Genomic DNA, 56,939 nt, shown 5'->3' with positions numbered 1-56,939 from the left:
CTGCCAGCGCCGCCGCTACACCGCCAAATGCAACATCATCTGCGCCGGTGATCGTGCCGAAACCTTGTCGTTCATCATCAAGGGCTCGGTCACCATCCTGATCGAGGACGACGAAGGTCATGAAATGATCATCGCCTACCTCAACAGTGGCGATTTCTTCGGTGAACTGGGGTTGTTCGAGCCCGCTGGCAGCGACCAGCAGCGCAGCGCCTGGGTGCGCGCCAAGACCGAATGCGAAGTGGCGGAAATCAGCTACGACAAGTTCCGCGAACTGGCCCGCCAAGACCCGGACATCCTCTATGCACTGGGCAGCCAGATGGCCCAGCGCCTGCGCAATACCACGCGCAAGGTCGGCGACCTGGCCTTCTTCGACGTCACCGGCCGCGTCGCCCGCTGCCTGCTCGACCTGTGCAAGCAGCCCGACGCCATGACCCACCCCGACGGCATGCAGATCAAGATCACCCGCCAGGAAATTGGCCGTATCGTCGGTTGTTCCCGGGAGATGGTCGGCCGCGTCCTCAAGGACTTGGAAGAACGCAGCCTGGTGCAGGTCAAGGGCAAGACCATGGTGGTCTACGGCACCCGTTAATCCCGCGGCAGTGCCGCCAGCACGTCGCGGTAAGCCTGGGACAGGCGCTCGAACCAGGGCGCTGCAGGCGCCACTTCGTGCAGGGCGATGTGGCTGTCGGCGCGGCAGCGCTGTTCCAGGCCGCAGCATTCATTGAACCGGTTGACCGCCGCGACCATCGACTCGCGCTCGTTGTCCAGCAGCAGCGCGCCATGCACCAGCACCACCGGGCGCTTGCCACCCAGGCCCTGGCGCCAGCGCTGAGCCGTGCCGACCAATTTGCGGCCATTGAGGTTGACGTTGTAGCGGCCATCGCAGAAGGCCCCGTCGATCTCCCCGACCGACGCCACCCCGCCCCATTCGCGCAGCACCTCGCACAAGGGCAGGCACAGCCGCTCATAGGCATTTTCGATACGGCCATGGTCACCTTCGCTGCGCGGGGCGACGTACACCAGTGCAACGTTCACCGTCGAATGCGACTGCGGCACCGGCTCGCCGCCGGTTTCGCGCAGCAGCACCGGCCAACCGGCAATGGCCAGCTCCGAACAGGCGGCTTCGAAATTATCCAGGCGGCTCATGCGCCGGGGCATCACCAGCGCATGGTCGGTGGGGCGCCAGAACAGCATGCCGCTGTCGTGTTCGCCGCGGCACACCGCGGCCAGCAGGTCCTGCTCGGCGTGCAGGCCCTGTTCGACGGTGAGGGCCAGGGGTTGATCGGTCATTGATCCACCTTTGATGTTGGGTTCATCGGCCCTTTCGCGGGGCAAGCCCGCTCCTACAAGGGGTGGTGTAGCTCTGTAGGAGCGGGCTTGCCCCGCGAAAGGGCCGGAACAGGCACACAAAAAAGCCGGCATCTACGCCGGCTTCATTACTCATCAGTCCAGAGGCTGAACAGTCTTCTTCACCTGCTCCGGGAAGAACAACCGCTGCAGCTCAAGCCCTGGCTGCTCGGCACGCATGAATGCCTCCCCCACCAGGAACGAGTACACCTCGTTGATCTCCATCAGCTCGACGTCGGCACGGTTGAGAATACCGCTCTCGGTAATCGCCAGGCGGTCGCGCGGGATACGCGGCAGCAGGTCGAGGGTGGTGTCCAGGCTGACATCGAAGGTGTGCAGGTTGCGGTTGTTGACCCCGACCAGCGGCGTGTCGAGGGTCTTCAAGGCGCGCTCCAGCTCATCGCCGTCATGCACCTCCACCAGCACGTCGAGGCCGACATCCTTGGCAACCGAAGCCAGCTCGGCCATCTTCACATCGTCCAGCGCCGAAACGATCAACAGCACGCAGTCGGCGCCCAGGGCCCGGGCCTCGACGATCTGGTACGGGTCGACCATGAAGTCCTTGCGGATCACCGGCAGCGAAACCGCCGCACGGGCCTGCTGCAGGTACTCGTCGGCGCCCTGGAAGTAGTCCACGTCGGTCAGCACCGACAGGCAGGTCGCCCCACCCTTTTCGTAACTGACGGCGATTTCCGCCGGCACGAAGTGCTCACGGATCACGCCCTTGCTCGGCGAGGCCTTCTTGATTTCGGCAATCACCGCCGGCTGCTTGCGCTTGGCCTGTGCGATCAGGGCATTGGCGAAGCCACGCGGGGCGTCGGCCGCCTTGGCCAGGCGCTCCAGCTCGGCAAGGCTGACCCGCGCGCTGCGCTCAGCCACTTCCTGGAACTTGCGGGCGATGATCCTTTCCAGCACCGTCGGCACACTCATGCTTCGTTCTCCACCTTGAATACGGCAGTAAAGGCACCCAGCTCCTGCAGCTTCTCCCAGGCAAGGCCGGTGTGCAGTACGTCGTGGGCCAGTTCCACACCCGCCTTGAGGCTCATCGCATGGTCGGCGGCATACAGCGCGGCGCCGGCATTGAGCACGATCATTTCAGCGGCCTTCTGGCCGTTCTCGGTCTTGCGACGGCCCAGGGCATCGCGAATCAGCTCCAGCGACGCCTGCGGGTTCTCGACCGCCAGGCCGTGCAGGCTCTGGCTCTTCATGCCGAGGTCTTCGGGCTCGACCCAGTATTCGCTGATCTGGTCATTCTTGAGCTCGGCCACGAAGGTTGGCGCCGCCAGGCTGAATTCGTCCAGGCCGTCCTTGGAGTGCACCACCAGCACGTGCTTGCTGCCCAGGCGCTGCAGCACCTCGGCCAGCGGGCGGCACAGCGCCTGGTTGAACACACCCACCACCTGGTGCTTCACGCCTGCCGGATTCGTAAGCGGGCCCAGCATGTTGAACAAGGTGCGCAGGCCCAGGTCGCGGCGCGGGCCAGCGGCATGCTTCATGGCACTGTGGTGGCTCTGGGCGAACATGAAGCCAATGCCCAGGCTGTCGATGCAGCGGGCGACCTGGGTTGGGGTCAGGCTCAGGTAGATGCCGGCAGCTTCCAGCAGGTCGGCACTGCCGCTCTTGCCGGAAACGGCGCGGTTGCCGTGCTTGGCCACGGTGCAGCCCGCCGCCGCGAGCACGAATGCCGAGGCCGTGGACACATTGAAGATGTTGGCGCCGTCGCCGCCGGTGCCGACGATATCGACCACGCAATCCAGGCTTTTCAGTTCGACCTTGTCGGCCAGCTCGCGCATCACCGACACCGCACCGACGATCTCGTCGATGCTCTCGCTTTTCATGCGCATGCCCATCAGGAAGGCGCCAATCTGCGCCTCGCTGCACTGGCCGGTCATGATCTGGCGCATGACATCGCGCATTTCATCGGTGGAAAGGTCCAGGTGGCCGACGATCCGGCTCAACGCGCTCTTGATATCCATGATCGTTCCTTAACGGCGGCCGCCGGTTTGCTTGAGGAAGTTGGCGAACAGCTCGTGGCCCTGCTCGGTCAGAATCGACTCGGGGTGGAACTGCACCCCCTCGATGTTCAGGGTCTTGTGGCGCAGGCCCATGATCTCGTCGACCGAGCCGTCGGCATGCGCCGTCCAGGCAGTGACTTCCAGGCAGTCCGGCAGGGTTTCGCGCTTCACCACCAGGGAATGGTAGCGGGTCACGGTCAGCGGGTTGTTGAGCCCGGCGAACACGCCCAGGTCGCGGTGCAGCACCGGGCTGGTCTTGCCGTGCATCACCTGGCGCGCACGCACCACGTCACCGCCGAAAGCCTGGCCGATGGACTGGTGGCCCAGGCACACGCCCAGAATCGGCAGCTTGCCGGCGAAATGCAGGATGGCTTCGATGGACACGCCCGCTTCGCTCGGGGTGCAGGGGCCTGGGGAAACGACGATGCGCTCGGGGTTGAGGGCTTCGATCTGGGCGATGGTCATTTCGTCGTTGCGAATGACCTTCACCTCGGCACCCAGCTCACCCAGGTACTGAACAACGTTGTAAGTGAATGAGTCGTAATTGTCGATCATCAGTAACATCGGGCTAAACCTCTTGAATCTACTGACTTCAAAAATCGAACCTTCCTACACCGGCCACAGGCACGGTTTGGCCACGCAGGGCAGTCGCTAATCGGACGGGAAGGCAAACAGGGGCGGGCCGGACGGGCCGGCAGGAGATAAAGTCAGGCGCGCCAACGCCAACGGGCGTGGGCCTTGATAACGCGCATCAAGAGTTTGCTGACGATCAACACAGGATAGGTCTCGCTCATACGTTCCGGCACAGTAGCCTACCGGGGCGGCGGGCGCAACATGCCCGTAAACACGGGGAAACGAATGGACTTGGAAGCGATGCCCGGCGATTTGCTATGGTCGATCGGGTAGTCCTCATAAAAACAAAGAAAAGGATGTTCATTGATGCGAAAAATACCCGTACTGCGCTTTGCCCTCGCCTCGCTGGCCCTGGCCTGCAGCCAGGCCTTCGCCGCCCCCTCGCCCTACTCCACGCTGGTCGTGTTCGGCGACAGCCTGAGCGATGCCGGGCAATTCCCTGACCTGACCGGCGGCACCCTGGGCATGCGCTTCACCAACCGCGACGCCAATGGCAACTATGCGCCGGTGTCGCCGATGATTCTCGGTGGCCGGCTTGGCATCAACCCGGGCGAACTGGGCCCGTCGACGTCACCGACCTACCAGGCGCTGGGCCTTGCCGATGGCAACAACTGGGCGGTTGGCGGCTACACCACGCAGCAAATCCTCGACTCGATTACCAATACCTCGGAAACCGTGATTCCGCCTGGCAACACCGGGGCCGGCCTGGTGCTGCGTGAAAAACCGGGTTACCTGGCCAACGGCCTGCAAGCCGACCCAAATGCCCTGTACTACCTGACCGGCGGCGGCAACGACTTCCTCCAGGGCCTGGTCAACAGCCCCGCCGACGCCGCAGCCGCCGGCGCCCGCCTGGCCGCCAGTGCCCAGGCGCTGCAACAGGGCGGCGCGCGCTACATCATGGTGTGGTTGCTGCCAGACCTGGGGCAAACCCCGAACTTCAGCGGCACCGCCCAGCAAACCGCGCTGTCGCAGTTGTCCAGCGTGTTCAACCAGTCGCTGCTCAGCCAGCTGCGCCAGGTCGATGCCGAGATCATCCCACTCAACATTCCGGTGCTGCTCAGCGAGGCGCTGGCCGACCCCACCCAGTTCGGCCTGGCCAGCGGGCAGAACCTGGTGGGCACCTGCTACAGCGCCAGCAACTGCGTTGGCAACCCGGTATACGGCATCAACGGCACCTCGCCCGACCCGACCAAGCTGCTGTTCAACGACGCGGTGCACCCCACCATCGCCGGGCAGCAACTGATTGCCGACTACGCCTACTCGATTCTTGCCGCGCCCTGGGAGCTGACCCTGCTGCCGGAAATGGCCCATGCCAGCCTGCGCGCCCATCAAGACGAGCTGCGCAACCAGTGGCAGGCGCCGTGGCAAGCAGCCGGCCAGTGGCAGGCGTTCGTCAGCAGCGGCGCCCAGGACCTGGACTTCGACGACCAGCGCAGCGCCGCCAGCGCCGATGGCCGTGGCTACAACCTGACCGTGGGCGCCAGCTACCGGCTCAATGATGCCTGGCGCCTGGGCCTGGCAGGTGGGGTGTACCGGCAGAAGCTCGAAGCCGGCGAGCAGAACTCGGACTACAAGCTCGACAGCTACCTGGCCAGCGCCTTCGCCCAGTACCGCCAGGGCCGCTGGTGGGCCGATGCCGCGCTCACCGCCGGGCACCTGGACTACCACGACCTCAAGCGCACCTTCGCCCTGGGCGTGAACGAGCGCAGCGAAAAGGGCGACACCGATGGCGAGGCCTGGGCAATGAGCGGCCGGCTGGGTTACAACCTGGCCGCCGACAGCAGCCCCTGGCAACTGGCGCCGTTCATCAGCGCCGACTACGCACGGGTGAAGGTCGATGGGTATGACGAGAAAAGTGGCCGCTCGACGGCACTGGGCTTCGATGACCAGGAACGCACGTCGCGGCGCTTGGGGGTAGGCGTGCTAGGCAGCGTGCAGGTACTGCCGAGTACCCGGCTGTTCGCCGAGGTGGCGCAGGAACATGAGTTCGAGGATGACCAGCAGGATGTGACCATGCACCTGACCACATTGCCGGGTAATGACTTCACGTTGACGGGGTATACACCGCACAGTGACCTGACCCGGGCCAGCCTGGGGGTGAGCCATGAAGTGGTGGCAGGGGTGCATGTGCGGGGGAGCTACAACTGGCGCAAGAGCGATGAGTTGACCCAGCAAGGGGTGAGCCTGGGGGTCAGCTTCGACTTTTAAATCCTGGAATACCTGTGCTGCTTGATCGCGAGCTTCGCTCGCTCCTACGGGCTGTATCGCAATCCGTGTAGGAGCGAGCGCAGCTCGCGATGCGCCGCGCAAGCGGCGCCATTTCAGCACGCTACTTGACGGTGGTCTGCTCAGCCAACGCCACCGCACGGAACATCGCCCGGCGCTTGTTGATGGTTTCTTCCCACTCCAGCGCCGGCACCGAGTCAGCCACGATACCGCCACCGGCCTGCACATGCAGCTCACCGTCCTTGATCACCGCCGTTCGAATGGCAATCGCAGTGTCCATGTTGCCGTTCCAGGCAAAGTAACCCACCGCACCGCCATACACACCGCGCTTGACCGGCTCCAGCTCGTCGATGATTTCCATGGCACGAATTTTCGGCGCACCCGACAAGGTGCCTGCCGGCAGAATCGCCCGCAACGCATCCATCGCCGTCAGGCCCTCGCGCAGCTGGCCGGTGACGTTCGAGACAATGTGCATCACGTTGGAATAACGCTCGATCACCATCTTCTCGGTCAGGCGCACGCTGCCGGTCGACGACACCCGGCCCACGTCGTTGCGCCCCAGGTCGATCAGCATCAGGTGCTCGGCGATTTCCTTGTCGTCCGACAGCAGGTCATCTTCCAGCGCCCGGTCGGCTTCCTCGGTGGCGCCACGCGGGCGAGTGCCGGCGATCGGGCGCACGGTGACCAGGTTGTCTTCCACCCGCACCAATACCTCGGGCGAGCTGCCGACCACATGGAAGTCGCCAAAGTTGAAGAAGTACATGTACGGCGTCGGGTTGAAGCAACGCAGCGCTCGGTACAGGTCGATGGGCGCTGCCTGGAAGTCGATCGACATGCGCTGGGACGGCACCACCTGCATGCAGTCACCGGCCAGGATGTATTCCTTGATACGGCCCACCGCGTTCTCATAGTCGTCACGGGTGTAGCTGGAACGGAATTCCGGCTCGGCAGCCATGGGCCCGCTCAGGTCCAGGCCACGGCGCGGGGTGATCGGCTGGCGCAGGGTTTCAAGCAGCCCCTGCAGGCGTGCCTGGCCCTGTTCGAAGGCCTGCTCGGCGGCCGGGTCGACCAGCACGATGGCGTGCATCTTGCCCGCCAAATTGTCGAACACCACCACCGCGTCAGACACCATCAGCAGGATGTCCGGCACGCCCAGCGGGTCCGGGTTCGGGCTGGCACCCAGGCGCTTTTCCACATAACGCACGCAGTCATAGCCGAAGTAGCCGACCAGGCCGCCATTGAAACGTGGCAGGCCGGGAATGTCGGCAACCTTGTAGCGGTCCTTGAACGCCTCGACGAACGCCAGCGGGTCTTCGACGTCGTGGCTTTCCACCTCAACGCCGTCTTCAAGGATGCTGACGTGGTAGCCGTGCACGCGCATCACGGTGCGCGACGGCAGGCCGATCATCGAGTAACGGCCCCACTTCTCGCCGCCCTGCACCGATTCGAGCAGGTAGGAGTTGGGCTGGTCTGCCAGTTTCAGGTAGATCGACAGCGGCGTGTCGAAGTCGGCCAGGGTTTCGCAGGCCAGGGGGATGCGGTTGTAGCCGGCAGCGGCCAGGCGCAGGAATTCTTCGCGGATCATGGGTAGCCTCGTGGCAAGCAGCAATAGGGTCGGGCAAGCGGACGGGCCGGCAGGCGCCGGCGGGCAGAAGTCAGGCGCGCCAGCGCCAACGGGCCAGGGCCTTGATGACTTTCATCCAGAATTTGCCAGTGACCGCCACGGTGGACTCTCTGTCTTGGGAGGCTTGAAGGTCCGCCAACGTTATCCCAGTGGCCGGGTCTGTGCAACCGGGCAGCAGTGCACGCAAATCGTCGATCACCAGGCTCGGGGCTTCGTCGGTGATCGGCCGGCCATGGTTGTAGCCATAGGTCAGCCCCACGCTCTGCACACCTGCTGCCTTGGCCGCCTGCACATCGCTGCGCGAATCGCCAACGAACAGCGACTGCTGCGGGCTAACCCCGGCCATCTGCATGACGAACAGCAGGGCCGCCGGGTCGGGCTTTTTCTGCGGCAAGGTATCGCCGCCGATGATCCAGCGGAAATAGCTGCCGAGCTTCATCTGGTCCAGCAGCGGGCCAACGAAGCGCTCGGGCTTGTTGGTGATCAGCGCCATCTCCACGCCCTGCTTGCGCAGCCAGCGCAGGGTGTCTTGCACACCGGGGTAGACCACGGTCAGCTCATGGCTTTGCGCATAGGCCTCCATGAACAGAGCCAGGGCTTGGTCGGCCAGGGCATCGTCGACGGCTGCGTGATCGATGCCCCCGGCCAGGGCCCGGCGCACCAGCACCTGGGCACCGTTGCCGACCCAGTGGCGCACCGCCTCAAGGCCTGCCGGCGGGCGCCCCAGTTCGAGCAGCATGCGGTCCACGGCGGCGGCCAGGTCCGGTACCGAGTCGATCAGGGTACCGTCCAGATCGAACATCACCAGCCTGGGCAGCGCTCCCGGGAACAGCTGCTCGAAGCCGCTCATGGGCGGGCCTGGGCCAGTTCGGCGCGCATCTTGTCGATCACGGCCTTGTAGTCCGGGGCGTTGAAGATCGCCGAGCCGGCGACGAAGGTGTCGGCGCCAGCGGCAGCGATTTCGCGGATGTTGTTGACGTTGACGCCACCGTCGATTTCCAGGCGGATGTCACGGCCACTGGCATCGATCAAGGCACGGGCCTCGCGCAGCTTGTCGAGGGTGCCGGGGATGAACTTCTGGCCGCCGAAACCTGGGTTGACGCTCATCAGCAGCACCATGTCGACCTTGTCCATCACGTACTTCAGTGCATCCAGGCTGGTGGCCGGGTTGAACACCAGGCCGGCCTTGCAACCACCGTCCTTGATCAGCTGCAGCGAACGGTCGATGTGCTGCGAGGCTTCCGGGTGGAAGGTGATGTAGGTAGCGCCGGCCTCAATGAAGTCGCCGATGATGCGGTCGACCGGGCTGACCATCAGGTGCACGTCGATGGGCGCGGTAACGCCGTACTTGCGCAGGGCGCTGCAGACCATCGGGCCGATGGTCAGGTTGGGCACGTAGTGGTTGTCCATCACATCGAAGTGAACGATGTCGGCACCTGCGGCCAGAACCTTGTCGACGTCCTCGCCCAGGCGGGCGAAATCGGCGGAAAGAATGGAGGGGGCAATAGCGTAGGGCTGCATGGCGCACCTGTTGGCAGAATCACGGTGGCGCGCATTGTAACCGTTTTAACCCGTGCCGGCCTCTTCACGGGTAAACCCGCCCCCACAGGCTGCGCTAACCCCGGTAGGAGCGAGCGTAGCTCGCGATGGGGCGCGCAGCGGCCCCTGGGTTTCAGCTTCGCAGATGATAATGCCGGGGCTGCTTTGCAGCCCATCGCGAGCTGCGCTCGCTCCTACCAGGTCCACCACCACCATCAGGCCGGCTGCTGAGTCCGCAACTTCTCGCTGCGCCCGCGCAACCACTCAAGTGTCAGCAACAACACCACCGAGAACGCGATCAGCAAGGTCGCCGCCGCCGCAATGGTCGGGCTCAGGTTCTCGCGAATGCCACTGAACATCTGCCGCGGCAGGGTCGCCTGCTCGGGGCCGGCGAGGAACAGCGTCACCACCACTTCGTCGAACGAGGTGGCAAAGGCGAACAACGCCCCGGAAATCACGCCAGGGGCAATCAGCGGCAAGGTTACCCGGCGGAAGGCCAGCAGCGGCGAAGCACCGAGGCTGGCGGCAGCACGCACCAGGTTGTGGTTGAAGCCCTGCAGGGTTGCCGACACCGTGATGATGACGAACGGTACGCCCAGCACCGCATGCACCAGGATCAACGACACAAAGCTGTTGCCCATGCCCAGCGGCGCGAAGAACAGGTAGCTGGCGACACCGATGATCACCACCGGCACCACCATCGGCGAGATCACCAGCGCCATCACCAACGACTTGCCGGGGAAATCGCCACGGGTCAGGCCAATCGAGGCCAGGGTGCCGAAGACCATCGCCAGCACCGTGGCCGCCGGGGCGACGATGATGCTGTTCTTCAAGGCCCGCATCCATTCGGCGGAAGCGAAGAAGTCGTGGTACCACTGCAGCGAAAAACCCTGCAGCGGGTACACCAGGAAGCTGCCGCTGTTGAACGACAGCGGCACGATCACCAGCACCGGCAACACCAGGAACAGCAGGATCAGCCCGCAGAGGATGCGCAGGGTGTAGAACCACACCCGCTCGACGGGCGACATGTAGGGGCTCAGCATCTCAAGGCTCCTCAGCTCAGGCGCAGGCGGCTGGCGCCGACCAGCCAGCTATAGATCAGGTACAGCAGCACGGTCGCCAGCAGCAACAGCCCACCCAGCGCGGTGGCCATGCCCCAGTTGATGCTGGTGTTGGTATAGAAGGCAACGAAGTAGCTGACCATCTGGTCGTTCGGGCTGCCGAGCAGCGCCGGGGTGATGTAGTAGCCAATCGCCAGAATGAACACCAGCAGGCAGCCGGCGCCTACGCCTGCGTAGGTCTGCGGGAAGTACACCCGCCAGAAGCTGGCGAACGGGTGGCAGCCCAGTGAGATCGCCGCGCGCATGTAGCTGGGCGAGATGCCCTTCATCACGCTGTACAGCGGCAGAATCATGAACGGCAGCAGGATGTGCACCATCGAGATGTACACGCCGGTGCGGTTGAACACCAACTCCAGCGGCTGGTCGATGATGCCCATGGCCATCAGCGCGCTGTTGATCAGGCCACCGGACTGCAGCAGTACGATCCACGCGGCCACGCGCACCAGAATCGAGGTCCAGAACGGCAGCAACACCAGAATCATCAGCAGGTTGCTCTGCCGGGTCGGCAGGTTGGCCAGCAGGTAGGCCAAGGGGTAGGCCAGCACCAGGCAGATGACGGTGATTACCACCCCCATCCACAGGGTGCGGGCGAAAATATCCAGGTAGATGGCCTGGTCGGGAGTGGCCTTGGCCAGCTCGCCGAGGTCATCGATACGGTGGTCCAGCGAGGCCAGCAGGTAGAACGAGGTAACCGAACTGGTGTTGCGGCGAATCGCCTGCCAGTAGGCCGGGTCGCCCCAACGTTCGTCCAGGGCCTGCAGGGCATCTTTGTAGGAGGCCGGCTCGGCCTTGAACGGCAATGCCCGCGCGGTCTTGGCCAACAGGCTGCGATAGCCGGCCAGCTCCATGTTCAGGCGCTTGGAAAGGTCGCCCAGGGTCTGGTTCTTGCGCGACTCGGCCAAGTCCTGGCTCAACGCCTTGTAGGCCTCCTCGCCGGGCAGGCTCTTGCCGTCCCACTGGCCGATCACCTCGACCGTGCGTGGCAGGCCGCCGACCACTTCCGGGTTACCGACGCTTTTGTACAACAGCGCCGCGATCGGCACCAGGAACACCAGCAGGAGAAACAGCGCCAGCGGCGCGATCAACGCCTGCGCCTTCCAGCGGTTGACCCGCTCGGCGTGCTTGAGGCGCTGTTTGAGACTTGGACCGGCGCCTTCGTTGAGGGGCACTGCAATGGCCATGGCGAACTCCGCAAGACAGGGGAAACGGGGAGCGCCAGCCACACGGCCAGCGCTCCTGCAGGCGCCTTACTTGGCCGCCCAGGCGTTGAAACGCTGCTCCAGCTGCTCGCTGTTGTCAGCCCAGAAGGCCACGTCGATCTGCACCTGGTTGGCAATGTTCTCAGGCGTGGTCGGCATGTCTTTCTTCACCGCATCGGCCAGCAGCGGCACGGCCTTGGAGTTGGCCGGGCCGTAGGCGATGTTTTCCGAATAGGTTTTCTGCTGCTCGGGCTGCACGCTGTAGGCGATGAACTTCTTGGCCTCATCGGCATTCTTGGCGCCCTTCGGAATCGCCCAGGCGTCAAAGTCGTAGATACCGCCGTTCCACACCACCTTGAGGTTGCTTTCCTTCTGCACCGCCGCAATGCGGCCGTTGTAGGCCGAACTCATGACCACGTCACCCGAGGCCAGGTATTGCGGCGGCTGTGCGCCGGCTTCCCACCACTGGATGTTCGGCTTGAGCTCGTCGAGCTTCTTGAAGGCACGGTCCTGGCCCTCCTTGGTGCCCAGTACCTGGTACACGTCCTTCGGCGCCACGCCATCAGCCATCAAGGCGAATTCGAGGGTGTACTTGGCGCCCTTGCGCAGGCCGCGCTTGCCCGGGAATTTCTTGGTGTCCCAGAAATCCGCCCAGCTGGTCGGCGCGGTCTTGAGCTTGTCGGCGTTGTAGGCCAGCACCGTCGACCAGACGAAGAAGCCCACGCCACAGGGCTGGATGGCGCCCTTCACGTAGTCCGATTCATTGCCGAACAGGGCCGGGTCAAGTTCTTCGAACATGCCCTCGTCACAGCCCCGGGCCAGTTCCGGCGACTCGACCTCCACCAGGTTCCACGACACACTGTTGGTGTCGACCATGGCTTTGACCTTGGCCATTTCCCCGTTGTATTCGCCCGCGACGATCTTGCCCTTGCCAGCCTTCTCCCACGGCTCGTAGAACGCCTTCACCTGGGCTGCCTTGTTGGCACCGCCGAAGGAAACCACGGTCAGGTCAGCCGCCATGGCATGGCCTGCGACGCACAGGCCAAGGGCCAGGGCGGTCAGTTTCAACTGCTTGCGCATTATTATTCTCTCCACAGTACAGGGTTGGTGAAGCAATCGATCAGTGGGCTTCGGTAATCGGATCGAGCGCGCGGGCGTGCTCCACCTCCCAGCCCAGCGGTACCACATCGCCCACGGCCAGGGCCGGGTCGAGTTCGGCGATCGGCTGCTTCACGAAGAAGTCAGCCTTGCCGCAGACTTCCAGGCGCACCCGCACGTGGTCGCCCAGGTAGATGAACTCGGCCACGCGGCCGGAGAAGCGGTTCACGCAGTTTTCGCTGTGGCCATTCAGGCGCACGCGCTCCGGGCGAATCGACAGGGTCACCGGTTCACCGGCCTGGCCAACGTTCACCGCCAGCGCCTCCACCCGCTCGCCCCGTGCCAGCTGTACCTGACAACGCTTGCCGTCGCTGGCCAGCAAGGTGCCGTTGATGCGGTTGTTCTCGCCGATGAAGTTGGCGACGAAGGTGTTGCGCGGCTCTTCATAGAGGGTGCGCGGGTCGGCGATCTGCTGGATTTCGCCCTGGTGGAACACCGCCACCCGGTCGGACATGGTCAGCGCTTCGCCCTGGTCGTGGGTCACGTAGACCACGGTGACGCCCAGGCGCTGGTGGATATGCTTGATCTCCATCTGCATGTGTTCGCGCAGTTGCTTGTCCAGGGCGCCGAGGGGTTCGTCCATCAGCACCAGCTGCGGTTCGAACACCAACGCCCGGGCCAGGGCCACGCGCTGCTGCTGGCCGCCGGACAGCTGGCCTGGGTAACGCTTGGCGAAGGCATCGAGCTGGACCATGCCCAGCACCCGCTTGACCCGTTCGCTGATGTCGGTCTTGCTGAGGTTGCGCACGCTCAGGGGGAAGGCCAGGTTCTCGGCCACGGTCATGTGCGGGAACAGCGCGTAGTTCTGGAACACCATGCCGATGTCGCGTTTGTGCGGCGGCACGTTGTTGATCGAACGGCCGGCCAGCTGGATCTCTCCGGCGGTGGGGGTTTCGAAGCCGGCGAGCATCATCAGGCTGGTGGTCTTGCCCGAGCCCGAGGGCCCGAGCAGGGTCAGGAACTCACCCTTGCGAATGTCCAGGTTGAGGTCTTTGACGATCAGCGATTCGCCGTCGTAGCTCTTCTGCACACCCCGGAAGCTGACCAGCGTCTCACCGGTGGCCGCGTTCGAATTCGCCTCGCTCATGCCTGCACCTTCTTGTTGGACTGACTGCGTAGGCAAAAGAGTAGAAGAGACGCAAGCACCGGAAAATCGGGGGGGCTGAGAGAATGCCATCATCCGGTTGGAAGATCGGCTGTAGGGATTGCCCTACAAAGATGGCGTTTTCAAGACAGGATGAGGCCCCTTGTAGGAGCGGGCTTGCCCCGCGAAGAGGCCGGCCCAGCCACCGAGATCAGCAGGCCAGGCCCTTTCGCGGGTCAAGCCCGCTCCTGCAAGGTTCAGTGCCAAACGCAAAACCGCAGTTGTCGCAATCAGACCAGCTTGTGCTCCATCGCATACTTCACCAGCTCTGCCAGCGAGTTGACCTTGAGCTTCTGCATCAACCTGGCCTTGTGGGTACTGATGGTCTTGCTCGACAGCGCCAGCTGCTGGGCGATGTCGTTGACGTTGGCACCCTGGGCCAGGCGTTCGAACACCGAGAACTCGCGCTCCGACAGCAGCGTGTGCAGCGGCCGGGTTTCGGTCAGGCCCACTTCGAAGACCATGCGGTCAGCCAGGGCCGGGTCGATGTAGCGCCCGCCCCCGGCTACCCGGCGAATTGCCGTGAGCAGCAGCGCCGGGTCACTGTCCTTGGTCGCATAGCCCGCGGCGCCCGCCTTCAACGCGCGGGCCGCCATCTGCGCTTCGTCGTGCATCGACAGCATGAGGATCGCCGGCGCATCGTGAAGCGCGCGAATCCGCGGGATCGCCTCCAGGCCATTGACCCCCGGCATCGAGATATCCAGCAACACCACCTCGCACGGCGTATGGCGCAAGGTTTCCAGCAACTGCTCGCCATTGCCCGCCTCGCCGGCCACCTGCATGTCCTTGGCCAGGCCAATCAACTGCTTGATGCCTTCCCGGACAATGGTGTGGTCTTCGGCCACCAGCACTCGTATCACGCTCGCTCTCCTACTCCAACGGTATGGCAACGCTCAGGCTGGTGCCCTCGCCCGGTTCACTGTCCAGCGCCATGCTGCCCCCCAGCATCAACACCCGCTCACGCACCCCAACCAGGCCGAACGACGTGGGCCGCGCCTGCTCGCGGCAGAAACCGCTACCGTCGTCACTGACGGTCAGGCGCAATTGCCCGCCCTCGCGCACCAGGGCGATCTCGACACTGTGCGCCTGGGCGTGGCGCATGACATTGGTCAGCGCCTCCTGAAGAATGCGGAACAGGCCGGTGGCCTTGGCATCACTCAATGCTGGCAGATTATCGGGCACCTGCACCAGGCACGGGATCTGCGTACGCGCTTCGAAACGCCGGGCCTGCCATTCGATGGCCGAGGCGATACCTGCATCGAGAATCGGTGGCCGCAGCGCCGTGGCCACATCGCGCACCAACTGGAACAGCTGGGCGATCAGGCGCTTCATGCTGGCCAGGCGCTCGTTCAGGCCAGGGTCCAGCTCGGCGAAGGCCAGTTCGCACATCGACACTTCCAGCTTGAGCACGGTCAGCATCTGCCCCAGCTCATCGTGCACTTCCCGGGCGATGCGGGCCTTTTCTTCCTCGCGCACGCTTTCCAGGTGCGCCGACAGCTCGCGCAGCTGCTCTTGGGAGCGGGCCAGGGCCAGCTCGGCACGCTTGCTCTGGGTGATGTCCCAGACAATACCGTCCCAGGCCACCCGGGCATTGGGCAGGCGCCGGGCACTGGCCTTGATGTCGGCCCAACGCTGCTCGCCCTGGCGGGTCAGGATGCGCCCCTGCCACGACCAGTCCTGCTCGCTGGCAATGGCCAGGTCTTGCACCTGGTGGTAGTGCGCCCGGTCGTCCGGGTGCACCAGGTTGCGCAGGCCCATGTGCGGGTGCTGAATTTGCGCGGGCGTGTAGCCAACCAGCGCCTCACTGCCCTCGCTGATGTAGGGAAATTCCGCTTCGCCTTCGGCAGCCGCCGGCTCCAGCCGGAACACCAGCCCCGGTACGTTGCCGGCAATGCCCTTGAGCCGTGCTTCACTTTCGCGCAACGCCGCCAGGGCGCGGTGGCGCTCGGTGACGTCGGCCAGGTACACCACCAGGTATTCGGCATCGCGAAAGCGCAGGAAGCTCAGCGACAGCTCCACCGGCAGCAGGCTGCCATCGGCGCGCTGGCAGTGGGTTTCGAACTGCAGTGCCCCGCCATCGCCGGCACGCGCGCCCCGCCACAGTTGTAGCCAGCGGTCCATGCTCAGGCTCGGCTCGAAGTCGATCAGCGGCCGCTCCAGCAACTGCGCCTCGGCGTAGCCGAGCATGCGCTCCACGGCGTGGTTGGCGTAGCGCACGTGGCTGTCCCAGTTGACCCAGAGAATGCCCACGGTGCTTTGGTCGATGGCGAACTGGCTCAGGCGCAGCGCCTCCTCGCGCACTTGCCGCTCGGCCAGGCTTTCCCGCGTGGCCAGCAGGCTGCGCTCCAAGCGGCGCTGCTGCCGGCGTTGCCACACCAACGTGGCCATGGCGCACAGCAACAGCATGCCGAACAACAGCGCAAGGTTCTGCCAGAAGCCTGGCGATTCGCTCAAGCGCGGGTACTTGGGCTGCAACCAGCGCTGGTGCAACTGCTCCAGCGCCTTGGCCGGCATGGCCTGCAGCCCGCGCTCCAGCACATCGGCCAGTACCGGCCAGTCGCGCCGCGAGCCCACGCGCAGCAGCTGCGGCAAGCCGATATCGCCAACCACCGCCAGCTCGCCGAATTCGCTTTCGCGCGACAGGCGGCTGAGCTGGGCCTCGTCGAGCACGGCGTAGCTGGCCTGGCCACCCACCACCAGTTGCAGGGCCTCGCGCTCGCTGGGCACCCCTTGCAGGTTGAGGGCGCCATAGTTGCCGCGCAGGTAGTCGGCCAGTGGGCTGGGCATGCGCACCGCCACCCGCTCGTTGCCGTCGAGTTTTTCCAGCTCCACGGCCATTGCCCCGGTACGCGGCCCGACCACAAGCTGCGGCACGCGCATGTAGGGGTCGCTGAACAGCCACAGGCGCAGGCTGGCCGGGGTTTGCGTAAGGCCTGGGGCGAAGTCGATCTCACCGGCCTGCAAGGCATGTTCGAGGCTGGCCTGGTCGGTGAAGTTGCGCCAGGTAAGGTCCAGTTGCAGGGCCTGTGCCAGGGCGTTGACCAGCTCGACGTTGGCCCCGTAGAGCTGCTGCAGGCGCCGGTCGAACTGTGCGTAGGGCGCCTGCAGCACCACGCCCACGCGCAGGTTGCGATGGCTGTCGAGCCACTGCTGCTGGGCTGGCTCCAGTAGCTGCGGTGGGGGCAGCTCGGGCCTTGCCAGGGCGATCAAGGGCAGCCACAACCAGCCGATAACCCACAGGCGACGCAATCGCTTCATCTACACGCTCGTCTTGGCAAAGGCGGCCCTGCAGCATGGCCGTCACGGGCAAATACTATTAGGCTGCCGGTATCATTCTGGCCTTGGGTTGATTCATGTCCACACTTTATCGCACGACGCTGGCAATGTGCTGCCTGGCCTCGCTTCTTCCACTCGGCGCCCTGGCTGCCGATGCCGAACCCCCCAAGGCTGCCGCCGAAGCGCCCGCTGCCGAGGCCACGCGCCCACCGCTGCTGGAGCGCAGCCAGGAAGACGCTGCCGCCCTTGAGCGCCTGGCGCCCAAGGCCGAGCAGCAAACCCTGCAGGCCGGCGCGGACAACTTCCTGGCCTTGTGGAAGTCAGCCAACGACAGCGACCCCAAGGGGGCGGTGATCATCGTGCCCGGGGCCGGCGAGAATGCCGACTGGCCCAATACGGTCGGCCCACTGCGGCGCAAATTCCCGGATGTTGGCTGGCACAGCCTGAGCGTCAGCCTGCCCGACCTGCTCGCCGATGCCCCGCAGGCACGGGTCGAGGCCACACCCGCCGCTCAGCCGGAGCCCGGCAAAGGCGAAAGCGCCCCGGCCAAGGACACCCCCGCCGACGCCAATGCCAATGTTGCCCAGGCCACCGCGGCGGATGCCGACACAGCTGAAAGCACCGATGCGGCGAAGGCCGACGAGCAGAACGACAAGGCCGATGCCGAGCGCATCTTCGCCCGCCTCGATGCGGCGGTGGCCTATGCCCAGCAGCACCAGGCACGCAGCATCGTGCTGATTGGCCATGGCAGCGGTGCCTACTGGGCAGCGCGCTACCTGAGCGAGAAGCAACCGCCGCAGGTGCAGAAGCTGGTGATGGTGGCAGCGCAGACCCCGGCGCGGGTCGAACACGACCTGGAAAGCCTGACGCCCACCCTGAAAGTGCCGGCTGCCGACCTCTACTACGCCACCCGTACCGCCGACCGCAATGCTGCCGCACTGCGCCTGCAGGCCAGCAAGCGGCAGAAAGACAGCCAGTACAAGCAGCTGTCGCTGATTGCCATGCCAGCGAACCCGGCGGGCGAGCAGGAACAATTGTTCCGCCGGATCAGAGGCTGGATAAGCCCCACACAGGATTGACGCAGGACCGGTAGGAGCGAGCAAAGCTCGCGATGCGCCCCACCATGGGGCGCTACAGCCCCCGCCGCTTGCGAATGATGGCATAGGCCTGGTGCAGCTCGCGGGTCCGCTCGGTCGCCTCGCGCAGTTGGGCCTCGCTGGCGCCGCTGCCGGCCAGCTTGTCGGGGTGATGCCGACTGACCAGGCGCCGGTAGGCCTGCTTGACCTTGTCGCCCTCGGTATCGGCCAACACCCCGAGCAACCGCAGCGCCGCTGCATAGGTCATGACATTGCTGGCAACGGCCACTTTGCGCGGCTCGTACTCCAGCGACATGGCCTGCACCTGGCGCCGGCTCAGGCCGAGCTTTTGCCCCCAGTCCAACAGCAGGTCGCGCTCGTGCTGCCCGGCCTTGCCATCCGCCCAGGCCATGCGCCAACAAGCGCGCAAGGTGCCTTCGGCGGCATGCGGCTGCAGGCGGATGCGCTGCAGATGGCGGGCCAGCCGGTCCTTGCCGGCCTTGCCCCGGTTGAATGCAGCGATGGCACGCAGGCGGGCCGCCTCGGCCAGGTCCAGGCGCACCATCTCCTGGCGCGCCTGCTGGATATGCTGCTCAGCCACCCGCCCATCACTCTTGGCCAGGCGCCCAAGCAACACGAACAGCAGTTCTTCGTCGCGCAGAGCCGGGCGCCCACCCAGGCGCTCGCGCATGTCGTCCCAGCCCTGCACGCGGATGCGCCGGTCCATGGCCTGGCCCAGCAGCGCACCCAGCAGTGCACCGGGAATGCTGGCAACCGCGAACCCCGCGCCCAGGCCGATTACCGTCCCTGGCCACCACATCTCAGGCGCGCTCGCCAATCAGGCGTTCAACCTCGGCCAGGCGCTCCAGGGTGCCGACATCCACCCAATGCCCCGGGTGATGCTCGCCACTCACCTGCCCCTCTGCCATGGCCTTGCGCAACAACGGCGCCAGCTTGAAGGCGCCGGCCTGGCAACCCGCGAACAATGCCGGGTGCAGCACCGACAGGCCGCTGAAGGTCAGGGTGCCGGGTGCCTCGTCGCCGTCCACCACGCGCTCGCCCAACAGGCGGAAGTCACCACGCCCGTGGTGCCCGGGGTTGTCCACCAGTACCAGGTGCGCTAGGCCCTGCAGCGGCGCGCGCAGGCGGGTGAAATCGAAATCGGTCCAGACATCACCGTTTACCAGGGCGAACGGCGCGTCACCGAGCAACGGCAAGGCCTTGAAGATACCGCCGCCGGTTTCCAGCGGCTCGCCCTCGGGCGAATAGCGGATGCTCAGGCCAAAACGGCTGCCGTCGCCCAGGTGGTCTTCGATCTGCTGGCCAAGCCAGGCATGGTTGATCACCACCTCGGTGAAGCCGGCAGCGGCCAGGGCACGCAGGTGGTATTCGATCAGCGGCTGGCCCGCCACCGGCACCAGGGGTTTTGGCGTGTGCAGGGTCAGCGGGCGCATGCGCTCGCCTTTGCCTGCCGCCAGGATCATTGCCTTCATGCACGCGCTCCGGCTTTGAGTTCGGCAATCAGCTCGCCCAGTTCGGCCAGTTCCGGGCGACGGCTGATCACTTCATCTATATAGGCGAAGAAACGCGGCACGTCGGCCAGGTAGCGCGGTTTGCCGTCGCGGTGGCAGATACGCGCGAAGATACCGATCACCTTGAGGTGGCGCTGCACGCCCATCAGGTCGCTGGCGCGTTGGAAGTCTTCGAATACAGGCTGCACCGGGATGCCGGCCGCCTGCGCCTGTTCCCAGTAATTGCGCAGCCAGGCTTCGACGCGCGGCTGCGGCCAGCTGAGGAAGGCATCCTTGAACAGGCAGGTGATGTCGTAGGTGACCGGGCCGTAGACCGCGTCCTGGAAGTCCAGCACACCTGGGTTGGGCGTGCTCTGCATCAGGTTGCGCGGCATGTAGTCGCGGTGCACCAGCACTTTGGGCTGGGCCAGGGCGCTGTCGATCAGCAACTGGCTGATGCGCTGCCAGCGGGCTTTCTGTGCATCGCTCAAGGCCAGGCCAAGCTCGCGGCCGACATACCATTCGGGGAACAGCTCGACCTCACGGCGCAGCAAGGCATCGTCGTAGCTGGGCACTGGCGCGTCCATCGGCAGGCGCTGAAAGGCCAGCAAGGCGTCGATGGCATCGGCGAACAGGGCATCGGCGTTGTCGTTGCCGATGATGTCCAGGTAGGTCTGGTGCCCCAGGTCGCCGAGCAACAAGAAGCCGCGCTCCAGGTCCTGGGCGTGAATCTGCGGCACGTGCACGCCAGCGCTGGCCAGCAGGTGGTCAATGGCGACGAACGGTCGGCAATTTTCCTGCGGGGGCGGTGCGTCCATGATCACGAAACTGTGGCCTGCACCCTGCCAGCGGAAGTAGCGGCGGAAGCTGGCATCGCTGCTGGCGGCGGTCAGCGTGCCTTGTGGCACCTCGCCCCAGGCGTTGTCGCGGAATAGGCCGTCGAGCTGTTCATGGAGCCAGGCCGTCAGTTGTTGCAGGCGTACATCGTGTTCAGGCATTACAAGGGTCTCCGACGGCCCTAGCCGTCAAGCGGGTCATGCTTTATTATCCAGCATCTTTTTCAGACCATCGAGAGGCGTGCGGCCCCCACACGCGGGCAGATGGCACGCAGGAAGCCCGGACTAATAAGATGGCATTGAAATCCCCCGCGTTTCGTAGAAAGTTTCCGTTGCTGGTGACCGGCGGTCTGCTGGCCCTGCAACCTCTTGCCACCTCGTACGTGGTGGCAGCCGAGCAGTTCGACTGCCAAGTGTCCGCCTCCGGTGGCTGGGACTGCAAGCCCAAGGCCCCCGTCAACAACCTGCCTCCGCGCCCGGTGCACGAGGGCGCTGCGCTCACGTCCGGCACCGAAGCCCCTGCGGCCGAGGCCGAGAACGCCGACAAGCCCGTGCTGGTTACCGAGGCCAAGGGCCGTGGCCTGAAAGCGCGCAGCGCCGACTACAGCCACCTGGACTGGGTACCGCGTGAAAAGCTCACCGCTGCCCAGCTGGCCGAAACCGGCCCGTATTGCGGTGGCGCGTACATCGAGCCAACCCGCCCAGGCATGGCAGACACCACGCCCAAGGACGAGTCGCCGACCTACATCAATGCCAAGGTGTCCAAGTACCAGCAGGAGCAGCAGATCGCTACCCTCGCCGGTAACGTGGTGATGCGCCAGGGCAGCATGCAGGTCGAAGCCGACGAGGCCAACCTGTACCAGGCCGAGAACCGCGGCGAGCTCAAGGGCAACGTCAAGATCCGCGACAACGGCTCGCTGGTGGTTGGCGACGAGGCGCAGATCCAGCTCGACACGGGCGAAGCCCAGGTCGACAACGCCGAATACGTGATGCACAAGTCGCACATTCGCGGCAACGCCCTGTACGCCAAGCGTGGTGAAAACGCCATCATCCGTCTCAAGGACGGTACGTACACCACGTGCGAACCGGGCAGCAACGCCTGGCAGCTCAAGGGCAACAACATCACCCTGAACCCGGCCACCGGTTTCGGTACCGCGACCAACGTCACCCTGCGGGTCAAAGATATTCCGGTGCTCTACACACCGTACATCTACTTCCCGATCGACGACCGTCGCCAGTCCGGCTTCCTGCCGCCATCGTTCAGCAGCACCAGCGACACCGGCTTCATGCTGGTTACGCCGTACTACTTCAACCTGGCACCGAACTACGACGCCACGTTGTACCCGCGCTACATGACCAAGCGCGGCCTGCTGATGGAAGGCGAGTTCCGCTACCTGACCAAGTCCAGCGAAGGCCAGTTCGGCGGCGCGTACCTGAACGACGAGGACGATGACCGCAAGAAGCAGACGGACTACGAAAAACAGCGCTGGATGATCAACTGGCAGCACAAGGGCGGCCTGGATGAGCGCCTGATGACTGAAGTCGATTACACCGACATCAGCGATCCGTTCTACTTCCAGGACCTTGAAACCGACCAGATCGGCGTCAAGAGCCGCGATGTGGTTAACCAGCAAGGTGCCCTGACCTGGCGTGGCGATACCTACACCGCACGCCTGAATGCGCAAGCGTACGAGATGGCGACCCTGTCGCAGATCACCCCGTACAACAAGCTGCCGCAGATCACCCTGAATGGCATGCTGCCGTATCACCCCAGCGGGTTCGACTTCAGCTACGAAACCGAGGCCGTGCGTTTCGATCGTGACCTGAAGAATGACTTCGTGACCGACAAGAACGGCTTTGCTGACGATACCGCCGGTTTCCCTGGGCGTCGCCTCGACGAAAACGTGTTCGGTGTCGCCCGTGCCAACGGTACTCGCCTGAACGTCGCGCCGGCCATCAGCCTGCCGATGACCGCCAGCTACGGCTACATCACGCCGAAGTTGAAATACATGTACACCCACTACGATCTGGACCTGGATGGCAAGGGCAAGAGCGATATCGCCAATAACCCAGGCCTGACCTCGCTTTACGGTGACTTCAACAGCACCCAGGACCGCGACGTCCCGATCTTCAGCGTCGACAGCGGCCTGTACTTCGACCGCAACACGTCGCTGTTCGGCACGAACTACCGCCAGACCCTCGAACCGCGCCTGTTCTACCTCTACGTCCCATACAAGGACCAGACGGACATTCCGCTGTTCGACTCGGGTGAAACCCTGTTCAGCTACGATTCGCTGTTCCGCGACAACCGCTTCAGCGGCACCGACCGCATCGGCGACGAGAACAAGCTGTCGCTGGGCGTGACCACCCGCTGGATCGAGGACAACGGCTTCGAGCGGCAGAACTTCAGCATCGGCCAGGCGTACTACTTCAAGGACCGCAAGGTCCAGCTGCCAGGCATCGACTACCGCACTCGCAAAGACTCGCAGTCCGATGTTTCGCCCTACGCGCTGGTGTACAACTACTACTTCAACCGCGACTGGCGCTTCAATTCGGACTTCAACTGGGACCCGGACAGCCGCAGCACCCGCTCGGGCAGCGCGATGTTCCACTACCAGCCTGAAGACAACCCGAACAAGGTGGTCAACCTCGGTTATCGCTACCGCAACGACACCATCGCCTACGACTCCACCACCGGTACCTGGAAAGTGGGCGGCGGCGACTACGGTACGCCGGGCACTGCGAACTACATCAAGGATTACTACAAGATCCAGCAGCACGACTTCTCGGTCATCTGGCCGGTCGTGCCGCAATGGAGCGTGATCGCCCGCTGGCAGCACGACTACAACCGCAACCGCACCCTGGAAGCCATGGGCGGTTTCGAGTACGACAACTGCTGCTGGAAACTGCGCCTGATCAACCGTTACTGGGTCGACTACGACGACTTCAGCCAGGCCACTCCAGCCAACGAAAAAGGCGACCACGGCATCTTCCTGCAGATCGTCCTGAAAGGCCTCGGCGGCGTAGTGGGCAACAAGGTGGAATCGTTCCTCGACCAAGGCATTCAAGGTTATCGTCAACGTGAAGACCAAGCTTATTGATCGACTGCGCCCAGTGTTGCTGGGCGCTGCATTGCTGAGTGGCGCGGTGCATGCCGCGGTACAACCCCTGGACCGCGTGGTGGCCATCGTCGATAACGACGTGGTCATGCAAAGCCAACTGGACCAACGTGTCCACGAAGTGCAGCAAACCATCGCCAAGCGCGGCGGCGGCGTACCGCCGACCAGCGCCCTGGAGCAGCAAGTACTTGAACGCCTGATCGTCGAGAACCTGCAACTGCAGATTGGCGAACGCTCGGGCATCCGCATCACCGACGAGGAGCTGAACCAGGCCATCGGCACCATTGCCCAGCGCAATGGCATGTCGTTGGAGCAGTTCCGCGCTGCCCTGGCCCATGACGGCCTGTCGTTCGATGACGCCCGCGAGCAGGTCAAGCGCGAGATGATCATCAGCCGCGTGCGCCAGCGTCGCGTGGCCGAACGCATCCAGGTGTCGGAGCAGGAAGTGAAGAACTTCCTCAACTCCGACTTGGGCAAGATGCAGATGTCGGAAGAGTACCGCCTGGCCAACATCCTCATCCCAACCCCGGAAGGCGCCAACTCCGAAGCCATCCAGGCCGCTGCCCGCCAGGTTGGCGACGTCTACCAGCAGCTCAAGCAAGGCGCGGACTTCGGCCAGATGGCCATCGCCCGCTCCGCCAGCGAGAACGCCCTGGAAGGCGGCGAGATGGGCTGGCGTAAAGCCGGCCAACTGCCACCGGACTTCGCCAAGATGCTCAGCAGCATGGCCACCGGCGACATCACCCAGCCAATCCGCATCCCCAACGGCTTCATCATCCTCAAGCTTGAGGAGAAGCGCGGTGGCGGCGAGAACGTGCTGCGTGACGAAGTGCACGTGCGCCATATCCTGATCAAGCCAAGCGAAATCCGCAGCGAAGCGGCCACCAAGCAATTGGCCGAGCGCCTGTACGACCGCATCCAGAACGGCGAAGACTTCGCTGAACTGGCGAAAAGCTTCTCGGAAGACCCAGGTTCGGCGCTGAACGGCGGCGACCTCAACTGGGTTGACCCGAACAGCCTGGTGCCGGAGTTCCGCGAGCAGATGGCCAATGCCCAACAAGGCGTGGTGACCAAACCGTTCAAAACCCAGTTCGGCTGGCACATCCTTGAAGTGTTGGGCCGCCGTGCCACCGACAGCACCGAGCAGGCGCGTGAGCAACAAGCCCTGAGCGTGCTGCGTAACCGCAAGTACGACGAAGAGCTGCAAACCTGGCTGCGCCAGATCCGCGACGAAGCCTACGTTGAAATCAAGCTGCCTGGCGCTGACCAGGCCGCACAGTGAAGCCCCTGCGCTTCGCCGTCACCCCCGGCGAGCCAGCCGGCATAGGCCCCGACCTGTGCCTGCTGCTCGCCGCCGACGCCCAGCCCCATCCCCTGATCGCCATCACCAGCCGTGACCTGCTCGCCGAGCGGGCCACCCAGCTGGGGCTGGCCGTCACCCTGCTGCCGGTGGCACCGGGCCAATGGCCTGACCAGCCTGCTGGCGCTGGCAGCCTGTACGTCTGGGATACACCATTGGCCGCCGCCGTGGTGCCGGGCCAGCTGAACAAGGCCAACGCCGCGTTCGTGCTGCACACCCTGACCCGCGCAGGCCAAGGCTGCCTGGACGGTGACTTCGCCGGGATGATCACCGCCCCGGTACACAAGGGCGTGATCAATGAAAGCGGTATCGCCTTCTCCGGCCATACCGAATTTCTCGCCGAACTGACCCACACCACCCAGGTGGTGATGATGCTGGCAACCCATGGCCTGCGTGTGGCCCTGGTGACCACGCACTTGCCGCTGCGCGACGTTGCCGACGCCATCACCGCTGAACGCCTGGAGCGGGTCACCCGCATCCTGCATGCCGACATGCGTGACAAGTTCGGCATCGACAACCCGCGGATCCTGGTGTGTGGCCTCAACCCGCATGCCGGGGAAGGCGGCCATCTTGGCCGCGAAGAAATCGACATCATCGAGCCGACGCTGGAACGCCTGCGTACCGAAGGCATGGACCTGCGCGGCCCACTGCCGGCCGATACCCTGTTTACCCCCAAATATCTGGAGCACTGCGACGCGGTGCTGGCGATGTACCACGACCAGGGCCTGCCCGTACTCAAGTACAAAGGCTTTGGCGCTGCAGTGAACGTGACCCTGGGCTTGCCGATCATCCGCACGTCGGTTGACCACGGCACCGCCCTGGACCTGGCCGGCAGCGGCAAGGTTGACACCGGCAGCCTGCGCGTCGCCCTGGAAACCGCCTACCAGATGGCCGAGACACGACCATGAACGAGCAATACCAACACCGGGCGCGCAAGCGCTTCGGCCAGAACTTCCTGCACGACGCCGGCATCATCGACCGCATCCTGCGTGCCATCAACGCCAAGGCCGGCGAACACCTGCTGGAAATCGGCCCGGGCCAAGGTGCCCTGACCGAAGGCCTGCTGGGCAGCGGCGCACAGCTGGACGTGGTGGAGCTGGACAAGGACCTGGTGCCGATCCTGCAGCACAAGTTCGCCGGGCGCGATAACTTCCGCCTGCACCAGGGCGATGCCCTGAAGTTCGACTTCAACCAGCTGGGCGTACCGCCGCGCAGCCTGAAAGTGGTCGGCAACCTGCCCTACAACATCTCCACCCCGCTGATCTTCCACCTGCTCAGCCACGCCGGGCTGATCCGCGACATGCACTTCATGCTGCAAAAGGAAGTGGTCGAGCGCATGGCCGCAGGGCCAGGCGGTGGCGACTGGGGCCGGTTGTCGATCATGGTGCAGTACCACTGCCGCGTGGAGCACCTGTTCAACGTCGGCCCTGGGGCGTTCAACCCGCCGCCAAAGGTTGACTCGGCCATCGTGCGCCTGGTGCCCCATGAGGTGCTGCCGCACCCGGCCAAGGACGCCCGGTTGCTGGAGCAAGTGGTGCGCGAAGCGTTCAACCAGCGCCGCAAGACCCTGCGCAACACCCTCAAAGGCCTGCTCGACAGCGCCGCCATCGAGGCCGCTGGCGTAGATGGCAGCCTGCGCCCCGAACAGCTCGACCTGGCTGCCTTCGTGCGCCTGGCCGACCAGCTGGCCAATCAGCAAGCCTGATCCTTTCGCCCGGCAACCCCGCTTCCTGTAGGAGCGGGCTTGCCCCGCGAAGCCCCCACCACCGCCCCCACATTCCCTCACCCCCCACACCGCTGGCCCTCCCCCCCGCCAATGGCCTAGACTGCATTATTGCGTCAGCTCGCCCAAGGCCCTTGCATGTCCGACCCCCGCTATCAAATCGACGTCACCGTCGTCACCCGCTACCTCAAAGACCAATCCGACCCCGAAAACAGTCGTTTCGCGTTCGCCTACACCATCACCGTGCAAAACAGCGGCTCGGTCACGGCCAAGCTGCTGTCGCGCCACTGGCTGATCACCAACGGTGACGGCGAGGTCGAGGAAGTGCGCGGCGCCGGCGTGGTTGGCCAGCAGCCGACCATCGAGCCCGGCGCCAGCCACACCTACAGCAGCGGTGCCGTCATCAGCACCCGCGTTGGCACCATGCAGGGCAGCTACCAGATGTTCGCCGAAGACGGCAAACGCTTCGACGCCGAGATCGCCCCCTTCCGCCTGGCGGTCCCCGGGGCCCTGCACTGATGGCCACCTACGCCGTCGGCGACCTGCAGGGCTGCCTGCAGCCGCTCAAGTGCCTGCTGGCGCGGGTGGGTTTCAACCCGGCGGTCGACCGCCTGTGGCTGGTTGGCGATTTGGTCAACCGCGGCCCTGAATCACTGGAAACCCTGCGTTACCTGTATTCGATCCGCCAATCGCTGGTGTGCGTGCTGGGCAACCACGACCTGCACCTGCTGGCCGCCTGGCATAACGTCGAGCGCCTGAAGAAAAGCGACACCCTGCGCGAGATCATCGAAGCCCCCGACGCCCACCAGCTGTTCGACTGGCTGCGCCAGCAAAAGCTGCTGCACTACGACGAGCCCCGCGGCATCGCCCTGGTCCATGCCGGCATCCCACCGCAATGGACACTTGGCCAGGCCCTGGAGCTGGCCGCCGAGGTCGAGCAGGTGCTGCGCGACGACAACCGCCTGCAACCCTACCTGGACGGCATGTACGGCAACGAGCCGAACAAGTGGAGCAAGCACCTGGCTGGCGTGGAGCGCCTGCGGGTCATCACCAACTACCTCACGCGCATGCGCTTCTGCACCGCCGAGGGCAAGCTCGACCTCAAGAGCAAGGAAGGCCTGGGCACCGCCCCCAAGGGCTACAAGCCCTGGTACGCCCACAAGGACCGCCGCTCGCGCCATGTGAAGATCATCTTCGGCCACTGGGCCGCACTGCAGGGCAAGGTCGACGAACCCGGCATCATCGCCCTGGACACCGGTTGCGTGTGGGGCGGCGCGATGACCCTGTACAACGTCGACAGCGGCGAGTACCACCACTGCGACTGCACCGACGACGGCCATGTCCGCCCGCCGGCACAACCCACTACACTGAACGATCACCCCTGAAGGAAAGCCCTCGCCATGAGCGAATTCAAACGCATCCCCCCCGAGCAGGCCCTGGCCCTGCGCGCGCAAGGTGCGGTAGTCGTCGATATTCGCGACCCGCAAGCCTATGCCGCCGGCCACATCACCGGCGCCAAGCACCTGGACAACCATTCGGTCGCCGACTTCATCCGTAACGCCGACCTCGATGCGCCCACCCTGGTGGTCTGCTACCACGGCAATTCCAGCCAGAGCGCCGCCGCCTATCTGGTGGGCCAGGGCTTCTCCGATGTGTACAGCGTCGACGGCGGCTTCGAGCTGTGGCGCGCCACCTACCCGGCCGAAACCGCCCAGGGCAGCGCCGAATAATTTTTTCATTTTTACTGCAGCCCGCGCCCTACGCGGGCTCGCGCCTCACCTGACGAACGGTAGCAGGCAACTTCTGCGCCGCTTGCCCTTGACCTTGCAGATAACCAACTATTCTTAAGCGCAGGCCATCCAAAAAAAGGGGAGAGCCGGTACACCGGCGTGCGGGTCATCGGTAGCGTTTCAGGGTGTTCTGGGGGGTATACAGCAATCGGCGAACCCGGTTGCATGCCAGCATCAGCTGACTGATCCGGCGTCGTCTCCACGTATCGAGCGAGGTGACGTCATGAGTATTTTTAGCCACTTCCAACAACGCTTCGAGTCCACGCGTCAGGAAGAACTCTCGCTGCAGGAGTACCTCGAGCTGTGCAAAGAGGATCGCAGTGCTTACGCATCCGCGGCTGAACGGCTGTTGCTGGCCATCGGCGAGCCGGAGCTGATCGACACCTCTACCAACTCCAGGCTGTCGCGAATTTTCTCCAACAAGGTGATTCGCCGGTATCCGGCCTTTGCCGACTTCCATGGCATGGAAGAGTGCATCGACCAGATCGTCTCGTACTTCCGCCATGCCGCCCAAGGCCTGGAAGAGAAGAAACAGATCCTCTACCTGCTGGGCCCCGTCGGTGGCGGTAAATCGTCGCTGGCCGAAAAGCTCAAGCAACTGATGGAAAAAGTGCCCTTCTACGCGATCAAGGGTTCGCCGGTGTTCGAATCGCCCCTGGGGCTTTTCAATGCCACCGAAGACGGCGCCATCCTCGAAGAGGAATACGGCATTTCGCGGCGCTACCTGAACACCATCATGTCGCCCTGGGCCACCAAGCGCCTGCAAGAGTTCGGCGGCGACATCAGCAAGTTCCGGGTGGTGAAGCTGTACCCCTCGATCCTTAACCAAGTTGCCATCGCCAAGACCGAACCTGGCGATGAAAACAACCAGGACATCTCTGCCCTGGTCGGCAAGGTGGATATTCGCAAGCTCGAAGAATTCCCACAGAACGACGCCGATGCCTACAGCTATTCGGGCGCACTGTGCCGGGCCAACCAGGGCCTGATGGAATTCGTCGAAATGTTCAAGGCGCCGATCAAGGTCCTGCACCCCTTGCTCACCGCCACCCAGGAAGGCAACTACAACAGCACCGAAGGCCTTGGGGCCATTCCCTACACCGGTATCCTGCTGGCCCACTCCAACGAATCGGAGTGGCACACCTTCCGCAACAACAAGAACAACGAGGCCTTCATCGACCGGATCTACATCGTCAAGGTGCCGTACTGCCTGCGCGTCAGCGACGAGATCAAGATCTACGACAAGCTGTTGATCAACAGCTCGCTGGCCAAGGCCCATTGCGCCCCCGACACCCTGAAGATGCTTGCCCAGTTCACCGTGCTCTCGCGCCTCAAAGAGCCGGAAAACTCGAACATCTACTCGAAAATGCGGGTGTACGACGGCGAAAACCTCAAGGACACCGACCCCAAAGCCAAGTCGATCCAGGAGTACCGCGACGCCGCGGGCGTGGACGAAGGTATGAACGGCCTGTCGACGCGCTTCGCCTTCAAGATTCTTTCCAAGGTGTTCAACTTCGACCCTCACGAAGTCGCTGCCAACCCGGTGCACCTGCTGTATGTGCTGGAACAGCAGATCGAGCAGGAGCAGTTCCCGGCCGAAGTGCGCGAGCGCTACCTGCGCTACCTCAAAGAGTACCTGGCACCGCGCTACATCGAGTTCATCGGCAAGGAAATCCAGACGGCCTACTTGGAGTCCTACAGCGAATACGGCCAGAACATCTTCGACCGCTATGTGCTGTACGCCGACTTCTGGATTCAGGACCAGGAATACCGCGACCCGGAAACCGGCGAAATCCTCAACCGCATCGCCCTCAACGAGGAACTGGAGAAGATCGAGAAGCCGGCCGGCATCAGCAATCCGAAGGACTTCCGCAACGAGATCGTCAACTTCGTGCTGCGTGCCCGTGCCAACAACAATGGCAAGAACCCGAGCTGGCTCAGCTACGAGAAGCTGCGGGTGGTGATCGAGAAGAAAATGTTCTCCAACACCGAGGACCTGCTGCCGGTCATCAGCTTCAACGCCAAGGCCAGCAAGGAGGACCAACAGAAGCACAACGACTTCGTCACGCGGATGGTGGAGCGTGGCTACACCGACAAACAGGTGCGCCTGCTGTCGGAATGGTACCTGCGGGTCAGGAAGTCGCAATAAAGCGGCAAGCGAAAAGCCGCAAGCTGCAAGCGGCCTGGCGTGGGCATTGCCGCCCGCGCCAGGGCTTGCGGCAGCGGTGGCTGCTCATTCTTGCAGCTTGAAGCTTGTGGCTTGCAGCTGCATCCAGTCACCGGAGGGACCATGAGCTACGTTATCGACCGACGCCTGAACGGCAAGAACAAGAGCACGGTCAACCGCCAGCGCTTCCTGCGGCGTTACCGTGAACATATCAAGAAGGCCGTCGAAGAGGCCGTGAGCCGCCGCTCCATCATGGACATGGAACACGGCGAACAGATCAGCATTCCGGGGCGCGACATCGACGAACCGGTGCTGCACCACGGTCGTGGCGGCAAGCAAACCATCGTGCACCCCGGCAACAAGGAATTCACCGCCGGCGAACATATCCCCAGGCCCCAGGGCGGTGGCGGCGGCAGTGGCCGCGGCAAGGCCGGCAATTCCGGCGAGGGCATGGACGATTTCGTCTTCCAGATCACCCAGGAAGAATTCCTCGAATTCATGTTCGAAGACCTCGAACTGCCCAACCTGGTCAAGCGCCACCTGACCGGCGCCGACACCTTCAAAACCGTACGTGCCGGTATCGCCAACGAAGGCAACCCGTCGCGCATCAACATCGTTCGCACCCTGCGTTCGGCCCATGCCCGGCGTATTGCCCTGACCGGCAGCAGCCGCGCCCTGCTGCGCGAAGCGCAGAAGGAGCTGGCCCGGCTAAAGGTCGAGGAGCCGGACAACTTCACCGATATCCAGGAAGTCGAGCAAGAGATCGAACGGCTCAAGGCACGCATCAACCGGCTGCCCTTCCTCGACACCTTCGACCTCAAGTACAACCTGCTGGTCAAGCAGCCCAACCCCAGCTCCAAGGCGGTGATGTTCTGCCTGATGGACGTGTCCGGCTCGATGACCCAGGCCACCAAGGACATCGCCAAGCGCTTCTTCATCCTGCTGTACCTGTTCCTCAAGCGTAATTACGACCGCATCGAGGTGGTGTTCATCCGCCACCACACCAGCGCCCGTGAAGTCGACGAGGAAGAATTCTTCTATTCTCGGGAAACCGGCGGCACCATCGTTTCCAGCGCGCTGAAAATGATGCAGGAAATCATGGCCGAACGTTACCCAGCCGCCGACTGGAACATCTACGCCGCCCAGGCCTCCGACGGCGACAACTGGAACGACGACTCGCCCATCTGCCGCGAGATCCTCTCCAAGCAGATCATGCCCCACGTGCAGTACTACACTTACGTCGAGATCACCCCGCGTGAGCACCAGGCGCTGTGGTACGAGTACGAGCGAATCGGCGAGGCTTTCCCCGACACATTCGCCCAGCAGCAGTTGGTATCGGCCGGCGATATCTACCCGGTCTTCCGTGAACTCTTCCAGCGCAGGTTAGCCACATGACCGCCAGAGCACAGAGACGCCAACCCATTTCCACCGGGTCCGAGTGGACGTTCGAGCTGATCCAGACGTACGACCGGGAAATCAGCCGCCTGGCCGAACGCTACGCCCTGGACACCTACCCCAACCAGATCGAGGTGATCACCGCCGAGCAGATGATGGACGCCTACGCCTCCGTCGGCATGCCGCTGGGTTATCACCATTGGTCCTACGGCAAGCAATTCCTCAGCACCGAGAAGTCCTACAGCCGAGGCCAAATGGGCCTGGCCTACGAGATCGTGATCAACTCCGACCCGTGCATCGCCTACCTCATGGAAGAGAACACCATGTGCATGCAGGCACTGGTGATCGCCCATGCCTGCTACGGCCACAACAGCTTCTTCAAGGGCAACTACCTGTTCCGCACCTGGACGGACGCCACCTCGATCATCGATTACCTGGTGTTCGCCAAGCAGTACATCGCCCAGTGCGAGGAACGCCATGGCATCGATGCGGTGGAAGACCTGATCGACTCCTGCCATGCGCTGATGAACTACGGTGTCGACCGCTACAAGCGCCCTTACCCGATCTCTGCCGAGGAAGAACGCCGCCGGCAAAAAGACCGTGAGGAGCACCTGCAGCGGCAGATCAACGACCTGTGGCGCACCATTCCCAAGAGCGCCGAAAAAGGTGGCGAGCGAGACGATGCGCGCTTCCCTTCCGAACCGCAGGAAAACATCCTCTACTTCATCGAGAAAAACGCCCCGCTGCTCGAACCCTGGCAGCGCGAAGTGGTGCGCATCGTGCGCAAGATCGCCCAGTATTTCTACCCGCAGCGCCAGACCCAGGTGATGAACGAAGGCTGGGCGACCTTCTGGCACTACACCCTGATGAACGACCTGTATGACGAAGGCCTTATCACCGAAGGCTTCATGATGGAGTTCCTGCAGTCGCACACCAGCGTGGTGTTCCAGCCAGGCTTCGACAGCCCCTACTACAGCGGCATCAACCCCTACGCGCTGGGCTTTGCCATGTACACCGACATCCGCCGCATGTGCGAGAACCCAACGGAGGAGGATCGCCGCTGGTTCCCCGACATTGCCGGCAGTGACTGGCTGTCTACCCTGAAGTTCGCCATGAGCAGCTTCAAGGACGAGAGCTTTATCCTGCAGTACCTGTCGCCCAAAGTGATGCGCGACCTGAAGCTGTTCAGCATCCTCGACGACGACCAGCGCGATGACCTGCTGGTCCCGGCGATCCACGATGAGGCAGGTTACCGGATCATCCGCGAGCAACTGGCGGCCCAGTACAACTTGGGCAACCGTGAACCCAACGTGCAGATCTGGAGCATCGACCGCCGCGGCGACCGCTCGCTGACCCTGCGCCACCAGCAGCACAACCGCAAACCGCTGGGCGACTCCACCGAGGAAGTGCTCAAGCACCTGCACCGCCTGTGGGGCTTCGATATTCACCTGGAAACCGTGCAAGGCGACCAGGTGATGAAAACCCACCATATGCCACCGCGCGGAGAGCATGGCGACAGCGGTGATTATGGCCGCATGGACTTGGCCGTCATCCACCACCTCTAACCTTCCACGCCCCACCATTACTGCCGACAGGGTATCCTGTGGGCAGTAATGGAGGCTGCACATGCACATCTACAAAGTTGGCGGCGCGGTACGTGACCGCCTGCTCGGGCGCCCGGTCAGCGATATCGACTGGCTGGTGGTTGGCGCCACGGTCGAAGCCATGCACGCCCAGGGTTTTCGGCCCGTGGGCGCTGATTTTCCGGTTTTCCTGCACCCCAAGACGGGTGAGGAATATGCCCTGGCCCGCACTGAGCGCAAGAGCGGCCGTGGCTATGGCGGGTTTACCTTCCACGCCAGCCCCGAGGTGACCCTGGAAGAAGACCTGATTCGCCGCGACCTCACCATCAATGCCATGGCCGAGGATGAGCAGGGAACCGTGTACGACCCCTACGGTGGCCAGGCTGACCTTGAACAGCGCCTGCTGCGCCATGTGTCCCCAGCGTTTGCCGAAGACCCTTTGCGCGTGCTGCGCGTCGCCCGCTTTGCCGCGCGTTACGCACCGCTGGGCTTCCAGGTTGCCGAGCCAACCCTGGCACTGATGCGCCAGATTGCCGAGTCGGGCGAGCTGCAGGCCTTGACTGCAGAGCGCAGCTGGAAGGAGATAGAACGGGCGCTGATGGAAAGCCAGCCGCAGGTGTTCATTGAAGTGCTGCGCGCCTGTGGTGCCCTGGTGCAGTTGATGCCGGAACTGGAGCACGGCCCGGACACCCTGCCAGCGCTGCACCGGGCGGCGCAGCACCAGCAGCCCCTGGCGGTGCGTTGGGCGTGCTTGCTGCGTGGGCTTGGCCCCACAGAGATCAAGGCGCTCAACCAGCGCTTCAAGGCACCGCGTGAATGCCAGGAATTGGCCGTGCTGGTAGGGGAATTTGCCGGGAATGCCGATGACGCGCTGCGGCTAACACCTGCGAACCTGCTGGAAATGCTGCAGAAATTCGACGTTTACCGGCGCCCGCAACGGTTCGAGGATTTTATTGCTGCGTGTGAAATGGCAGTGCCTGAGGGTTATCCACAGGCCGATTATTTACGCGGGGCGGCGGCAGCGGTTCGGGCTGTGGACGTGAAGCCGCTGGTGGCAGCGGGGCTGAGCGGGCAAGGTTTGGGGGAGGCGCTTAAAGCTGAGCGGCTTAAAGCGCTTGAGGCTTACGCGCGCGGTTGACCCTACCGGCCTCTTCGCGGGGCAAGCCCGCTCCTACAAGGCCCGCATACACGCGGGCTTTGTAGGAGCGGGCTTGCCCCGCGAAAGGGCCGCCACAGGCTTACACCTGGGTCAGCTGCAACCCCCGCCACTCGAAGGCAACCGGTGCCAGCACCTGGTCGATCTGCGCCTCCTGCCACAACTGCGCCATGCTTTTCCCCGCCCCAGGGTGAACCAGCTCCGGCGCAAGCAACGACAACGGCCACAGCACGAACGCATTCTTCAGGATTTCCGCCCTGGGCAGCACCAGCCCATCGAACGTGCCATGCAACTGGTCATACATCAGCACATCGATATCCAGCGGCAAGCCCTTGCGGTCCGGGGCATAGCGGCCATTGTCGGCCTCGATGAACTTGAGCCGGCGGTCCAGCTCCAACAATGGCAGTTCGGTCTTGCCAGTCACCACGAAGTTGATGAACGGCCCGCTCTTGATCCCCACCGCCTGGCTTTCGAAGGCCGGGGAACAGCGCATATCCGTAAGAATGGCCGCCAGGGCATCGAGCCCAGCACCCAGGTGCCGGTGGCGGTCGATGTTGCTGCCCAGCCCCAGGTAAACCGTGCTCAGAGACATCCGCGCTCGATCTCCACGCCAACACCGCCGCGGGCCGCCGGGATCGCACCCGGCTTGGTCAGCTTGAGCCGCACCCACGGGATGTGGAATTCTTCCATCAACGCCGCGACCAGGCGCTCGGCGAAGGTTTCCACCAGCTCGAAGCGCGCTTGTTCGGCAAAGGCCTGGATGCGTGCCGTGACACTGGCGTAGTCCAGCGCCTTGCCCAGGTCGTCATCCGCCGCCGCCGGGCGGTTGTCCCAGGCAAAACTCAGGTCCAGGCGCAGGCACTGGCGAATATCCCGCTCCCAGTCATAGGCACCGATGACGGTATCGACTTCCAGGCCTTCGATGAACACTCTGTCCAAGCACTTCTCTCCACAGCACGACAAGGGCGACGGGCGCCGTTAGAATCAGGGCGTCCTCGCCCGGAATAGTTAGCATGTTTTGGTTATTGGCGCTGCTCGCCTACCTGCTCGGCTCGCTGTCCTTCGCCATCGTCCTAAGCCGCCTGTCGGGCAGCCCAGACCCGCGTTCCTGCGGTTCGGGCAATGCCGGCGCCACCAACATGCTTCGCCTGGCGGGCCGTAGACTGGCGATCCTGACCCTGCTGGGCGACCTGTGCAAGGGCTTGTTGCCGGTACTGCTGGCCCGCGCTGCCGGCCTGGGCCTGCAGGAGCAGGCCTGGGTCGGGGTGTGCGCGGTGCTTGGCCACCTGTTCCCGCTGTACTTTCGCTTCAAAGGCGGCAAGGGCGTCGCCACCGCCGCCGGCATGCTCATGGGCCTGTACTTCCCGGCCGCACTGCTGGCCATCGGCGCCTGGCTGCTGACCTTCTACCTCACCCGCACCAGCTCGCTGGCAGCGCTGGTTGCCACGCCGCTGACCCTGCCACTGCTGGCCTGGCGCGAACCGGAGGCGCTGCTGCCGATCGCCGTGCTCACGGTCATGATCGTCTGGCGCCACCGCAACAACCTGCGCGACCTGTTCGCCGGGCGCGAACGGCACTTCTGACGCGCCCGTCACACCGGCGGCAACTGCTCCATCGGCCAGCGTGCCTGCACGCTGATCGCCAGGTCCTGCTGCTGCCCGGCCAACAGGCGCTGGCAGCCGGCATAGGCGATCATCGCGCCGTTGTCGGTGCAGAACTGGGGGCGCGCGTAATACACGTTGCCCTTGATACTGGCCAGCATGTCTTCCAGCGACGCACGCAGCGCCTTGTTGGCGCTCACGCCACCGGCGATCACCAGGCGCTTGAGGCCGGTTTGCTTCAGCGCACGCTTGCACTTGATGGTCAGAGTCTCCACCACTGCCTGCTGGAATGCCAGGGACAGGTCGCAACGGGTTTGCTCGCTGTCGTCACCGGCATTCTTGCACTGCTGCCAGGTGTTCAAGGCGAAGGTCTTGAGGCCACTGAAGCTGAACTCAAGCCCTGGGCGGTCGGTCATCGGCCGCGGGAACACGAAGCGCCCGGGCACGCCCTGTTCGGCCAGGCGGGCGATTTCCGGGCCACCTGGGTAATTCAGGCCGATCAGCTTGGCGGTCTTGTCGAACGCTTCGCCGGCCGCGTCGTCCAGGCTCTCGCCCAGCAGCTCGTAGCGGCCGATGCCATCGACTCGCACCAACTGGGTGTGGCCGCCGGACACCAACAAGGCGACGAACGGAAATTCCGGCGGATTTTCCTCCAGCATCGGTGCCAGCAGGTGGCCTTCCATATGGTGTACGCCAACCGCCGGAATGTCCCAGGCAAAGGCCAGGGCCTGGGCGCACGAGGCCCCCACCAGCAGCGCACCGACCAGGCCGGGGCCCGCGGTGTAGGCGATGGCGTCGATCTCGGTGGCCACGCAGTCGGCCTCGGCCAACACCTGGCGGATCAGCGGCAGCATGCGCTTGACGTGGTCGCGCGAGGCAAGCTCGGGCACCACCCCGCCGAACACACGGTGCAGGTCGATCTGGCTGAACAGCGCGTCGGCCAACAAACCGCGCTCACTGTCGTATAATGCGACGCCGGTTTCGTCGCAGGATGTTTCCAATCCCAGTACTAGCATGGGCTCGTCCCTTGTGGGGGCTGAATTCGAAGCCGCGCATGATAGTCCCCGTGCCGGGTGCCGACCAGCGGTTTTCGATCAGAGGCTTTGCATTCCGGCGTACTAAGGGTTAACATCCGCAACCCTTGAAAACCGACGTTCTCCAGCACACCTTTTGTTTTGCCAGGAGCACGTCTACCCCGGTAATGAATTAAGGTAGCCCTGGATGCCAGCCGTCAAAGTTAAAGAGAACGAACCCTTCGACGTAGCTCTGCGTCGTTTCAAGCGCTCCTGCGAAAAAGCCGGTGTACTGGCTGAAGTTCGTAGCCGCGAGTTTTACGAGAAGCCGACCGCCGAGCGTAAGCGCAAAGCAGCTGCTGCTGTTAAGCGTCACGCCAAGAAAGTTCAGCGCGAACAGCGCCGCGCCGTTCGTCTGTACTAATACAGGCGTTCTACGCAAGAGCTTCTGCCCAGCCCGGCTCAATGCCGGGCCAATGGCAGCGGTTTGCTTCAAACCTTGGGCAGCTAGCTCAAGGCGCCCTTCGCAACCTGCAGTGGGCACGCTTCAAAACGTCAGAGCTGGCTACGGCCAGGCGTGCACGTCCTGACTGACGAGCCCTTGCGGCTACCGACGAGCACACACTCCCTCGCACTTCCCCTATCAGCATTCGCCCCTCTTCGGCGCGTTAGCGATTAGACTTGCCAGTTGCCAGATGACGAGACTGCCATGGCCGGGCTGATTCCCCAAAGCTTCATCGACGACCTGATCAACCGCCTCGACATCGTCGACGTGGTGAGTTCGCGCGTCCAGCTGAAAAAAACCGGCAAGAACTACTCGGCCTGTTGCCCGTTCCACAAGGAGAAAACCCCCTCCTTCACGGTCAGCCCCGACAAGCAGTTCTACTACTGCTTCGGTTGCGGCGCTGGTGGCAACGCCCTCGGCTTCGTCATGGACCACGACAACCTGGACTTCCCCCAGGCCGTCGAGGAACTGGCCCGCGCCGCCGGCATGGAAGTACCCCGCGAGCAAGGCCGCCGCGACCACAAGCCGCGCCAGCCCACCGACTCGCCCCTGTACCCGCTGCTGGACGCTGCCTCGGAGTTCTACCGCCAGGCCCTGCGCAACCACCCGACCCGCAAGGCGGCGGTGGATTACCTCAAGGGCCGCGGCCTGTCGGGCGAGATCGCCCGCGACTTCGGCCTGGGCTTCGCGCCGCCTGGCTGGGACAACCTGCTCAAGCACTTGGGCGCCGACACCCTGCAGCAGAAGGTGATGATCGACGCCGGCCTGTTGATCGAGAACGCCGAGAGCGGCAAGCGCTACGACCGTTTCCGCGACCGGGTGATGTTCCCGATCCGCGACAGCCGCGGCCGCATCATCGCCTTCGGTGGCCGGGTACTCGGCGACGACAAGCCCAAGTACCTGAACTCCCCGGAAACCCCGGTGTTCCACAAGGGCCAGGAGCTCTACGGGCTGTACGAGGCGCGCAAGCACAACCGCAACCTCGACGAGATCATCGTCGTCGAAGGCTACATGGACGTCATCGCCCTGGCCCAGCAAGGCCTGCGCAACGCCGTGGCCACCCTGGGCACCGCCACCAGCGAAGAACACCTCAAGCGCCTGTTCCGCGTGGTGCCCAGCGTGTTGTTCTGCTTCGACGGTGACCAGGCCGGGCGCAAGGCGGCCTGGCGCGCCCTGGAGTCGACCTTGCCTGCCCTGCAGGACGGGCGCCGCGCGCGCTTTCTGTTCCTGCCCGAAGGCGAAGACCCCGACAGCCTGGTGCGCGCCGAGGGCACCGATGCCTTCAAGGCCCGCATCAACCAGCACGCCCAACCGCTGGCCGACTACTTCTTCGAGCAACTGAGCGCCGAGGCCGACCCGCGCTCGCTCGAAGGCAAGGCGCACATGGCAACCCTGGCCGCACCGTTGATCGAAAAGATTCCCGGCGCCAACCTGCGCCAGCTGATGCGCAACCGCCTCAAGGAAATCACCGGCCTGGACACCCAACAGGTCGAGCAACTGGCGCAACAGGCCCCGGCGCCGAGCAGCGTGCCGGACTACGACCCAGGCTATGACTACGATGCCATGGCCAGCTTCACCCCCGACTACGGCGACGTGCCGCAGCACGATTACGCCCCTGTTCACCAGGAACAGGAGTGGAAACCGAACAAGGGGGGCGGCAAGAAGCCCTGGAGCGACAAGCCCTGGGACAAGAACCGCAAGGGCGGCAAACCGTGGCAGCAACGCGACGAGGCACCGCCCCGGGTGCCGGCGCCCGTCGAGCCGCCGACCCTGGCGGCCCTGCGCACTTTGCTGCACCACCCGCTGCTGGCGGGCAAAGTCGAGGACGCCAGCCACTTCGCCGACGAAGAACACCTGTACAGCCAGCTGCTGGTAGCACTGATCGAAGCCGCGCAGAAAAATCCTGGGCTAAGCTCAATGCAGTTGATCGCACGCTGGCACGGCACCGAACAGGGCCGCCTGCTGCGGGCCCTGGCGGAAAAGGAATGGTTGATCGTGGCCGACAGCCTTGAACAACAATTTTTCGACACTATAACTAGCTTGTCCGCCCGCCAACGCGAGCGCAGCCTGGAACAACTGCTCAGGAAATCACGTCAAAGCGAATTGACCAGCGAGGAAAAAACCCAGCTCCTCGCCCTGCTGAGCCGGAATGTTCCCGCACAAACGCCGACCTCATCTGGCGCGTGAGGCCCATGCTCGGGTATAATCCTCGGCTTGTTTTTTGCCCGCCAAGACCTTCAGTGGATAGGGTGTTATGTCCGGAAAAGCGCAACAGCAGTCTCGTATCAAAGAGTTGATCACCCGCGGTCGTGAGCAGGGCTACCTGACTTACGCGGAGGTCAACGACCACCTGCCTGAGGATATTTCAGATCCGGAACAGGTGGAAGACATCATCCGCATGATCAACGACATGGGGATCAACGTATTCGAGAGTGCTCCGGATGCGGATGCCCTTCTGTTGGCGGAAGCCGACACCGACGAAGCCGCGGCCGAAGAAGCCGCTGCTGCGTTGGCGGCAGTTGAAACCGATATCGGCCGCACGACCGACCCGGTGCGCATGTACATGCGCGAAATGGGTACCGTCGAGCTGCTGACCCGCGAAGGCGAGATCGAAATCGCCAAGCGGATCGAGGAAGGCATCCGTGAAGTCATGGGCGCCATCGCTCACTTCCCGGGTACTGTCGACTACATCCTCGGCGAATACGACCGCGTCACCGCCGAAGGCGGCCGCCTGTCCGACGTTCTCAGCGGTTACATCGACCCTGACGACAACATCGCCGCGCCAACCGACGAAGTGCCGGTTCCCGGTGCCAAGGCCCCTGCGGCCAAGGAAGAGTCGGACGACGAAGACGAAGAAAGCGAAGGCGGTGACGACGAGGAAGAGGCCGAAAGCGGCCCCGATCCGGTCGTTGCAGCCCAGCGTTTCGGTGCCGTCGCCGATCAGCTCCAGGCCACTTCCAAGGTCCTGAAGAAGAACGGCCGTGACGTCAAGGAAAGCATCGAGGCCCTGCAGGCCCTGGCTGACCTGTTCATGCCGATCAAGCTGGTGCCCAAGCAGTTCGACGTTCTGGTGGAGCGCGTACGCGATGCCCTGAACCGCCTGCGTCAGCAAGAGCGTGCGATCATGCAGCTGTGCGTGCGTGACGCCCGCATGCCGCGTGCCGACTTCCTGCGCCTGTTCCCAAGCAACGAAACCGACCAGACCTGGTCCGGTGACCTGGCCAAGCGCAGCACCAAATGGGCTGCTGCCCTGGGTGAAAAGGACGCCGCCATCGTTGCTTGCCAGCAGAAGCTGATCGACCTTGAAACCGAAACCGGCCTGACCGTCGCCGAGATCAAGGAAATCAACCGTCGCATGTCCATCGGTGAGGCGAAAGCCCGCCGCGCCAAGAAGGAAATGGTCGAGGCGAACCTGCGTCTGGTGATCTCCATCGCCAAGAAGTACACCAACCGTGGCCTGCAGTTCCTTGACCTGATCCAGGAAGGCAACATCGGCTTGATGAAGGCGGTGGACAAGTTCGAATACCGTCGCGGCTACAAGTTCTCGACCTACGCCACCTGGTGGATCCGCCAGGCGATCACCCGCTCGATCGCCGACCAGGCGCGCACCATCCGTATTCCGGTGCACATGATCGAGACGATCAACAAGCTCAACCGTATTTCCCGCCAGATGCTGCAGGAAATGGGTCGCGAACCGACCCCGGAAGAGCTCGGTGAGCGCATGGAGATGCCTGAGGACAAGATCCGCAAGGTGCTGAAGATCGCCAAGGAACCGATCTCCATGGAAACCCCGATCGGTGACGACGAAGATTCGCACCTGGGCGACTTCATCGAGGACTCGACCATGCAGTCCCCGATCGACGTGGCCACGGTCGAAAGCCTCAAGGAAGCGACCCGCGACGTGCTCTCGGGCCTGACCGCACGTGAAGCCAAAGTGCTGCGCATGCGTTTCGGTATCGACATGAACACCGACCACACCCTTGAAGAAGTGGGCAAGCAGTTTGACGTGACCCGTGAGCGGATCCGTCAGATCGAAGCCAAGGCGTTGCGCAAGTTGCGCCACCCGACGCGCAGCGAACATCTGCGCTCCTTCCTCGACGAGTGATGACGAACCCCGGCCCAGGCCGGGGTTTTTCTTATGTGACAAATGGCTGTGGCAAGTAGCTACCCACGCGGCATATTGCCCGTCTACACTCGACTTCAGACTTCCTGAATGCGAGGCTGCTATGCCGCCGATGCCGGCCATTCTGTTGTTGCTCCTGATTCTGTGGAACACAACGGCCGGCGCCCTCACCCTGACAGACGAGGAAAAAACCTGGCTCACTGCCCACCCGCAGTTGAAGCTGGGCGTCGACGCCTCCTGGCCACCGTTCGAATTTCGGGACCAGGAAGGCCGGTACCAGGGATTGGCCGCCGATTACATCGCCTTGCTTCACGAGCGCCTTGGCGTTGCCCTCGACCCGGTCGAGCCAAGCAACTGGACCCAAGTGCTGCAGCAGGCACGCGAAGGGCGCATCGATTTGCTGCCCGGCATCATGTCGACCCCGGAGCGCCAGGACTACCTGGCCTTCACCCGCCCCTACCTCGATTTCCCGATTGTCATCCTGGCCCATGATGGCGGGCCGCAACCACGCACCCTCAAGGACCTGTACGGGCTGAAGGTCGCCGTGGTGGAAAACTATGCCCCCCACGAGCTGCTGCGCACCCACCACCCGGACCTCAACCTGGTGGCCATGCCGAATGTGAGTTCCACCCTGCAAGCCTTGGCCACCGACGAAGTGGACGCCGTGGTCGGCGACCTTGCATCGAGTATCTGGAGCTTGCGCCAGCTCAAGCTCGAAGGGCTGTACGTCAGCGGCGAAACGCCCTACCGCTACCAACTGGCAATGGCCGCGCCGCGCGATCAGAAGGTGCTGGTCGGCATTCTCGACAAGGTCATGGCCGACATGTCCGACGAGGAAATCAGCCAGATCCAGCAACGCTGGGTCGGCAATGTCATCGACCAGCGCAGCTTCTGGCACGACACGCTGATCTACGGCCTGCCGGCGATGGTGCTGCTGATCGGTGTGCTCGCCGTGGTGATACGCATCAACCGCCGGCTCAGTTCGGAAATCTCCCGGCGCATCGCCCTGGAGCAGGAACTGCGCAGCAGCGAGTACCACTACCGCGGCCTGATCGAAAGCCTGTCGGCGATCGCCTGGGAAGCCGATGCCAACGACTTCACCTACAGCTATGTCTCGCCCCATGCCGAAGACCTGCTGGGCTACCCCCTGCACGACTGGCTCAAGCCCGGTTTCTGGCGCAGCATCCTGCACCCGGACGACGCCCTCTGGGCCCAGGCCTACTGCGAAAGCGAAACTGCCGCCGGGCGCGATCACAGCTTGGATTACCGGGTTATCCGCGCCGATGGCCAGGCGCTGTGGGTTCGCAACATCGTCAGCATGATCGAGCACGGCCACCAGCCGGTGATGCGCGGGCTGATGATCGACATCAGCGAAACCAAGCGCACCGAAGACGCACTGCGCCTTTCGGAACAGAAGTTCGCCTCGGTCTTCGAGCAGTGCCCCGACATCCTGCTGATCGCCCGCCACAGCGATGGCGCGCTGCTGGAGGTCAACGAGGCATTCGAGGAACAGATTGGCCTGAGCCCAGGCGAAGTGATTGGCCGCACCGCCACTGAACTCAACCTGTGGGGCAGCGAGGGCATGGGGCCGAAACTGCTCGAACGGCTGCACCAGGGCGGTATCCGAAACCTGGAAATGACCTTCCGCCGCAGCAACGGCCAGCTGTTCACCGGCCTCACCTCGGCGGAAACCTTCGAGCTCGACGGCACGCTGGCCCTGGTGGTGGCGGTGCGCGATATCAGCCAGCTCAAGGAAACCCAGCAGCAGTTGCAAACCTCCGAGGAAAAGTTCGCCAAGGCCTTCCACGCCTCGCCCGACGGCTTGTTGCTGTCGCGCCAGAGCGATGGCCTGCTGCTGGAGGTGAACGACGGTTTCTGCCGCCTGACCGGCTACGACTTCAACCCTTCGGTGGACCAGACCTCGTTCGACTTAGGCATCTGGGTCGACCTCAACGAACGCAAGCGCATGGTCGAACAGTTGGCCCGCGATGGCTACGTGCGCGACTTCACCTCCCACCTGCGCCGCAGCGACGGGCAAATTCGCCTGTGCGAGCTGTCGGCAAGGCCTTTGCCGATTGCCGGCGTCGACTGCATGCTGACCATCGCCCGCGACATCACCGAGCGTCACCTGATGCAGGAAAAACTGCAACTGGCCGCCACGGTGTTCGAAAACACCGCAGAAGGCGTACTGATCACCGACATCGACCAGCGCATCAGCGCGGTTAACCGTGCCTTCAGCGAAATCACCGGTTACAGCGAGATCGAAGCCCTCGGCCAAACGCCTCGCCTGCTCGCCTCGGGCCAGCATGACAGCGCGTTCTATGCCGCCATGTGGCACCAGTTGACCGATGAGGGGCACTGGCAAGGCGAGATCTTCAACAAGCGCAAGAATGGCGAACTGTACCCAGGCTGGCTGACCATCAGCGCCGTGCGTAACCCGGAACGGGCGATCACCCACTTCGTCGCCGTGTTCGCGGATATTTCCAGCCTCAAGCACGCCCAGGCCAAGCTCGATTACCAGGCCCACCACGACCCGCTCACCGGCCTGCCCAACCGCGCCCTGTTCGAGAACCGCCTGCAGGCAGCGCTAACCTGCGCCCAGGTGTCCAACCGCCAGGGTGCGGTGCTGTTCCTCGACCTCGACCGCTTCAAGCACATCAACGACAGCCTCGGCCACCCGGTCGGCGACCTGCTGCTCAAAGGCATCGCCCAGCGCCTCAAGGAGCAAGTGCGCGATGTCGACACGGTGGCCCGCCTGGGTGGCGACGAATTCATCATCCTGCTGCCCGGCCTGCACAAACCCACCGATGCCGGCGCCATTGCCAATAAACTGCTGGCCTGTTTCGTCGCGCCGTTCCAGGCCGGCGAGCATGAGTTCTTCACCAGCGCGAGCATCGGTATCAGCCTGTATCCACAGGACGGCAGCGACGTCGCCAGCCTGATCCGCAATGCCGACGCGGCCATGTACCGCTCCAAGGCCAAGGGCCGCAACCGCGTTGAAGCCTACACCCGCGACCTCACCGCCCAGGCCAGCGAACGCATTGCCCTGGAGCACGAACTGCGCCGTGCCATCGAACGCAATGAAATGAGCCTGAGTTTCCAGCCCAAGTTCAGCCTCAAGACCCAGACCTTGGTGGGCGCCGAAGCCTTGATTCGCTGGAGCCACCCAACCTTCGGCGAGGTGCCGCCGGAGCACTTCATTCACCTCGCCGAAGAAAACGGCAGCATCCTCCAGCTTGGCGACTGGGTGCTGGAACAGGCCTGCCAGCAGATGCACCGCTGGAAGAAGCGTTACCAGGCGTTCGGCCCGCTGTCGATCAACCTGGCCGGCGCCCAGTTGCGCCAGCCCAACCTGGCCAAGCGCATCGAGCACCTGCTCAAGGCCTACCAGCTCAAGGCCGGCGACCTGCAGTTGGAGATCACCGAGAACTTCATCATGAGCCAGGCCGAGGAAGCCCTGGCCGTGCTGCACCAGCTCAAGCTGTTGGGCGTGCAACTGGCGATCGACGACTTCGGCACCGGCTACTCGTCGCTGAGCTACCTCAAGCGCCTGCCGCTGGACATCCTCAAGATCGACAAGTCGTTCATCCGCGGCCTGCCAGACGACCCCCACGACGCCGCCATCGCCCGCGCCATCATCGCCCTGGGGCGCAGCATGCAACTGACGATCATTGCCGAGGGCGTGGAGAACCAGGCGCAGCAGCGTTTCCTGGCCGCCGAGGGGTGTGAACAGATCCAGGGCTACATCGTCAGCCTGCCCTTGCCAGCCGACGAATTCGCAGCGACGTTCCTTCGTATATCACTAAGCGATCTTTCGGATGGCACGGTATCGAAACCCTCGTTATAATCCGGGCACTTACTGAGGGCCTATAGCTCAGTCGGTTAGAGCAGAGGACTCATAATCCTTTGGTCCACGGTTCGAGTCCGTGTGGGCCCACCAGATACGACGAAGCCGCGCACTGCGCGGCTTTTTTGTGCCCGACGTACTGCACAGCCAGCAACGCCGGTACGTTCCTGGCGTACCCGCGTGTTGGACGATGAGCCGAATAAGCACCATAATCGGCTCAATAAATGAGCCGAATAGGCGCTCTATTCGTCTCACCGCCCGCCCTGAGGCACCTATGACCCTACCCTTCTGGATTTGGCAACAGCCCGACTGGCCAGACTTTCATTGGCAGATGGACACCCTGACCCACCTGCTTCGTGCTTGCACGCAAGCTCAAGGCCGACTGCTGGGCATGGCGGGCGCCATCAGTGCGGATGAGCAGGCACAAAATACGCTCGATGCACTGCTGCAAAACATCATTACCAGCTCGGCGATCGAGGGCGAGCGCCTCAATGTTGAATCCGTGCGCTCGTCCTTGGCCCGTCGCATGGGGCTGCAAGCCGACGGTCAGGAGACTGCCCGCAGCAAGGGCCTCGCTGAGTTGATGCTCGACGCAACGCGGTCCCATGGCGAGCCCTTGTCACTTGAGCGCCTGCTGCATTGGCATATCTTGCTCTTTCCAGTATCCGAACAATTGCTGACGGCGCCCATGCGAATCGGCGAATTGCGTGGCGAAGAGCCGATGCAGGTAGTTTCAGGGCGTATCGACAAGCCGACAGTGCATTTTGAGGCACCGCCTCGTGAAGGGTTGGAAGCTCAGCTGCATCGCTTCCTATGCTGGTTCAACGACAGCCAAAATGACGTGAAGCTCGACCCGCTGCTGCGCGCCGGTGTCGCGCATTTCTGGTTTGTCACGCTACATCCATTCGACGACGGCAACGGACGACTGACCCGCGCCATTACCGATCTCGCACTGACCCAGGCACAACCGCAGTCGATCAGGCTCTACGCGATGTCGGCAAGCATTCTCGATGATCGACGGGGCTACTATGAAATCCTCCAGAGCAGCCAGAGAGCCGGGGTGGACATCACGGCATGGCTTGAGTGGTTCCTGCAGACGCTGCTGAAAAGCATTGAGCAGGCCCTGGCTCGGATTGAACGGGTGCTGGGCAAGGCACGCTTCTGGCGCACGCACAGTCAAAGTGGATTGTCGAAGGAGCAGGTCAAAGTGCTTAATCGCTTGCTCGATGGCGATGTACTAGATCCCCGCGGTGGCTTTGCGGATGGCATCAGTGCCGGTCAGTACCAAGCCGTAGCGAAAGTCTCGAAAGCCACGGCGAGTCGGCACTTGGCTGATTTGCTGGAAAAGGGCTGCATATTGCGCCTGCCGGGCGGCGGGCGAAGCACCCGCTATCAGGTCAATTGGAACGACAACTCCATTCAGGCCGCAAACCACGAAACTATCGAAACATCCTCAAAACCTTAGAGACCGCTCACTGCCCTCCCCAGCCTGCCCGAACGGAAGACTGTCCGCGGCCAGGTCAGGCGCGTTTCTTCGAGGCGCTTGCTGCCGAGGCGTTTCTCATGAGCATAGGGGTGTCAGAAGACACCTCACCACGCATGGCGTTGTTCCCCTTCCTCGGCTTGGCTTTCCCGGCATACAAGGCATCCCAGCCTTTCATGGCAAGCGCGACGGTTCTCGGCACTGGCTTCTCACCACTCTTGTAGTAGGCGAGCATGCGCCGGCTCAAACCCAACTCCTGAGCTGCTTGATCGAGGGTCAGCTCATTTCTGGCCATCCAGTTCCAAACCCGCTCATGCGAGCAATCACCAGCCTGCTCTACGGCCAGCGCCCTGAGGTTATCAGCGGCCAACTCCAAATTGTCATCGTCAGCCCAAATGACCGTGTCCTTCCACTCGCCGATCGCGGCGGTTGCAAAAACGTCGGGCATTGAAAGCGCGTGCAATGTAGGGTGCCTGGCGATGATTTCATCCAGCCTCACTGGAAACCGTTCACCGTCCGCGAACGTCAGCAACAAGGCCCCAGGGGCGGAAACCGCGATATCTTCAAGCATGAAATGCTTACGGGTCATTGGTTCAACTCCTTCCACTTGGCAAGCAGCTGAGGCCTGTTGAATGAAGCCCATTCCATGGCTTCACCCAACTCACGCATGGAGACTCGCGAGCCGCCAAACCCAGTCAGCAGAGACAGGTCCTCAATTGCTATCAACGCCTGACGACCATCACTCAACCTCACATGAAAATGAGGCGGGGCATGATCATTCGCGTACATACAAATTGTACAGTTGGGCAGACGATGAATCGTAGGCATGGGAAAGTATAGAGTGCAATGGTTGCACCGAACAGTACCATTGAGCCGTCGGATGCTCAGCTTGAAAAATGTAAGCGCGGCTTACAAGGGGCTGAACCACTCCACACAAGCGCGTAGCGAAGTACCACTTCCCAGCGTCTGACGCCTGTGGGCAGCCCGAGCATTCCTTGAGCTCCCGATATTGCCCTCCCCGCCCCGGCCTCGCTAGGCTAGCGGGCCCACTGCCGAGACTTGCCATGCTCGATTCCCGCCCCATCACCCTCGATGAAATCGACCGCCAACTGATCGCCCTGCTGCAAATCAACGCCCGCGAAAGCGTCGCCACCCTGGCCCGCCAGCTGGGCATTGCGCGCACCACGGTGAACTCGCGCCTGGAGCGGCTGGAGAAGCACAAGGTCATCACTGGTTACGGCGTACGCCTGGGCCAGCGCCTGATCGGTGGCGGGCTGCAGGCTTATGTCGGCATCAAGGTGCAACCGCGCTCCGGCAAGGAGGTGGTGCGACGGCTGAGCGCCATGGGGCAGGTGCAGCAACTGTGCGCGGTGAGTGGCGAATTCGACTATGTCGCCTGGCTGCGCTGTGATTCGCCGGAACAGCTCGACCAACTGCTGGACCAGATTGGCAGTGTCGATGGCGTCGACAAGACCACCACATCGATCATCCTCAGCAGCAAGGTGGACCGGGGGCAACCGATCTGAATCACCTTTGGCACCAAAGCGGCACCCACCCCCTTGATTCAGAAGCCTCCGAATAGCCTGCCCGGCATTTCCTACAAGCGTTACATGCTGCAATTCAATGGCGCCCACGAAGGGAGCCCAAGGTGTATAGGCTGAAAGGAAGACGTACAGGACGACCTGACAGAGCAGCAACGCAAGGCGCTAAAAACCATGCTCGAACGCGAATACCTGATGAGGACAAATCATGCCCCGCAACCTCTTCACTGAGCTCACCCAAGGCTTCGATGCCCTGTCCGAAGAACGTGCTGGGAAAATGACCCTGCGCTCGCACAAGGTCAGCTTCTCGGAGCTGGTGCTAGCGCCCAACGAACTCATTGAATTGCGCCAGCAATTGAATATGTCCAGGGCGCTGTTCGCCAATTACCTGCGGACCAATGTGCGAACCTTGGAGAACTGGGAGCAAGGCCGTTCCAAACCTAATGCACAAGCTGTTGCGCTGATCCGTCTGGTTCAGAAATTCCCGGAAACAGTGGAGCACCTCGCCTCGCTAACGTGATTCGTCGTATTTAATGACTGACTCGTCTATATGACGAAAAAAGCAGCCATTTGCCAAACTTGTGCGTCTTAATTACGAATCCCTCACTCCCTAAAATGACCCTCAGCCATCTCCTATACTCAGGCTCCGCCCCCCGCGCAGCCGCTCTGGCAAGGTCACTTCATGAACAAGAAAAACCGCCACCCCGCCGACGGCAAGGCGCCCATCACCATCTTCGGCCCGGACTTTCCCTTCGCCTTCGACGACTGGCTGGAACACCCTGCCGGCCTGGGCAGCATCCCGGCCGAGCGCCAAGGTGAGGAAGTGGCCATCGTCGGCGCCGGTATCGCCGGGCTGGTGGCGGCCTACGAATTGATGAAGCTGGGCCTCAAGCCCGTGGTGTACGAGGCCTCGAAACTCGGCGGGCGCCTGCGTTCCCAAGCCTTCAACGGAACCGACGGGATCATCGCCGAGCTGGGCGGCATGCGCTTTCCCGTGTCCTCCACCGCGTTCTATCACTATGTCGACAAACTGGGCCTGGAAACCAAGCCTTTCCCCAACCCGCTGACTGCCGCCTCGCACAGCACGGTGATCGACCTTGAAGGCCAAACCTACTACGCTGAACACGCAAGCGACCTGCCTGCGCTGTTCCACGAAGTCGCTGACGCCTGGGCCGACGCCCTGGAAAGCGGCGCGCAATTCGCCGACATCCAGCAGGCAATCCGCGACCGCGACGTGCCCCGCCTCAAGGCACTGTGGAACAAGCTGGTGCCGCTGTGGGACGACCGCACGTTCTACGACTTCGTCGCCACCTCGCGCGCCTTCACCCAACTGAGCTTCCAGCACCGCGAAGTGTTCGGCCAGGTTGGCTTCGGCACCGGTGGCTGGGACTCGGACTTCCCCAATTCGATGCTGGAAATCTTCCGCGTGGTGATGACCAATTGCGACGACCACCAGCACCTGATCGTCGGCGGCGTGGAGCAAGTGCCCCAGGGCATCTGGCGCCATGTGCCGGAGCGCTGCGCGCACTGGCCCGCAGGCACCAGCCTCAGCGCGTTGCATGGCGGAGCACCGCGCACCGGGGTCAAGCGCATCGCCCGCGCCAGCGACGGGCGCCTGGCAGTGACCGACAACTGGGGCGATACCCGCCACTATGGCGCGGTGCTCGCCACCTGCCAGAGTTGGCTGCTGACCACCCAGATCGACTGCGAAGAGTCGCTGTTCTCGCAAAAGATGTGGATGGCCCTGGACCGCACCCGCTACATGCAATCGTCGAAAACCTTCGTCATGGTCGACCGGCCGTTCTGGAAAGATAAAGACCCGCAAACCGGCCGCGACCTGATGAGCATGACGCTGACCGACCGCCTCACCCGCGGCACCTACCTGTTCGACAATGGCGACGACAAGCCTGGGGTCATCTGCCTGTCCTATGCCTGGATGAGCGACGCCCTGAAGATGCTTCCGCACCCGGTGGAGAAGCGCGTGCAACTGGCTCTGGACGCGCTGAAGAAGATCTACCCGAAAACCGACATCGCCGGGCATATCATCGGCGACCCGATCACCATCTCCTGGGAAGCCGACCCGCATTTCCTCGGTGCCTTCAAGGGTGCCCTGCCGGGCCACTACCGCTACAACCAACGCATGTACGCGCACTTCATGCAGCAGGACATGCCCGCCGAACAGCGCGGCATGTTCATCGCCGGTGACGATGTGTCGTGGACCCCGGCCTGGGTCGAGGGCGCGGTGCAGACGTCGCTGAATGCGGTGTGGGGTATCATGAACCACTTCGGTGGCCGCACCCACCCGGACAACCCTGGCCCAGGCGACGTGTTCGATGCAATCGGGCCCATCGCCCTGGCCGACTGACACCAAGGAGGCAGCATGCGCATCGCTTTGTTCCAGGGCGCCCCCCACCCACTGGACGTTCCCGGCAACCTGCAACGGCTGCGCCACCAGGCACACCAGGCGGCGGAGCAAGGCGCGCAGTTGCTGGTGTGCCCGGAAATGTTCCTGAGCGGTTACAACATTGGCCTGGCACAGGTCGAACGGTTGGCCGAGGCCGAGGATGGCCCGGCGGCCATGGAAGTGGTGGAGATTGCCCAGGCGCACCGCATCGCCATCGCCTACGGCTACCCCGAGCGCGCCGACGATGGGGCGATCTACAACAGCGTGCAGTTGATCGACGCCCATGGCCGTAGCCTGAGCAATTACCGCAAGACTCACCTGTTCGGCGAACTGGACCGGGCGATGTTCAGCGCCGGTGCCGACCATTTCCCGGTGGTCGAGCTGGAGGGCTGGAAGGTCGGGCTGCTGATCTGCTACGACATCGAGTTTCCGGAGAATGCCCGGCGCCTGGCATTGGCCGGGGCCGAGTTGATTCTGGTGCCGACTGCGAACATGGCGCCTTACGATTTCGTTTGCCAGGTGACCGTGCGCGCCAGGGCGCAGGAGAACCAGTGTTACCTGGTGTATGCCAACTATTGCGGGGCCGAGGATGACATTCGGTACTGCGGGCAAAGCAGTATCGTCGGGGTGGATGGCAGCTTGCTGGCGATGGCTGGGCATGAAGAGTGTCTGCTGCTGGCTGACCTATCGCGTGAGCAATTGCAGCGGGGGCGAGAGGCGTTTCCGTACTTGACTGACCTGCGGCGGGAGCTGCATCTGCGCGAAGGCTGACAGGGGCTGCTGCGCAGCCCCATCGCGACCTTCGGTCGCTCCTACAGGGAAGCTGCGGCGCGTCTGCTGGCCATGCTTTGTAGGAGCGACCGCAGGTCGCGATAGGGCCAGAAGGCGGTTAGCATGAACACCTGCCCCGGAGTTCCCATGCCTGACACCACCCGCCACCTCACCCTTGCCAACGGCCTGCAACTGACCCTGCGCCATGCCCCGCGCCTGAAGCGTTCAGCGGCTGCCTTGCGGGTGCACGCGGGCAGCCACGATGCCCCGCGCCAGTGGCCAGGCCTGGCGCATTTTCTTGAACACCTGTTCTTCCTCGGCACCGCGCGTTTTCCCCTGGAAGACGGCCTGATGCGCTACGTCCAGGCACTGGGCGGCCAGGTCAACGCCAGCACCCGCGAGCGCACCACCGACTTCTTCTTCGAAGTTCCGCCCGCTGCCCTGGGCGGTGGGCTGGAGCGCCTGTGCCAGATGCTCGCCGAACCCGACCTGGGCATCGAACGGCAAGCCCGCGAAAGGGAAGTGATCCACGCCGAGTTCATTGCCTGGTCACGCAATGCCCAGGCGCAGCAGCAGTTCGCCCTGCTGCAGGCCGTGGCGGGCGATCATCCGTTGGTCGGCTTTCATGCGGGCAATCGCTATTCTCTCGCAATCCGCAACACTGGCTTCCAGCACGCGCTCAACGGTTTCCACCAACGCTTCTACCGCAGCGGCCAGATCACCTTGAGCCTGTGTGGCCCGCAGCCCCTGGACGAACTGGAACAGCTCGCCAGGCAACTCACCGGTGCATTCGCCACAGGCGCCGCGCTAACGCAGGCCCAGCCCCCGGCCCTCTCTACCAACGAACCCCTGCTGTTCGCCCACCAAGCCCTGCCCTACGGCGCGGAGCAAGCGCTGGAACTGCTGTTGGCGGGCCTTGCCGACAACCGCCCCGGCAGTTGGCTGAATGCACTGCAGCAGCACGGCTGGCTCAAGGCATTCAAGGCCGAGCCCCTGTATGGCTTTGCCGGACAACTGCTCTGGCACATCGACCTGAAACTCCACCCGCAGGCCGACCGAGAAGAGGCCCTGAGGCTATTGCACGGTTGGTTCGGCTTTATCCGCCAGGCAAACCCCGACCCATTGAACCAGGCTTTCGCCCTGCTGCAACAACGCCGCGAACGCAGCGCCAGCGCGCTGGAACTGGCCCGTCGCGACAGCGCCGGGCAGCCCTTCGTAGCGCTGGATGGCCAGGCGATGGCCGCGCTCCAGGCATTGCTCGAACAGCTGCCCTGCCTCGATCACGGGCAATGGCAACTGCCTGCCGCCGAGCCATTGCTGCTCGACGACTTGCCCAACGCCCGGGCCGTGGCGATGCCGCATGCCCTGAACACCTGCGCCCTGCTGCCACCTACCCGCCAGTACGCAGCCCTTCACCTGCGCTGGCAGGTGCCGTCAGCCCTGGGCCAAGGCCTGCACACGGTTCTCGAACGCAGCCTGCTGCCCCTGCAGGCGCGCTGCGAGCACGCCAGCGTACAGCTGCAGTTCAGCACCTTGGGCGAGCACTGGCAGTTGCGCTGCACGGGCCACCCGGCCGCTGTGGTTCGCGCGGTGGAATACGCCCTGGCGGCCCTGCGTTCACCCAACGAGTGGCAACCGCCTGAACAGGAAGGGCCAGCATTGATCCCCATTCGGGCGCTGATCAACCAGTTGCCCGACGCCGTGCATGGCACTCAACCTGCGCCGTCGCCCACCAGCCCCCTGGAACCGTCGCGGCTCGCGGCTGCGTGGCAAAACAGCCATTGGCACGGCCTTGCCACGGGTTTCGACGCCAGCGCCCTGCAAGGGTTGGCTGCAGTGCTGCAGAACTGCCCCGGCCAAGCGGCCAGCCCCACGCCCGCCCCGCATTGGCAAGGCCAGCGCTGGCACCACGCCAAGCTGGCAGGCAGCGAAAACGCCCTGTTGCTGTTCTGCCCGCTGCCCGCCGCGCAGCAAGCCTGTGGCCGCCTGCTTGCCCAGCTTCTGCAGGGCCCGGTGTACCAGCGCCTGCGGGTCGAGCTGCAACTGGGCTATGCCGTGTTCAGTGCCTTCCGTCAGGTCGAAGGCCTCGGCGGCCTGCTGTTCGGCGTGCAATCGCCCCACGCCAGCCACGGCGAAATCCTCGGGCACCTGCATGCCCTGCTGAGCCAGGGTGTAAACCTCGACAGCAACGCTCAGCAGGCTCTGGCCGAACAGTTCGACGAAGCGGCCATGGCCAACGCCGAGGTTGCCGAATGGGCCTGGCAGACACACCTGGCCACACAACCGGCCGACCTGCCTGCACTGCAGCGGTCTATCCTGATGATACGCCAAGCCGACCTGGATGCCCTGCTGGCCCACCTGCTCGGCGCCGATCGCACCTGGCTTTGCCTGGCCAATGCCGCTGCACCAGACGCCTCCTGGCACTGACGACAGCCGGATTGTTACGTTTGACGCAAGGTTGCTTATCAAAGAATTAACCTTTCGGTACAAACTTTTCTTGTAAGATAAATGCTATCTCAGCCAACGGAACCTCCTGCTCCAGGTGGCACCCAACCAGTAGCTGAAGTACCCCAACCCAACCTGAAGGAGAACGCCCATGTGGACCAAACCTGCATACACTGACCTGCGTATCGGCTTCGAAGTGACCATGTACTTCGCCAACCGCTAAGCCCTGCCTTGCGGCTCGACGCCTCGGCCCGCCGGGGCGTCGTCGTTTTTTGCATTCGGCTTTTCGCAAAAGGAGCGGCCATGTACATCCAGATTCTCGGTTCCGCCGCCGGCGGTGGTTTCCCGCAGTGGAACTGCAACTGCGTCAACTGCAAGGGCTTTCGCGACGGCAGCCTGCGCGCCACGGCACGCACCCAGTCGTCCATCGCCCTGTCTGACGACGGTGAGCACTGGATCCTGTGCAACGCCTCACCCGACATCCGCGCCCAGCTCCAGGCCTTTGCGCCGATGCAACCGGCACGTGCATTGCGCGACACCGGCATCGACGCCATCGTCCTGCTCGACAGCCAGATCGACCACACCACTGGCCTGCTCAGCCTGCGCGAAGGCTGCCCGCACCAAGTCTGGTGCACCGACATGGTCCACCAGGACCTGTCCACCGGTTTCCCGCTGTTCAACATGCTCAGTCACTGGAACGGTGGCCTGCGCTGGAACCGCATTGCGCTCGAAGGCAGCTTCGTCATCGACGCCTGCCCGAACCTGCGCTTCACCCCCTTCCCGCTGCGCAGCGCCGCGCCGCCCTACTCGCCGCACCGCTTCGACCCGCACCCTGGGGACAACCTTGGCTTGCTGGTAGAAGACACCCGCACCGGCGGCAAGCTGTTCTACGCCCCAGGCCTGGGCCAGGTGGACGCCAAGCTGCTGCAGATGATGGACGGCGCCGACTGCCTGCTGGTCGATGGCACGCTGTGGGAGGATGATGAAATGCAGCGCCGCGGTGTCGGCACCCGCACCGGCCGTGAAATGGGCCACCTGGCGCAGAACGGCCCCGGCGGCATGCTCGAAGTGCTCAGTGGCTTCCCACGCCAGCGCAAGGTGCTTATTCACATCAACAACACCAACCCGATTCTCGATGAAGACTCCCCCGAGCGCGCCGAAGTCGTGCGCCGCGGCGTCGAAGTGGCCTTCGACGGCATGAGCATCGAGTTGTAAGGAGGCCCTGTGAGCGACGCATTGCCGATGTCCCCTGCCGAGTTCGAGCAGGCCCTGCGCGCCAAGGGCGCCTACTACCACATTCACCACCCCTACCACGTGGCGATGTACCAAGGCCGCGCCAGCCGCGAGCAGATCCAGGGCTGGGTGGCCAACCGCTTCTACTACCAGGTGAACATCCCGATGAAGGATGCCGCGATCCTGGCCAACTGCCCGGACCGCGAGGTTCGCCGCGAGTGGATTCAACGCCTGCTCGACCACGACGGCGCGCCCGGCGAGGACGGCGGCATCGAAGCCTGGCTGCGCCTGGGCCAGGCAGTAGGCCTGGACCCCGACCAACTGCGCTCCCAGGAACTGGTACTGCCCGGTGTACGCTTCGCCGTCGACGCCTACGTCAACTTCGCCCGTCGCGCCAGCTGGCAGGAAGCGGCCAGCAGCTCGCTGACCGAACTGTTCGCCCCGCAGATCCACCAGTCGCGCCTGGACAGCTGGCCGCAGCACTACCCGTGGATCGACCCCGCCGGCTACGAATACTTCCGCACCCGCCTGGGCCAGGCCCGGCGCGACGTGGAGCACGGCCTGGCGATCACCCTGCAGCACTACACCACCCGCGCCGGGCAAGACCGCATGCTGGAAATCCTGCAGTTCAAGCTGGATATCCTCTGGAGCATGCTCGATGCCATGAGCATGGCCTACGAGCTGAACCGCCCGCCCTATCACTCCGTCACCCAGCAACGGGTATGGCACAAGGGGATCGCCCTATGAGCTTCGACCGCAACCAGGTGCCGAACTGGCGCCCCGGCTACCGCTTCCAGTACGAACCGGCGCAGAAAGGCCACGTGCTGCTGTACCCCGAAGGTATGATCAAGCTCAACGACAGCGCTGCCCTGATCGGCGGGCTGATCGACGGCAAGCGCGATGTGGCAGCGATCATCGCCGCGCTGGAAGAACAATTCCCTGGTGTGCCCGAAGTCGGCGACGACATCGAGCAATTCA

General features: G+C 63.6%; 50 protein-coding genes and 1 tRNA gene (2 of these 51 cut by a window edge). 30 read left to right on the top strand and 21 right to left on the bottom strand.

The window, feature by feature from the left end:
* Positions 1-589 carry the 3' portion of a cAMP-activated global transcriptional regulator CRP gene (gene crp / locus F3J45_RS19755; RefSeq protein WP_167066599.1) on the top strand. It extends 56 nt beyond the left edge of the window, so the window shows 589 of its 645 coding nt (coding positions 57-645); the start codon falls outside the window, past its left edge; it ends in the stop codon at positions 587-589.
* On the opposite strand, the gene F3J45_RS19750 is transcribed toward crp, so the two are convergent.
* The 4 genes from F3J45_RS19750 to F3J45_RS19735 form a co-directional block, all read right to left on the bottom strand.
* Positions 586-1,290 (bottom strand): lipoate--protein ligase family protein, encoded by a 705-nt coding sequence (locus F3J45_RS19750; RefSeq protein WP_167066596.1) that lies wholly within the window; start codon positions 1,288-1,290, stop codon positions 586-588. The genes crp and F3J45_RS19750 overlap by 4 nt on opposite strands.
* A 153-nt stretch (positions 1,291-1,443) precedes the next feature.
* Positions 1,444-2,277, bottom strand: a complete 834-nt coding sequence (gene trpC, locus F3J45_RS19745) for an indole-3-glycerol phosphate synthase TrpC (RefSeq protein ID WP_167066593.1) — start codon at positions 2,275-2,277, stop codon at positions 1,444-1,446.
* Positions 2,274-3,323, bottom strand: coding sequence for an anthranilate phosphoribosyltransferase (gene trpD / locus F3J45_RS19740; protein ID WP_167066590.1), 1,050 nt, complete (start codon positions 3,321-3,323; stop codon positions 2,274-2,276). Before trpD ends, trpC begins: the two co-directional genes overlap by 4 nt.
* Before the next feature lie 9 nt (positions 3,324-3,332).
* Complete coding sequence (locus tag F3J45_RS19735) at positions 3,333-3,926, bottom strand: aminodeoxychorismate/anthranilate synthase component II (protein ID WP_167066587.1); 594 nt, start codon at positions 3,924-3,926, stop codon at positions 3,333-3,335.
* 375 nt (positions 3,927-4,301) lie between these two features.
* Here F3J45_RS19735 and estP point away from each other — a divergent pair, with 375 nt between their 5' ends.
* The gene (estP, locus tag F3J45_RS19730; RefSeq protein ID WP_167066584.1) at positions 4,302-6,203 is read left to right on the top strand and encodes an esterase EstP; all 1,902 of its coding nucleotides are present in this window, start codon (positions 4,302-4,304) and stop codon (positions 6,201-6,203) included.
* A gap of 121 nt (positions 6,204-6,324) precedes the next feature.
* On the opposite strand, the gene trpE is transcribed toward estP, so the two are convergent.
* From trpE to F3J45_RS19685, 9 genes are all read right to left on the bottom strand, one after another.
* Positions 6,325-7,806 carry an anthranilate synthase component I gene (trpE, locus tag F3J45_RS19725; protein WP_167066581.1) on the bottom strand — a complete coding sequence of 494 codons (1,482 nt, stop codon included), beginning with the start codon at positions 7,804-7,806 and terminating at the stop codon, positions 6,325-6,327.
* A gap of 70 nt (positions 7,807-7,876) precedes the next feature.
* Positions 7,877-8,695: a phosphoglycolate phosphatase gene (locus tag F3J45_RS19720; protein WP_167066578.1), complete on the bottom strand. Its 819-nt coding sequence runs from the start codon at positions 8,693-8,695 to the stop codon at positions 7,877-7,879.
* The gene (gene rpe, locus F3J45_RS19715; protein ID WP_167066574.1) at positions 8,692-9,366 is read right to left on the bottom strand and encodes a ribulose-phosphate 3-epimerase; all 675 of its coding nucleotides are present in this window, start codon (positions 9,364-9,366) and stop codon (positions 8,692-8,694) included. The genes F3J45_RS19720 and rpe overlap by 4 nt, the downstream gene beginning before the upstream one ends.
* 233 nt (positions 9,367-9,599) lie before the next feature.
* Complete coding sequence (locus F3J45_RS19710; RefSeq protein WP_167066571.1) at positions 9,600-10,427, bottom strand: ABC transporter permease; 828 nt, start codon at positions 10,425-10,427, stop codon at positions 9,600-9,602.
* Between the two features lie 11 nt (positions 10,428-10,438).
* Complete coding sequence (locus tag F3J45_RS19705; RefSeq protein ID WP_167066568.1) at positions 10,439-11,686, bottom strand: ABC transporter permease; 1,248 nt, start codon at positions 11,684-11,686, stop codon at positions 10,439-10,441.
* Positions 11,687-11,752: 66 nt separating this feature from the next.
* Positions 11,753-12,784 carry an ABC transporter substrate-binding protein gene (locus F3J45_RS19700; RefSeq protein ID WP_167066565.1) on the bottom strand — a complete coding sequence of 344 codons (1,032 nt, stop codon included), beginning with the start codon at positions 12,782-12,784 and terminating at the stop codon, positions 11,753-11,755.
* A gap of 40 nt (positions 12,785-12,824) precedes the next feature.
* The gene (locus F3J45_RS19695; protein ID WP_167066562.1) at positions 12,825-13,949 is read right to left on the bottom strand and encodes an ABC transporter ATP-binding protein; all 1,125 of its coding nucleotides are present in this window, start codon (positions 13,947-13,949) and stop codon (positions 12,825-12,827) included.
* A gap of 287 nt (positions 13,950-14,236) precedes the next feature.
* Positions 14,237-14,866, bottom strand: a complete 630-nt coding sequence (locus F3J45_RS19690; protein ID WP_054885209.1) for a response regulator transcription factor — start codon at positions 14,864-14,866, stop codon at positions 14,237-14,239.
* Positions 14,867-14,876: 10 nt separating this feature from the next.
* Positions 14,877-17,264: a transporter substrate-binding domain-containing protein gene (locus tag F3J45_RS19685; protein ID WP_167066559.1), complete on the bottom strand. Its 2,388-nt coding sequence runs from the start codon at positions 17,262-17,264 to the stop codon at positions 14,877-14,879.
* A 95-nt stretch (positions 17,265-17,359) separates the two neighbouring features.
* Here F3J45_RS19685 and F3J45_RS19680 point away from each other — a divergent pair, with 95 nt between their 5' ends.
* Positions 17,360-18,361, top strand: a complete 1,002-nt coding sequence (locus F3J45_RS19680; protein WP_167066556.1) for an alpha/beta hydrolase family protein — start codon at positions 17,360-17,362, stop codon at positions 18,359-18,361.
* Between the two features lie 52 nt (positions 18,362-18,413).
* Here the strand turns inward: F3J45_RS19680 and F3J45_RS19675 are convergent, their stop codons facing one another.
* The 3 genes from F3J45_RS19675 to F3J45_RS19665 are packed head-to-tail and all read right to left on the bottom strand — an operon-like array spanning position 18,414 to position 20,867.
* Positions 18,414-19,178 (bottom strand): TerB family tellurite resistance protein, encoded by a 765-nt coding sequence (locus F3J45_RS19675; protein WP_167066552.1) that lies wholly within the window; start codon positions 19,176-19,178, stop codon positions 18,414-18,416.
* Between the two features lies 1 nt (position 19,179).
* A complete protein-coding gene (murU, locus tag F3J45_RS19670; protein WP_167066549.1) occupies positions 19,180-19,851 on the bottom strand; it encodes an N-acetylmuramate alpha-1-phosphate uridylyltransferase MurU in 672 nt (223 codons plus the stop codon).
* Positions 19,848-20,867 (bottom strand): aminoglycoside phosphotransferase family protein, encoded by a 1,020-nt coding sequence (locus F3J45_RS19665; protein ID WP_167066546.1) that lies wholly within the window; start codon positions 20,865-20,867, stop codon positions 19,848-19,850. The genes murU and F3J45_RS19665 overlap by 4 nt, the downstream gene beginning before the upstream one ends.
* Before the next feature lie 131 nt (positions 20,868-20,998).
* On the opposite strand from F3J45_RS19665, the gene F3J45_RS19660 reads away from it, so the two are divergent.
* The 11 genes from F3J45_RS19660 to F3J45_RS19610 all read left to right on the top strand — a co-directional run bounded on the left by F3J45_RS19660 (position 20,999) and on the right by F3J45_RS19610 (position 34,977).
* A complete protein-coding gene (locus F3J45_RS19660) occupies positions 20,999-23,806 on the top strand; it encodes an LPS-assembly protein LptD (protein ID WP_167066544.1) in 2,808 nt (935 codons plus the stop codon).
* On the top strand, positions 23,787-25,106 hold the full coding sequence (gene surA / locus F3J45_RS19655) for a peptidylprolyl isomerase SurA (protein ID WP_167066541.1): 1,320 nt from the start codon (positions 23,787-23,789) through the stop codon (positions 25,104-25,106). Before F3J45_RS19660 ends, surA begins: the two co-directional genes overlap by 20 nt.
* Entirely contained in the window at positions 25,103-26,092 is a 990-nt protein-coding gene (pdxA, locus tag F3J45_RS19650) for a 4-hydroxythreonine-4-phosphate dehydrogenase PdxA (RefSeq protein ID WP_167066538.1), read from the top strand. The genes surA and pdxA overlap by 4 nt, the downstream gene beginning before the upstream one ends.
* Positions 26,089-26,889, top strand: coding sequence for a 16S rRNA (adenine(1518)-N(6)/adenine(1519)-N(6))-dimethyltransferase RsmA (gene rsmA, locus F3J45_RS19645; RefSeq protein WP_167066534.1), 801 nt, complete (start codon positions 26,089-26,091; stop codon positions 26,887-26,889). Before pdxA ends, rsmA begins: the two co-directional genes overlap by 4 nt.
* A gap of 156 nt (positions 26,890-27,045) precedes the next feature.
* Complete coding sequence (apaG, locus tag F3J45_RS19640) at positions 27,046-27,426, top strand: Co2+/Mg2+ efflux protein ApaG (protein ID WP_167066531.1); 381 nt, start codon at positions 27,046-27,048, stop codon at positions 27,424-27,426.
* A complete protein-coding gene (locus F3J45_RS19635; protein ID WP_167066528.1) occupies positions 27,426-28,292 on the top strand; it encodes a symmetrical bis(5'-nucleosyl)-tetraphosphatase in 867 nt (288 codons plus the stop codon). The genes apaG and F3J45_RS19635 overlap by 1 nt, the downstream gene beginning before the upstream one ends.
* A 15-nt stretch (positions 28,293-28,307) precedes the next feature.
* Positions 28,308-28,637, top strand: a complete 330-nt coding sequence (gene glpE, locus F3J45_RS19630) for a thiosulfate sulfurtransferase GlpE (protein WP_167066525.1) — start codon at positions 28,308-28,310, stop codon at positions 28,635-28,637.
* A 283-nt stretch (positions 28,638-28,920) separates the two neighbouring features.
* Positions 28,921-30,843, top strand: coding sequence for a PrkA family serine protein kinase (locus F3J45_RS19625; protein ID WP_167066522.1), 1,923 nt, complete (start codon positions 28,921-28,923; stop codon positions 30,841-30,843).
* Positions 30,844-30,984: 141 nt separating this feature from the next.
* Positions 30,985-32,256, top strand: coding sequence for a YeaH/YhbH family protein (locus tag F3J45_RS19620; protein WP_167066519.1), 1,272 nt, complete (start codon positions 30,985-30,987; stop codon positions 32,254-32,256).
* Positions 32,253-33,821 (top strand): SpoVR family protein, encoded by a 1,569-nt coding sequence (locus F3J45_RS19615; protein WP_167066517.1) that lies wholly within the window; start codon positions 32,253-32,255, stop codon positions 33,819-33,821. Before F3J45_RS19620 ends, F3J45_RS19615 begins: the two co-directional genes overlap by 4 nt.
* A 61-nt stretch (positions 33,822-33,882) precedes the next feature.
* Positions 33,883-34,977, top strand: coding sequence for a multifunctional CCA addition/repair protein (locus F3J45_RS19610; RefSeq protein WP_167066514.1), 1,095 nt, complete (start codon positions 33,883-33,885; stop codon positions 34,975-34,977).
* Between the two features lie 100 nt (positions 34,978-35,077).
* On the opposite strand, the gene folK is transcribed toward F3J45_RS19610, so the two are convergent.
* Together folK and folB are read right to left on the bottom strand one after the other, a co-directional pair.
* Complete coding sequence (gene folK / locus F3J45_RS19605; RefSeq protein WP_167066511.1) at positions 35,078-35,587, bottom strand: 2-amino-4-hydroxy-6-hydroxymethyldihydropteridine diphosphokinase; 510 nt, start codon at positions 35,585-35,587, stop codon at positions 35,078-35,080.
* Positions 35,578-35,925, bottom strand: a complete 348-nt coding sequence (gene folB / locus F3J45_RS19600; protein WP_370526428.1) for a dihydroneopterin aldolase — start codon at positions 35,923-35,925, stop codon at positions 35,578-35,580. Before folB ends, folK begins: the two co-directional genes overlap by 10 nt.
* Positions 35,926-36,008: 83 nt before the next feature.
* On the opposite strand from folB, the gene plsY reads away from it, so the two are divergent.
* Positions 36,009-36,578 carry a glycerol-3-phosphate 1-O-acyltransferase PlsY gene (plsY, locus tag F3J45_RS19595; RefSeq protein WP_167066505.1) on the top strand — a complete coding sequence of 190 codons (570 nt, stop codon included), beginning with the start codon at positions 36,009-36,011 and terminating at the stop codon, positions 36,576-36,578.
* A gap of 8 nt (positions 36,579-36,586) precedes the next feature.
* Here the strand turns inward: plsY and tsaD are convergent, their stop codons facing one another.
* Positions 36,587-37,612, bottom strand: coding sequence for a tRNA (adenosine(37)-N6)-threonylcarbamoyltransferase complex transferase subunit TsaD (gene tsaD, locus F3J45_RS19590; RefSeq protein WP_167066502.1), 1,026 nt, complete (start codon positions 37,610-37,612; stop codon positions 36,587-36,589).
* A gap of 205 nt (positions 37,613-37,817) precedes the next feature.
* Between tsaD and rpsU the strand changes: the two genes are divergently transcribed.
* From rpsU to F3J45_RS19560, 6 genes are all read left to right on the top strand, one after another.
* Positions 37,818-38,033 carry a 30S ribosomal protein S21 gene (gene rpsU, locus F3J45_RS19585; RefSeq protein ID WP_003255575.1) on the top strand — a complete coding sequence of 72 codons (216 nt, stop codon included), beginning with the start codon at positions 37,818-37,820 and terminating at the stop codon, positions 38,031-38,033.
* 285 nt (positions 38,034-38,318) lie between these two features.
* Positions 38,319-40,301: a DNA primase gene (gene dnaG, locus F3J45_RS19580; protein ID WP_167066499.1), complete on the top strand. Its 1,983-nt coding sequence runs from the start codon at positions 38,319-38,321 to the stop codon at positions 40,299-40,301.
* Between the two features lie 67 nt (positions 40,302-40,368).
* Positions 40,369-42,219, top strand: a complete 1,851-nt coding sequence (rpoD, locus tag F3J45_RS19575) for an RNA polymerase sigma factor RpoD (RefSeq protein ID WP_167066496.1) — start codon at positions 40,369-40,371, stop codon at positions 42,217-42,219.
* Between the two features lie 121 nt (positions 42,220-42,340).
* On the top strand, positions 42,341-46,084 hold the full coding sequence (locus F3J45_RS19570; RefSeq protein WP_167066493.1) for an EAL domain-containing protein: 3,744 nt from the start codon (positions 42,341-42,343) through the stop codon (positions 46,082-46,084).
* A gap of 16 nt (positions 46,085-46,100) precedes the next feature.
* Positions 46,101-46,177 (top strand) — tRNA-Ile (locus F3J45_RS19565).
* Positions 46,178-46,358: 181 nt separating this feature from the next.
* Positions 46,359-47,549 (top strand): Fic family protein, encoded by a 1,191-nt coding sequence (locus F3J45_RS19560; protein ID WP_167066490.1) that lies wholly within the window; start codon positions 46,359-46,361, stop codon positions 47,547-47,549.
* Between the two features lie 55 nt (positions 47,550-47,604).
* Here the strand turns inward: F3J45_RS19560 and F3J45_RS19555 are convergent, their stop codons facing one another.
* Positions 47,605-48,156, bottom strand: a complete 552-nt coding sequence (locus F3J45_RS19555) for a DUF2442 domain-containing protein (protein WP_205300607.1) — start codon at positions 48,154-48,156, stop codon at positions 47,605-47,607.
* Positions 48,153-48,356 carry a DUF4160 domain-containing protein gene (locus tag F3J45_RS30545; protein ID WP_205300606.1) on the bottom strand — a complete coding sequence of 68 codons (204 nt, stop codon included), beginning with the start codon at positions 48,354-48,356 and terminating at the stop codon, positions 48,153-48,155. Before F3J45_RS30545 ends, F3J45_RS19555 begins: the two co-directional genes overlap by 4 nt.
* A 275-nt stretch (positions 48,357-48,631) precedes the next feature.
* Here F3J45_RS30545 and F3J45_RS19545 point away from each other — a divergent pair, with 275 nt between their 5' ends.
* From F3J45_RS19545 to pqqD, 9 genes are all read left to right on the top strand, one after another.
* Entirely contained in the window at positions 48,632-49,093 is a 462-nt protein-coding gene (locus F3J45_RS19545; RefSeq protein WP_167066484.1) for an Lrp/AsnC family transcriptional regulator, read from the top strand.
* Between the two features lie 223 nt (positions 49,094-49,316).
* Positions 49,317-49,628 (top strand): DNA-binding transcriptional regulator, encoded by a 312-nt coding sequence (locus F3J45_RS19540; RefSeq protein ID WP_167066481.1) that lies wholly within the window; start codon positions 49,317-49,319, stop codon positions 49,626-49,628.
* A gap of 162 nt (positions 49,629-49,790) precedes the next feature.
* Positions 49,791-51,473 (top strand): NAD(P)/FAD-dependent oxidoreductase, encoded by a 1,683-nt coding sequence (locus F3J45_RS19535; RefSeq protein WP_167066478.1) that lies wholly within the window; start codon positions 49,791-49,793, stop codon positions 51,471-51,473.
* A 15-nt stretch (positions 51,474-51,488) separates the two neighbouring features.
* Entirely contained in the window at positions 51,489-52,283 is a 795-nt protein-coding gene (locus tag F3J45_RS19530; RefSeq protein WP_167066475.1) for a carbon-nitrogen hydrolase family protein, read from the top strand.
* A 147-nt stretch (positions 52,284-52,430) separates the two neighbouring features.
* Positions 52,431-54,710 carry a pyrroloquinoline quinone biosynthesis protein PqqF gene (gene pqqF, locus F3J45_RS19525; RefSeq protein WP_167066472.1) on the top strand — a complete coding sequence of 760 codons (2,280 nt, stop codon included), beginning with the start codon at positions 52,431-52,433 and terminating at the stop codon, positions 54,708-54,710.
* Between the two features lie 169 nt (positions 54,711-54,879).
* Positions 54,880-54,951 (top strand): pyrroloquinoline quinone precursor peptide PqqA, encoded by a 72-nt coding sequence (gene pqqA / locus F3J45_RS19520; RefSeq protein ID WP_003243383.1) that lies wholly within the window; start codon positions 54,880-54,882, stop codon positions 54,949-54,951.
* An 80-nt stretch (positions 54,952-55,031) separates the two neighbouring features.
* Positions 55,032-55,943: a pyrroloquinoline quinone biosynthesis protein PqqB gene (gene pqqB / locus F3J45_RS19515; RefSeq protein WP_167066469.1), complete on the top strand. Its 912-nt coding sequence runs from the start codon at positions 55,032-55,034 to the stop codon at positions 55,941-55,943.
* Between the two features lie 27 nt (positions 55,944-55,970).
* Positions 55,971-56,708 carry a pyrroloquinoline-quinone synthase PqqC gene (pqqC, locus tag F3J45_RS19510; RefSeq protein WP_205299775.1) on the top strand — a complete coding sequence of 246 codons (738 nt, stop codon included), beginning with the start codon at positions 55,971-55,973 and terminating at the stop codon, positions 56,706-56,708.
* On the top strand, positions 56,705-56,939 hold the 5' portion of the coding sequence (gene pqqD / locus F3J45_RS19505; protein ID WP_167066463.1) for a pyrroloquinoline quinone biosynthesis peptide chaperone PqqD. Its footprint extends 41 nt past the window's final position; 235 of the gene's 276 nt are visible here — the first part of the coding sequence; the start codon lies at positions 56,705-56,707; its stop codon lies beyond the right edge, outside the window. Before pqqC ends, pqqD begins: the two co-directional genes overlap by 4 nt.

This window comes from Pantoea sp. Ap-967, assembly GCF_011752565.1.
Taxonomy (GTDB): domain Bacteria; phylum Pseudomonadota; class Gammaproteobacteria; order Pseudomonadales; family Pseudomonadaceae; genus Aquipseudomonas.
This window is presented reverse-complemented; position numbering and strand designations above follow the sequence as displayed.

What these genes read in the sequence shown, in the direction of transcription:
- F3J45_RS19545 (WP_167066484.1), top strand. Translation starts at nt 48,632, where the DNA reads ATGCTCGATTCCCGCCCCATCACCCTCGATGAAATCGACCGCCAACTG.
- F3J45_RS19675 (WP_167066552.1), bottom strand. Translation starts at nt 19,178, where the DNA reads ATGTGGTGGCCAGGGACGGTAATCGGCCTGGGCGCGGGGTTCGCGGTT.
- trpE (WP_167066581.1), bottom strand. Translation starts at nt 7,806, where the DNA reads ATGATCCGCGAAGAATTCCTGCGCCTGGCCGCTGCCGGCTACAACCGC.
- rpsU (WP_003255575.1), top strand. Translation starts at nt 37,818, where the DNA reads ATGCCAGCCGTCAAAGTTAAAGAGAACGAACCCTTCGACGTAGCTCTG.
- F3J45_RS19555 (WP_205300607.1), bottom strand. Translation starts at nt 48,156, where the DNA reads ATGACCCGTAAGCATTTCATGCTTGAAGATATCGCGGTTTCCGCCCCT.
- F3J45_RS19570 (WP_167066493.1), top strand. Translation starts at nt 42,341, where the DNA reads ATGCCGCCGATGCCGGCCATTCTGTTGTTGCTCCTGATTCTGTGGAAC.
- F3J45_RS19685 (WP_167066559.1), bottom strand. Translation starts at nt 17,264, where the DNA reads ATGAAGCGATTGCGTCGCCTGTGGGTTATCGGCTGGTTGTGGCTGCCC.
- F3J45_RS19625 (WP_167066522.1), top strand. Translation starts at nt 28,921, where the DNA reads ATGAGTATTTTTAGCCACTTCCAACAACGCTTCGAGTCCACGCGTCAG.
- F3J45_RS19705 (WP_167066568.1), bottom strand. Translation starts at nt 11,686, where the DNA reads ATGGCCATTGCAGTGCCCCTCAACGAAGGCGCCGGTCCAAGTCTCAAA.
- F3J45_RS19750 (WP_167066596.1), bottom strand. Translation starts at nt 1,290, where the DNA reads ATGACCGATCAACCCCTGGCCCTCACCGTCGAACAGGGCCTGCACGCC.
- apaG (WP_167066531.1), top strand. Translation starts at nt 27,046, where the DNA reads ATGTCCGACCCCCGCTATCAAATCGACGTCACCGTCGTCACCCGCTAC.
- estP (WP_167066584.1), top strand. Translation starts at nt 4,302, where the DNA reads ATGCGAAAAATACCCGTACTGCGCTTTGCCCTCGCCTCGCTGGCCCTG.
- F3J45_RS19560 (WP_167066490.1), top strand. Translation starts at nt 46,359, where the DNA reads ATGACCCTACCCTTCTGGATTTGGCAACAGCCCGACTGGCCAGACTTT.
- F3J45_RS19610 (WP_167066514.1), top strand. Translation starts at nt 33,883, where the DNA reads ATGCACATCTACAAAGTTGGCGGCGCGGTACGTGACCGCCTGCTCGGG.
- folK (WP_167066511.1), bottom strand. Translation starts at nt 35,587, where the DNA reads ATGTCTCTGAGCACGGTTTACCTGGGGCTGGGCAGCAACATCGACCGC.
- F3J45_RS19635 (WP_167066528.1), top strand. Translation starts at nt 27,426, where the DNA reads ATGGCCACCTACGCCGTCGGCGACCTGCAGGGCTGCCTGCAGCCGCTC.
- trpC (WP_167066593.1), bottom strand. Translation starts at nt 2,277, where the DNA reads ATGAGTGTGCCGACGGTGCTGGAAAGGATCATCGCCCGCAAGTTCCAG.
- murU (WP_167066549.1), bottom strand. Translation starts at nt 19,851, where the DNA reads ATGAAGGCAATGATCCTGGCGGCAGGCAAAGGCGAGCGCATGCGCCCG.
- F3J45_RS19735 (WP_167066587.1), bottom strand. Translation starts at nt 3,926, where the DNA reads ATGTTACTGATGATCGACAATTACGACTCATTCACTTACAACGTTGTT.
- dnaG (WP_167066499.1), top strand. Translation starts at nt 38,319, where the DNA reads ATGGCCGGGCTGATTCCCCAAAGCTTCATCGACGACCTGATCAACCGC.
- F3J45_RS19540 (WP_167066481.1), top strand. Translation starts at nt 49,317, where the DNA reads ATGCCCCGCAACCTCTTCACTGAGCTCACCCAAGGCTTCGATGCCCTG.
- glpE (WP_167066525.1), top strand. Translation starts at nt 28,308, where the DNA reads ATGAGCGAATTCAAACGCATCCCCCCCGAGCAGGCCCTGGCCCTGCGC.
- rpe (WP_167066574.1), bottom strand. Translation starts at nt 9,366, where the DNA reads ATGCAGCCCTACGCTATTGCCCCCTCCATTCTTTCCGCCGATTTCGCC.
- F3J45_RS19700 (WP_167066565.1), bottom strand. Translation starts at nt 12,784, where the DNA reads ATGCGCAAGCAGTTGAAACTGACCGCCCTGGCCCTTGGCCTGTGCGTC.
- F3J45_RS30545 (WP_205300606.1), bottom strand. Translation starts at nt 48,356, where the DNA reads ATGTACGCGAATGATCATGCCCCGCCTCATTTTCATGTGAGGTTGAGT.
- trpD (WP_167066590.1), bottom strand. Translation starts at nt 3,323, where the DNA reads ATGGATATCAAGAGCGCGTTGAGCCGGATCGTCGGCCACCTGGACCTT.
- F3J45_RS19615 (WP_167066517.1), top strand. Translation starts at nt 32,253, where the DNA reads ATGACCGCCAGAGCACAGAGACGCCAACCCATTTCCACCGGGTCCGAG.
- pqqB (WP_167066469.1), top strand. Translation starts at nt 55,032, where the DNA reads ATGTACATCCAGATTCTCGGTTCCGCCGCCGGCGGTGGTTTCCCGCAG.
- pqqF (WP_167066472.1), top strand. Translation starts at nt 52,431, where the DNA reads ATGCCTGACACCACCCGCCACCTCACCCTTGCCAACGGCCTGCAACTG.
- F3J45_RS19535 (WP_167066478.1), top strand. Translation starts at nt 49,791, where the DNA reads ATGAACAAGAAAAACCGCCACCCCGCCGACGGCAAGGCGCCCATCACC.
- F3J45_RS19665 (WP_167066546.1), bottom strand. Translation starts at nt 20,867, where the DNA reads ATGCCTGAACACGATGTACGCCTGCAACAACTGACGGCCTGGCTCCAT.
- F3J45_RS19660 (WP_167066544.1), top strand. Translation starts at nt 20,999, where the DNA reads ATGGCATTGAAATCCCCCGCGTTTCGTAGAAAGTTTCCGTTGCTGGTG.
- F3J45_RS19695 (WP_167066562.1), bottom strand. Translation starts at nt 13,949, where the DNA reads ATGAGCGAGGCGAATTCGAACGCGGCCACCGGTGAGACGCTGGTCAGC.
- tsaD (WP_167066502.1), bottom strand. Translation starts at nt 37,612, where the DNA reads ATGCTAGTACTGGGATTGGAAACATCCTGCGACGAAACCGGCGTCGCA.
- rsmA (WP_167066534.1), top strand. Translation starts at nt 26,089, where the DNA reads ATGAACGAGCAATACCAACACCGGGCGCGCAAGCGCTTCGGCCAGAAC.
- F3J45_RS19710 (WP_167066571.1), bottom strand. Translation starts at nt 10,427, where the DNA reads ATGCTGAGCCCCTACATGTCGCCCGTCGAGCGGGTGTGGTTCTACACC.
- plsY (WP_167066505.1), top strand. Translation starts at nt 36,009, where the DNA reads ATGTTTTGGTTATTGGCGCTGCTCGCCTACCTGCTCGGCTCGCTGTCC.
- F3J45_RS19680 (WP_167066556.1), top strand. Translation starts at nt 17,360, where the DNA reads ATGTCCACACTTTATCGCACGACGCTGGCAATGTGCTGCCTGGCCTCG.
- F3J45_RS19620 (WP_167066519.1), top strand. Translation starts at nt 30,985, where the DNA reads ATGAGCTACGTTATCGACCGACGCCTGAACGGCAAGAACAAGAGCACG.
- rpoD (WP_167066496.1), top strand. Translation starts at nt 40,369, where the DNA reads ATGTCCGGAAAAGCGCAACAGCAGTCTCGTATCAAAGAGTTGATCACC.
- F3J45_RS19720 (WP_167066578.1), bottom strand. Translation starts at nt 8,695, where the DNA reads ATGAGCGGCTTCGAGCAGCTGTTCCCGGGAGCGCTGCCCAGGCTGGTG.
- pqqC (WP_205299775.1), top strand. Translation starts at nt 55,971, where the DNA reads ATGTCCCCTGCCGAGTTCGAGCAGGCCCTGCGCGCCAAGGGCGCCTAC.
- F3J45_RS19530 (WP_167066475.1), top strand. Translation starts at nt 51,489, where the DNA reads ATGCGCATCGCTTTGTTCCAGGGCGCCCCCCACCCACTGGACGTTCCC.